A 57,671-nucleotide genomic window follows, 5' to 3' on the forward strand; every position below is an offset into this window, starting at 1 on the left:
ACCACCGGCAAACACCATGTCTTGCTTACCCATTTGGATAAGTTCAACGGCGTGACCAATACAGTGGGCGCTGGTTGCACAGGCTGAACTGATAGAATAATTCATGCCTTTAATTTTAAATGGCGTGGCTAAACAAGCGCTGGCCGTGCTCGACATGATGCGAGGCACAATATACGGACCTACGCGTTTAACGCCTTTTTCACGCAATGTATCGGCAGATTGTACTTGGTTAGACGATGATGCGCCGCCTGTACCCACAATCAAACCTACGCGCGGATCTGAATACTGCTCTTCAGTTAAATTGGCATCGGCAACCGCTTCTTGCATAGCAATGTAGGCATAAGCTGCCGCATCACCCATAAAACGCAATGCCTTACGATCGATATGCTCAGCAGGGTTTAACTTGATGTCACCCCATACATGGCTACGTAATTGCATCTCTTCAAACTGAGCTGAATGCGTAATACCACTGCGGCCCGCTTTCAGTGACTCGGTCACTTCTTGCTTGTTATTACCGATACTTGAAACAACACCCATTCCGGTGATCACGACTCTTTTCATTTTATTGCTATCCATTGTGTACATGTCAGTACCTACTTTTCGCTGAGCCAATAGTATCTGTTTTGACTCAATTAAGTGGTCAGCTTTCCATAAAGGCGAGTAAAATAATGCCAATTATGAGACCGAGAGTAAATTTCTTTGACTGCAGAGCCCAATAAACCTTGCCAAATTAAGCGCGATTACCCGCAATTAATCAACCTTTATCCCGCAACAGCTCACACTGATGCACACTATCTCAGCAAGTTGAGCATTTATCAGCAGCGGATATTTGAGGCTCATTCACAGCAAAAACTCTTAGTATTAGGGCAAATGGGTTTAGGCAACGGGCTTGAACTCTTATCTTGGTGGCGCACTCAGACGAATCCTAACCAACGATTACTCCTTAACGTATTCGAACCCAATCCGATTAATGCGTACGAACTTAAATTACTTTGGGATCAATCCGCCAGTTTAACCAAAGTGCCTGAACTTGAGCCACTTGCCCAACGCTTACTTCATACAGAGCCGACAGCTATTATAGGTTGTCAGAGATTAATTTTTGATGACGGTCGTACCACAATCGACCTGCACTTTGGTGATATTCAATCCCAGCTCAGTTCACTTATCCATTCTCCGCTTCACCCCGTTCAGCACTGGCTGGTATTGCCCCATCTACAAAATGGGTTAAATCAGCAGATCCATTGGCAGATCGCAAAACTCAGTGACGATAGCGCCACAGTTGCAACGATTGGATCAAACGAATCAAGCGGATTAAGCGAAACTCCTGTGAGCCGTTTCCAAGCCTGCGGCTTTGAGGAGAGGGATTTTACCTGCGCTGCAATACAGACAAACCATCAGCCTGATGCCATTTTGTTACACGAGCGCCACGTCTTACGCCAGCAAGATGCTAAAGCCTATGCCTTTAATCCTATGGCTGCAATCTTACCCTCGGACGCGCCCAGCTCGATTGCCATCATAGGCGGCGGGTTAGCCTCGGCGCATTTGGCACTATCTTTGGCGGAACGCGGCCAAAGTACACAGCTCTTTTGTAAAGATGCCAAGCTTGGCCAAGGCGCTTCGGGCAACCGCCAAGGAGCGATTTATCCACTGCTGACCCCAGAAAATGATGAATTAAGCCGCTTCTTCCAGCAGGCATTCTTATTTAGCCGCCGTAGAGTGCAGGCGCTGACATCTGTCCCCGCCCCAAATCAAACGCCGATTTCCCATGATTTTTGCGGGGTATTGCAAACTGCCCACGATGAACGCAGCCAATTACGACTCGATAAAATTATTCAAAGCCAGAACTGGCCAAGTGAGATTGCCTATCGAGTCGATGCGCAGCAGGCCAATTCTCTTGCGAACATTAATATCGACAAATCAGGCTTTTTCTATCCGCTGGCTGGCTGGGTGTGTCCCTACGAATATGCCGAAGCCGCACTACAAAAAGCGCAGCAGCTTACCGAGGTCAAACTCCATTTGGAGACTGAGATCCTTGAAATTGAGTATCAAAGTGAAGGTTGGTATCTAATCACCACTAAGCATCGCTTTGGCCCCTTTGCACAACTTGTGCTCGCCAATGGCGCAGCGCTCACGCAATTTAATACCAGCAACAAATTACAAATTAGCCCTTTTCGCGGCCAAGTCAGCCATGTGCCCGCTCAGTTTCAATTGAGTCAACTCGCGACTGTGCTGTGCGCCAACGGTTATTTAACCCCGAGTCACCAAGGACTCCACTGCCTTGGCGCAAGTTACGTTAAAGAGCCTGAACATTTAGATTTTTGCCCGCAGGAACAACAAGAAAACCTCATGAAAATGCACGAGAGTTATCCCAATCAGCCTTGGCTTGAAGATATCGACATGAGTGGCAACAATGCCCGTGTTGGCGTGCGTATGGTCACGCGGGATCATTTCCCTATGATGGGCTGCGCGCCCGATGTGGCGAAAATCCTTGAGGATTATGCGCAACATCAACTCACTAAAGAGAGTCGCCACTACTGGCAAACCACGCCAGCGCCGGTGCATCAAGGACTGTATATTCTTGGTGGGTTAGGCTCACGGGGACTCAGTTCTGGGCCACTGGCCGCCGAATGTCTCGCGGCGCAGCTTTGCGGTGAGCCAATACCACTCGATAAAGCGACTCTGTGTAAACTCAACCCCAATCGCATGTGGCTGCGAAAATTGCTCAAGGGCAAAGCGCTCTAGGCAATCAATCGCTAGAAAAATAACGTTTTTGAGCGCGATAAAAAAGGGATTAAGCCATGGCTTAATCCCTTTTTAAAAATGTTATTTTTAAACCAATTAAGCTGCTGTGATGGCTATCGCGTTATCAATGCTGCTAGGTTCAAGGCTGCTAGACCCGACACTACTGGATTCAACATGTCGAGGTTTTCGCGGCGCTCTGGGCACTTTCACCCGAGTACGATTGTTGTTATCACGACTCTGACGGATGAGCGCATCGCCGCTTAAGTTCGAAGGTAGACCAGATGCTAGGCTCGATGTCAGGCTTGCAGCCTCACGGTGGGATTTAGCTAATCTGTCGTATAACAGCACATTGACCGAAGCCGCAAGATTCATGCACCCGACCGTAGGCACATACACTACGGCATCGGCTTTATCGATAATCTCTTGGCCAATGGTGCCATCTTCAGGACCAAACACATAAAAGGCTTTCGCGGGATGGACAAAATCCGGCAGCGGCGTTGCGCCCACCACCAAATCGACACAGATAAGCTGAGTGTCCGCCGGAATCGCGGCTAACAATGAAGTGACGCCCGTGAGCGGAATGCGCTCGCCAGCATCTTTAGTATCGACATGGTATTGCACTGCACCCGAACGCGCGGCTAACTCGTAGCGCCTGCCAGTGTAAAATACGCCATCGACGCCATAACAACCCGATGCGCGCATAATGCCACCGACGTTAACGGGTGTTTTAGGATTCACTAAACCGATAAATACCGCGCTAGCATCGAGAGCTTGCTCACTGGCTAATTCAGCACTCGGCATTTCTACACTCGTTACTTCGGTATTAGTCACTTGCTCGTTGTCAGTCATCGGCTGGGAGCTAGGCAACATCAAATTCGCCTACAATCCATGCATGCAGCTGTGCCCATGCCAGTTCAACCAAGGCATAATCGGCATCGTTTAATTCTTGGCGCGCGAGCGCTAGACAGTCGGTCATTTTTAGCATTAACGCATCAAGATCCGTTTCACCCTGCGCTTCCAATTGCGACAACACTACGGCCACATGGCCCTGTAAATAGCCACAGGCAAACAAAGCATCGTCATCACCATGGCTAACAACGCTGGCGATCCACTGTTCTAATGCGTCTTCGTAATGCTCTAACATGGGTCTAACTCTCCATTAATACTGGATTGGCCGACACATCTGCTGCGACCAATAAATCTGGATTGGCCACCTGATACATGACGTAATCATGGTAGCCCGTCGTCACTTTATAGTAGCCGCCAAGCTCGCTATCTAATTTAGGGTCGCCACTATCCACAATTAGTGGTCGTCCATCAAGTGCTTTTAGCTTAGTTTTTGTGGCAAGGATAATAATATTGTCTTTTCCGATGCGCCGAATGAGCTCGGGCGACAACTGTTGATTACCGCGCCCTAAGATATGGCCTTGGCCACCAATTAAGGTAATCACCAGCTTAGTCGGCTTATCTTGGGTCAATTCGAGTAATTTATTCGCGGTTAAGTCACTGCCAACAAGGTTTTTATTTTGAATGAGCTCAACACCGAGCAGGGTATTATCGAGGCCTAACTCTTCCATCACAAAGGCAACCGTACTGCCAGAGCCCATGATGTACAGTTCATCTTCCATTTGATTGATCACATCGGCGGCGATATCGGCCAGCACGAGTTCATCGACTTCCTTGCCGCCCATCTTCACCGCTTGCACATAGCGCGGCTCGGCGGGCACTAAGAGCTCACCAAATCGTTTAGCGCGCACTGTACCTTGGCGAAAAGCCACTTCGTCAATATCCATCACATCGGCGGACATCAAACTGACAAGTTCGCCATCGAGTAACATCTTGACCACCATGCCAGACGCATGGGGCGTAATGCCGTAAACGCCGGAATGAATTTTCACCCCAGCAGGCACACCGAGCACAGGGAGTTTGTCGTCGATAGTGGCTTGTTCAAAGACGGAGTAAACATCGCGGGCCGTGCCATCGCCACCGGCAAAAAGGAGTAAATCCAGCGGTTCATCCAGCAGCGCACGCACAACGGCCTGCGTATCCAGTGCCTGAGTTTTATCCGGAGTTTGATACACCACTCGCGTGGTAAAACCGAGTGTTTTAGCGGCGTCTTCACCCATGATGCCTGAAGCGGTAATGACTTCAATGTCATCACTATAATCACGGATAACCTCGAGGGCCTGCATCATACGCAAGGCGGCTTTGGGTTCAGCGCCTAAGGCGAGCGCTTCTTCGGCAACGCCATCGCTGCCCTTAAGACCAACACTGCCACCTAAGCCAGCCAACGGATTGACAACTAACCCTAAACGAAACCGAATCACCCTTTACCTCACTTAACGCAATCTTTTGATTTTTTTATATTTTTATCTTAATGGATATGACTAGACCCCATGGGCTGCAACACTCGGTTTATCCTTAGGGATAAAGAATACCGCCAGCATAGCGGCAAAGGCGCATACTGCGGCAAATACCCAAGACCAAACCGCCCCGCTACCATCGCCCCAAATATAGCCGCAAATCCAAGTACCGAGCGCGCCGCCAACTCCAAAACTTAAGCTGGCATACAAGGCTTGACCTTGGCTTCTGTGACTCGCATCGAAATGTTTATGCACAAATTGAATCGATGCGGCGTGGGTTAAACCAAAGGTAAAGGCATGTAATAATTGGCTAAAACCTAGCCACAACACGCTATCTACCCCAAAGGCAACCAATAACCAACGTAGACAAGTCATGCCGATGCTGACAATCAATAAGGTATTCACGCCATAGCGGCCGAGTAAACGCGGCGCGAACATAAACATCACGATCTCGGCCATAGCGCCAAGGGCGACAAATATGCCCGCCGAGGATTCGGAGTAACCCGCTTGCTTTAAATATAAGACGAAGAAGCCGTAGAAAGGTCCCGCGCTCATTTGCAGCAACATGGCCGAGACTAAGAACCAAATAATCGCCCGATTCCATTGCAATGGCGGCCGCACTTGGCTGGTGTCGCGCACTAAACGATTTGCTGGTAGTGGCAACGCACTGGCTAACATGCCGATAAATAATGACAAACCGATATAAGGCAGCACTTCTGTGCCCCACTGACCAATGGCAAAGCCCGCACCGACAACAAGACAGATATAACCGACACTGCCCCAACTGCGAATTTGACCGTAGCGGCTGGCATTCTCGCCTAAGGTTTCTAAGGTGATCACTTCAAGCTGGGCGAGGATCGCATTCCAAAAGAAAGTATAGAGGGCCAAACTCAGCGCCATATACACAAAACCACCATGATAGAAGAAACTCAAATACGCCAGCGCGGCGGCTCCCGCGCCCATTTTGATCAGCTCGGCGCGCATCCCAGTACGGTCAGCCACTTTAGCCCACACATTCGGCGCAACAATGCGCGTCGCCATCAGGATGGCGAGTAAAAAGCCAATTTCTTGAGGATTAAAACCGCGATTTTCGAAGAAGACCCCAAGATAAGGGACCATAGTGCCGAGAATAGAAAAGAAGAAAAAATAGCAGGCACAAAGCCAGCGCAATTGCCGGCTTGTGCTAGAAGAAGTTGACATTAACGCATTCCATTTATCTCATGCCACTCATTGTATCGTTATCGCATACCAGCTATTTCATGCCACTTATCGCATACCAAGCACTGGCGTATGACTACGCACATCCTGATTTTGCGCTCTGTGTCTTAATAAGTGATCCATCAACACAATGGCAAGCATAGCTTCGGCAATCGGTACCGCGCGGATCCCAACACAAGGATCGTGACGACCTTTAGTGACCACTTCGGCCATTTCACCCTGCGCCGTCATACTTTGACCTGGCACACTGATGCTTGATGTGGGTTTTAACGCAATATGGGCAATAATCGGCTGACCCGACGAAATCCCACCGAGTACACCGCCCGCATGGTTGGATTCAAAGCCTTGCGGCGACATTAAGTCACGCCCTTCGGAGCCCTTTTGCGTCACGACACCAAAACCATCACCAATCTCAACACCTTTGACGGCATTAATACCCATCAGCGCGTGGGCGATATCGGCATCGAGTCTATCAAATACTGGCTCACCTAAACCCACTGGCACACCTGTCGCGATAACGGAGATTTTCGCGCCAATCGAGTCACCGGATTTTTTCAGCTCTCGCATGTATTCATCGAGCGCTTCCAGCTTGCTAGCATCGGGGAAGAAAAAGGCATTTTGCTCGATTTGGTCAAGATCAATGGTCTGCGCACAAATAGGACCCAGCTGCGACATATAGCCGTAGATCTCGATACCGTGAACTTGCTTTAAATACTTTTTAGCCACAGCACCCGCCGCAACCCGCATCGCAGTTTCACGGGCTGAAGAGCGGCCACCACCGCGGTAGTCACGCATACCGTACTTTTGCTGGTAGGTATAATCGGCGTGCCCAGGGCGAAATAAATCTTTGATATTAGAGTAATCTTGACTGCGTTGATCGGTATTTTCAATCAAGAGTCCAATCGAGGTGCCCGTGGTTTTACCTTCGAAGACGCCGGATAAAATCCGCACTTCATCGGGCTCACGGCGTGCCGTGGTATATCGGGATGTCCCAGGACGACGGCGGTCAAGATCGTGCTGCATATCGGCTTCGGTTAATTCAAGCCCAGGAGGGCAACCATCAATAATGCAACCCAGTGCAACACCGTGACTCTCACCAAACGTCGTCACTACAAAATTTTGACCAATACTGTTTCCAGACATCCGCTTTGTACACCTTAGGTTATTTGTTCATCGCTCCGTGTCCAGCGAGTACTGGACAATTTATTTTCCCGCTGCAAGCCTAACTGGCAGCGGGAAAAGTCTCAACCTAATTTGCTATCTTAGGCTATTGTGCGTCGCGATAAATGCCGAACACTGACTGATTTTCGACCAGTTGATCGCGGGTCAATACAAATACGCCATCGCCGCCATTTTCAAAGTTAATCCAAGTGAATGGCACTTCTGGGAACTGCTCAATCAAATGCACCATAGAATTACCGACTTCGACTACGAGTAAACCCGTTGGCGTGAGGTATTGCGCGGCATTGGCGAGTATACGCTTGGTTAAATCTAACCCGTCGCGACCTGAAGCTAAACCAATGGCTGGCTCATGGTGATATTCATCAGGCATGTCGCCAATGTCTTCAGCATCCACATAAGGTGGGTTTGAAACAATCAAATCATACTGAGGCCCTTCTGGGATGGCCGAAAACAGATCCGATTGCATCGGGAAAACTCTGTCCATCACACCTAAGGTTTCGATATTGATTTGCGCCACATCTAAGGCATCTTCGCTGATATCCAGCGCATCGACTTCGGCGTCTTCAAATTCATAGGCACAGGCAATCGCGATACAAGCGCTGCCAGTACATAAATCTAAAACACGTGTGACTGGCTTGTTATATAACCAAGGGCTAAAACGGTTAGCGATCATTTCCGCAATCGGTGAGCGTGGCACTAACACGCGCTCATCAACGTAAAACTCAAGCCCAGCAAAACGCGCTTTATTGGTCAAGTAAGGCACAGGTAAGCGTTCTCTCACCCGACGAATGATCAACTCGACAATTTTATGCTTTTCACTGCTGGTCAAGTTACTTAAAATCACTTGCTGACCGATTTCTTCGGGTAAGTGTAAGGCATGGAAAACTAAGGCGATAGCTTCATCCCACGCGTTATCAGTACCATGACCATAATACACATTGGCATCGTTAAAACGGCTCACGGCCCAACGTAACATATCGCCAATAGTACGTAATTCTGTCACAGCTTCATCTACAAAGATCTTATCCAAAACGTGCTCCCGCTAGTTTGTTCGCAAACATTGTAACTGAACTCTATTCAGAAACCATAGGATTCAATAGAATACCCGCCATGAATAAAGACGACGACAAAGAAGGCTTGGCGATGTTCTCAGCGCTTATTGATGGAATTAAACCCATCACGCAAAATAAGCGACACTTTCGCATGCCCTTAAAAAGCAAACAGGAAATAGAACTGAAAGAGCAGCAACTGCATGCTAACAGTTATTTCTCAGATACTTATCAGCCACTACTGCCTGTACAAGGGCCGATGCGTTGGTTAGAAGAAGGTGTTGACAGTTTAGAACTCAAACGCCTCAGACGTGGGGATTACCAGCCAGATTTACTGCTGGATTTACACGGCTATCGCCAATCAGAAGCCAAACTTGAGTTAGCGGCACTGATCCAAGCCTGCGTTAAACAGCAAAGCCTGTGCTGCTGCATTATGCATGGTTACGGCAGTGGCATATTGAAACAACAAGTTCCCATGTGGTTAGTGCAGCATCCTATGGTGAAAGCTTTCCATCAGGCCCCTAAAGAATGGGGCGGCGATGCGGCGTTATTAGTGCTGATTGATATTGGTGAGCAGCCGCATAGACGTTAGCTCGCTATCGGCTTAGGCTTTAACATTTACTATTTAGCGGAAAACGAACGGCCCATTTAATGTGGGCCGTTTGTTTTGTAAAAGAGATATAAACCTAGATTAGCTAATACTATGGGGTGCGTGCTGCCACACGATTGAGGCTTGCTCGGCATGTTTATCAATGAGTGTAATGCCTGACGTCGCGAATAATGGCGGCTCAACGCCAGCCACTAACTCACTGACTAAATAGCCCAGTAACGGCATGTGAGCAATCACGAGTACTTTATCCGCTTTGTATAATTCAGCATAAGCCACAACCAAGGCGGCTACATTGGCGGGATCGCCAGAAGGCACAAGATCATCGGCGACTAACCACTTACGCGGCTCAGGAAAATGCTGACTCAGTTCCTGCCACGTTTGCTGTGCTCGTAAGTAAGGACTAACTAAAACAAGATCGAAATCAGCCACACTGCGAGCTAGCCAGTTGCTCATCAACACAGTATGGTGCCTTCCAACATCGGTCAGTGTTCTGTCTCTATCAGACTGAGCATTAAATCCGGCGTCACCATGTCTCATCAAAAATAGCTGCATACTTCTCTCGCGACTCAAACTTGTTTTTGTTTTATCCCAATTGTAGCCCTAAAATCCGTTTCAACAAACCTCACATGACTTAATCTTTAGTCGATAAACACAAGAGATATTTGCTAAAAACCATTAAGACTATCAATATATAACAAGCTATCGTTATCGGAGTGTCTCTTTGCAAGCCTCTCAGTCCATATATAAAAGTCCAAATGATCACCGCCAGTATCGTTATCTTGTATTAGATAATGCGCTCAGGGTGTTATTGGTTGAAGATCAAGATGCTAGCCAAGCTGCCGCATCTATGGCTGTTGGCGTGGGTCATTTTGATGATCCCGCAGATAGACCCGGCATGGCGCACTTTTTAGAGCATATGCTCTTTCTAGGTACTGAGAAATTCCCAGACTCAGGCGAGTATCACGCCTTTATCAACCAACATGGCGGCAGCAATAACGCTTGGACGGGCACAGAGCACACTAACTTCTTTTTCACCATCAATGAAGAAGTGTTTGCCGACTCCTTAGACAGATTCAGCCAATTTTTTATCGCCCCAAAATTTGATTTAGATTTAGTCGATAGAGAACGCCAAGCAATTGAATCTGAATTTAGTTTAAAACTAAAAGATGATATCCGTCGGACCTATCAAGTACTCAAAGAGACAGTCAACCCACTGCATCCATTTTCGAAATTTTCCGTGGGTAACTTAGTCACCTTAGGCGGAGAACAGGCACAGGTACGTAGTGAATTACTCGATTTCTATCAAAGCCATTACAGCGCCAACTTAATGACCTTGTGCTTAGTCGCTCCGCTTTCCCTTGATGAATTACAAGATTTAGCCTGCCACTATTTTAGTGGGATCCGAAACTTGAACTTAGTGAAAAACTATCCTCAAGTACCACTATTTTCAGAAAAAGAACTGTTGAGGCAAATCGATATTGTGCCGCTTAAGGAGCAAAAACGCTTAAGCATCAGTTTTAATTTCCCAGGAATTGATCACTACTACAAACGTAAGCCTTTGACTTATATCAGCCATATTTTAGGCAATGAGAGTCATGGCAGTCTGTTGTCGTATCTGAAAGAACAAGGATTAGTGAACAACTTGTCTGCGGGCGGCGGTGTAAATGGTTATAACTTCAAGGATTACAGTATCGGTTTACAGTTAACCGATAAAGGGCTAGGCAATCTCGATGAAATTATCAGCTGCTGTTTTGAGTATATTGAACTTATCAAAACCCAAGGCTTAGATGAATGGCGTTATTTGGAGCGTGCAAACCTGCTCAAAATGGCGTTTCGTTATCAAGAGCAAGTTAAATCACTCGATTTAGCCAGCCATCTCAGCATCAATATGCATCACTATGAGGTCGAAGACTTGGTCTTTGGCGATTATCGGATGGATGGGCTGGATATCCCTGAAACCATTGAGCTACTTGAGCTCATGGTGCCACAGAATATGCGTCTGCAGCTTATCGCCCAATCGGTTAAAACCGATCGTAAAGCTAACTGGTATCACACGCCGTACAAAGTCCGCCCAATTGCGCCACAGTCCCTCGCTCGTTGGCAAGTGAACAATATTCGCCCTGAATTACAACTACCGGCTGCAAATCCTTTTATTGTCGCCGACTCGATTGCCCGTCCGGATAAGAGCGATGTTGACGTGCCAGTGATAGTTGCTGAATCAACTGGATACCGCATTTGGCATAAGAAAGATGATGAGTTTAATGTGCCAAAAGGTCACATGTATTTATCGCTGGATTCAGAGCAGGCAAGTAAAACACCAAGGCATGCCGCCCTCACCCGCTTATATGTTGAAATGCTACTCGATTATCTCACCGAGCCAACCTATCAGGCTGAAGTTGCAGGCTTAAGCTATAACATTTATCCGCATCAAGGCGGAATTACACTGCATTTATCGGGCTTTACCGGCAATCAAGAAACGTTATTAGCGCTATTAATCCATAAAGCCAGAGAGCGTAATTTTACCGAAGAGCGCTTTGCCCTCATAAAATCTCAGCTTCTGCGCAGTTGGCAGAATCAAACACAGGCTAAACCGATTTCACAATTATTTACGAGCCTGACTGTTACGCTGCAAAAAAGCAGTTATGAACCAGCACGCATGGCTCAAATGTTGGAAGATATTAGCCTAGAAGATTTACATAACCATGTACGCGCCTTCTACGAAAAGATCTATCTTGAAGGGTTAGTCTACGGGGATTGGTTAGTCTCTGAAGCACAAGCTCTTGGCAAACGTTTAGAGCACATTTTATCCTTAGTTTCGACGCCAAGCGCCGAGTCCACCAGAGAATTAGTGAATTTAACAGGCCAAGGCACGTTACTGAGAGAACTCGCGATAGATCATCAAGATAGCGCAATTATTGTGTATTACCAATCTGCCGTGGCAACACCAGAAAAAATGGCACTATTTAGCTTACTGAATCACACAATGTCGTCCACCTTCTTCCATGAGCTGCGTACTGAAAAACAGTTGGGCTATATGGTAGGCACAGGTTACCTGCCGCTCAATCGTCATCCTGGACTTATTTTCTATATTCAGTCACCCACAACTGGGCCACTGCATTTATTAGAGGCCATCGACGAGTTTATTGCCGACTTTAATTATGCAGTGATGCAAATCACCAACGAAGAATGGGAAAGCACAAAGGTAGGTCTGATTAATCAAATCATGGAGCACGACGCGAACCTCAAAACTCGCAGTCAACGTTATTGGGTCAGTGTCGGCAATAGAGATTATCAATTTAACCAAAGAGAACTCGTCGTAGACGAAATCACTAAGCTCACCCGCACTGATTTACTCAAATTCATGATGCGTAAAATGCGTACTAAGCACAGCGATCGCTTAGTGTTATTTAGCACAGGTGAACAACACAGAACCCAAGCCGCGCTGATGTCAGACAAAATGATCACGGATCTTAAAGTTTTTAAGCAAACGGCAGAAAAGTTTAATTTCTAAACAAAAAACACTTTTGCTCACACATTTGTGAGCAAAGTTAGGTAAACAAACAGAACCGCTACAAATCAGTCCAACTATAGTCGTATCTTTCAGTGTTGGGCGTAATCCTGATGTAAAACATGGCTAGCCCATGTTCTACCACTTCAGCACCGAACAATTTTACTGCATCTACATGCTGTTAAAAGGATTTTCTGCGGACTCTACTTTGACAAACCGCTCACTTTCTGGAAAAGTGATGTAACACAATTGTTTCATGGCATCCTCGGATAATAAGAACAAACACTATGCCTAAAGCACTCTTTAAAATCGTCTTGCTCGCTTTTTTTAGCTTGCATGCATTCGAAGACGTAAACGCATCTCCCTTTTCTGATAAATCTCCTATTATTCTCCAATCACAATCTTTTGGTGTCCCAGAAGGACTTTCCCAAAGCACTGTTACGTCTATCGTTACGGATAATGATGGCTACATTTGGATTGGCACGCTTAACGGACTAAATCGGTTCGACGGAAAAGAGTTTAAACACTTTTATGCTGATAATAGCGCTTCTGGTTTACCCAGCTCTTTTATTCGTAGCCTGCTAATCACTGAAGAAGGTGATCTACTAGTTGGTACTGACAAAGGACTTGCTATATATGATAGAAATGATGAATCACTTAAATTTATCGATGTGAAAAATGAATATTTGAATGGTGAGATATGGAGTTTATCCAACAATGACTTTACTAAAGAGATTTTAGTTGGAACCAATAAGGGCATACTTAGCCTCAACTTAAAAAATAAAGTTCTAAGCTCAGAGTACATAGAAAAAGAATATTTCGAAGTAAAGAAAAGTTTAAACATTGGTGATGAAATATTTATAAAAAGTTATGATGGAATACTTTACAGAATAAATGGCAGTAATAAAGTAAAAATTATTGATAACGTACTTGATATAGAAAAGGAAAATAAAACCCTATATATATCAACAGAAAATGGACTTTACACCTATAGCGATAAAAGGGTATTAAAATTATCAAACAGCAAATATACTTTATTAAGTCGATCCAACAGTGACATTTATGGAATAGATAAAAACAAAATATACTCGGTGAATAACGAGTCCTATCTGATTGGAAAAACGGTAGAGGAGAAAGAAAAAAGTAAGGAAACATATCTATTTTCAACGGCTGATTATCTCATTATAGGAATGAACAACCAAGGTTTTGAAATAATAAGAAAGTCAAACAATCTTGTTTTAAGTACAGATCTAATAAAGGATAATGTTTGGCACATTAGTAAAACATTTGATAGCAAAATATTAGTATCATCTGATGATAGTATTCTTCGATGTTACAACACAGATTTGAATTTAATAAAAACTTATCAAACCGACATTACCGGCTATAAAAACTCCGTAATGACAAAAAACGGAATTTACATTGGAAATGAGAAAGGTGTAATTTTCTTACATAACAATGGCGATATAAGTAACATAATAGAAGGTGAACAGATAACAACTATTGACTTAATCAATGACAATGAAAATATTATAGTTGGAACCGCTTCAGGGAAAGCTTTAATCATAAAAGATAATCTAATTTCAAAAAAAATTACAACTAACAAAAAAGATCCAGTTTTTGAAATCCTTTACATTTCAGATGCTGATATTTATTTAGCAAGCCAAAATGGACTATATCATTACACTGATAGTGAAACTAATAAAATAGCAGACGAACTAACATATAGCATTACAAAATTTAGAAATGAAATTATATTCGGCACTTCAACTGCAATTATGAAGTATAACCCAATCAGCAAAAAATCAAATAAAATTTTCTCCGACAACAAAGAAATTTACTCCATCTTAACTTTGGACAATTACATTTTTGCATCATCCCTGGGGCAAATGATTTTAATTGATGGTGATAGTAATTATATTTTCTCAACAAATAATGGAAGTCAATACGAGTATAATACTCGAAGTAGCGTTATCATTGATAATGAAAATATTTTTTTTGGGGGCATTGATGGTTTAAGCTTGATATCTAAAGATATAATTTTAGATCATATTAGAAACTCACAGCCACCAGAGACCTTCATCTCTGGATTACGTGTTTTCAATTCCATAATAGCTGGAGATGGTGAGTATTTCACAGGTTCAATAAGTAAATCAAAAAGTATACAACTAAAATACTCTGATTATCCATTCACCATAACATTTAACTCACCAACATCAGAACCCTATACTACATCTTATTACTATAAAATGGATGGTCTATCAAATGAATGGATAGCATCAAATAAAATAAACTCAGCAACCTATACGAACTTATCACCTGGTGAGTACATATTCAAAGTTTATGCAGTTGATTCATTAACGCAGAAGAATGGTCCAATAAAAGAATTAAAAGTTATAATTACACCACCTTGGTGGCTATCAACATTAGCAAAGTCAATCTATTTTATTATTATAGTAATAATATTTCTAGGGATTACAAAATCAATTTTAAGAAAACGAGAGGTTCAACGCCAAATAGCGCTCAGCGAAGAAAGATTAAAACTTTCCCTTTGGGGAAGTGGTGATGAAATGTGGGACTGGGACATTGAAACTGGCAACATTTTTCGCTCCAATATCTGGGGAGCTCTTGAATTTCCCCGTGATGGACATCGTTCAGGTAAATCGGATGAAGAGAGTAATATACATCCTATGGATCAAGAACGTGTTCGTGAAGCACTCAATAAGCATTTTTATGGTGAAACAGATCATTTTGAAGCTGCATATAGGGTAAAAGGCAAAGACAACAATTGGGTATGGATCTTAGACCGTGCCAAGATTGTAGAGCGTGATGACAAAGATAATGCCCTGCGAATGACTGGAACGATTAAAAATATTAGTCAATTTAAACAAAAGGAAGAACAGCTAAAACTCTTTGAAAAAGCGATTGAAAACATTTCGGAAGGCATGTTTATCCTCGACAACGAATACCGTTTTGTCGAAGTCAACGAAGCTTGCTGTAAAATTTCATTACGTAACCGAAATGACTTTATTGACAACTTACTCACATTTGATTTATACCCTGAAACCTTCTCCACCCAAATCAGAACCATGTTAAAACAGCAAGGTCGCTGGGCAAATGAAGTCGAAGCCGCCAGAGGAGATAACAGTCACTTCCATATGGAGCTCACTATCGATGCTATCTATGATGAGTTAGGCGAATTGTCACATTATGTTGGTGTTTTTTCTGACATATCAAGACGTAAGCAGCAAGAAGAAGAGCTTAGAAAACTAACCAATAACGATCTCTTAACTGGACTGCCAAATCGCTCCAACTTACAAGTGACCTTAAATAACCTAGTAAATCGAGAAATAGCTCATGCGCTTATGGTGCTTGATCTTGATAATTTTAAACGTATTAATGATTCCCTAGGCCATCAAATTGGGGATACATTATTAAAGCTCGTTGCTACCCGCATTAAGTCCTTACTTCCTAAAAATACCAGTATTTATCGTCTAGGCGGAGATGAATTCGCCATTGTATTAGACAAGGGTTCAGATATAAGCGCCAGTGCAGCAATAGCTAACCGTATTATTGAAGGGCTAAAACCTGCATTTAACGTTAGCAATGAACAGCTAGTCCTAGGATTAAGTATTGGTATAGTGCTGTTCCCAGAAGATGAGCAAAGCGAGCAAGCATTACTGAGAAAGGCTGACATTGCTATGTACCATGCTAAGTCTGCGGGAGGTAATTGCTACCAGTTTTATTCTGAGTCCTTGAACCAACATGCAATTAGGCAATTAGAAATAGAAAATCTTATACGTGAAGGCTTAAAAGATGATCTATTTGAAGTTTATTATCAACCTAAGGTTGATCTTAAAAGCGGTAAAATTGCAGGTATGGAGGCTTTAGTCAGATTAAATCATCCAGTACATGGTTTAATTCCCCCCAATGACTTTATTCCACTTGCTGAAGAAAACGGTTTGATTGTTGAAATTGGTGAAATTGTCTTACGCAAGGCCTGTTTCGCAGCGCAAAAATGGCGTGAACAAGGCATATTCAGCGGCAGAGTCGCCGTCAATTTATCGTCACGTCAATTTGCACTGCCTGATATTCAACAGCGAATAGAGTCAATATTAAGACTCACTAAACTCCCCGCATGTCATCTTGAATTAGAAATAACTGAGGGAACCGTCATTAAACAGCCTGAAACGGCAATTATTGTCATGCAGCAATTGGCTAAAATGGGCGTCAGTTTAGCACTCGATGATTTCGGCACTGGGTACTCGTCCCTTTCATACTTAAAACGCTTTCCTATTCATACTTTAAAAATTGACAAAGCCTTTGTTGACGATATAGATAAATCTGATCGCGATCTCAAAATGGTCGATTCTATTATCACCATCGCCCATAACATGGGGCTTTCTGTTGTGGGTGAAGGCGTAGAACAAGCAGCACAATTGAACATTTTACGGGCACTTAACTGTGAAGAAATTCAAGGCTATATTTTTAGTAAGGCCATAAAAGAGACCGAATTTACTCTGCTACTTCAAGAAGACATAGTAAAGCCAAACACTAAGAGCAACATTACCTAATCATTTAACCCTCAATTTGATATCGACTTACAACATTGGCACAACAAGTGCATCAGCGCTATTAGTGTCAATAATAAATCAATATTAACTACCCTGAGAGAATTAGAATGATTAAAGGAATCCTAGTAACAGTTACTCTATTATCTTCAATTGGCTTTGTAGCAAATAGTCTTGCTCTTCAAGGTTCTCCATATGTGAAATTCAAACCCCTTGAAGTTGCGGGCTCTCCATATGTGAAATTCAAACCCCTTGAAGTTGCAGGCTCTCCATATGTGAAATTCAAACTCCTTGAAGTTGCAGGCTCTCCATATGTGAAATTTAAATACCTTGAAGTTGCGGGTTCTCCATATGTGAAATTCAAACAACTAAAACAAGTTGCATAACATTAATCAGGTTAAGGAGAGTGACTATGCTAAATTCAATCAAAAAAGCACTCGGTTTATCCAAGCCAGCGCGTAAAAAAGTTAAGTTGCCTGAAGGCTTGAATCACCTTGAAGTGATTTCTGCAAAAGGTTGGTGGAACTAATTTAAGTTCTGTAGCCATGATTCTAACTCATGTACAGTGATAGTTAATTAAGCTAGCGCAGCTTAGAAACAATAAAGGGAGCATTGGCTCCCTTTAGTTTTAAGTGAATATAAAAGTACTAACTAATAGTCATGTAGTCATGGATAAATACATAACAGATTGATAAATCAGCTATTTAATATCCATTCCTCACTACAACGGATTTTCCTCAAAGCTAAATGGCGGTGTGTCGTAAAGAGTGGATAAGCCAGAGGCCCGAGCACAAAACCCAGTAATGCCCAATACGTAACAGAAAGGTCTGCGGTAAATGCAGCCAAGCCGAAGTACCAAGCCGAGATTAATGCGATAAAGATAACCAGCAAAGCCACAAACCACCTCTTTAAAAACAACTAAATAAATCATAAATGTAGAGAAATTAATTCCTCATTAAAATGCGGATGCTACTCGCGTAATCTTGGTGATTGATGCACATGTTAAATACGCCATTTTAACGCCAGAATAAAAGGTTCTCCGCATTATGCATAAACGAGCAATACTCATTCCTCGCTGCGCTCTCAGTACAGAACACGTAACACTGAACTCTCGATAAAGGGCTCGGATTATACAAAATCCACATCCCCAATGTGAACACTTTTTAGGCAAAAACATGCCTTGTGGCAATAAAAAAAGCGGCAACAAACTGCCGCTTTTTTGTTCAATTTTGATTGACTAAGACCTAGATTAACTATGACTTAGATTCACTGAAACTTAGAAAAAGTGCGCGTTTTCTTGCGCCATGGTTTTTAAGCGCTCACAAGGTTCGAATCTGTTACCGAATTGACTTTGATAACCTTCAAGGATCTTCACTAAGTTCGCGGCGCCTAAAGTGTCAATATAATGGAATGGGCCACCGAGGAATGGCGGGAAGCCAATACCAAAAATGGCGCCAATATCACCGTCTCTTGGCGATGCAATAATACCATCATCTAAACAACGCACCGCTTCATTGAGCATTTGTACGACACAACGCTCAGCAACCGCTTTTGCGTCTTTATTGGTGCCAGGCTTAATGCCTAACACGCCATAAACACTCTCATCGACGACTTTCGCTTTCTTGCTAGAGTCTTTTTGGCCGTATTGATAAAATCCTTTGCCATTTTTGCGGCCTTTACGATCGTCACCTAAAAGCTTGTCAAATGCGGCTGGCGCTTTAAAACGTTCACCCAATTCTTTTTCAAGGATCGGTGAAATTTTTGCGCCCACGTCGATACCCACTTCGTCGAGCAAAGTAATCGGTCCCACAGGGAAGCCAAATTTCACTAAAGCTTTATCCAAATGCTCAACACTTTGGCCTTCAAGTAGTAATTGCGCGGCCTCATTCATATACAGAGCCAGAATACGGTTCACGTAGAAACCCGCACCATCCTGCACCACTATCGGTGTTTTACCTTGCTTACGGGCAAATGCGACAGTAGTCGCAATGGTTTCTGGTGACGTTTTAGCATGGGCAATCACTTCCACCAGCGGCATTTTTTCCACTGGCGAGAAATAATGCAGACCAATCACGTTCTCGGGACGCGTTGCCGCCTCAGCGATTTGGCTAATTGGCAAAGATGAGGTGTTTGACGCAAAAATAGTGTGCTCACCACACTCACGCTCAATGTCTTTCACCATTTGATGCTTAAGTGCTAAATCTTCAAATACCGCTTCCACAACGATATCGGCATCGTTAACGCCTTTATACTCAGTGGTTGTCGTCATCAGCGCCATTAAGTTGTCACGGGCAGCAGGCGTCATATGGCGGCGCTTTACCCCTTTATCCAACAACTTATAAGCGTAGGCTAATGCATTGCTTAAACCTTTTTCACTGATGTCTTTGACGCGAACAGGGATTTTAGCCTTAGTGGTCGTCACAGAGGCGATGCCTCCGCCCATTAAACCGCCACCTAAGATCACCGCTTTCTTCACTTTACGCGGCGTAGCACCCTCAGCGCCGGTTTCTTTCTTCATTTCTGTGGTAGCAAAGAAAATACTGCGCAGCGCTGCAGATTCTTTTGATACCACTAATTCGGCAAAGTGACTCGCTTCGACTTCTAGCCCTTTTTGCATCCCCTTCGCAATCCCTTGACGCACGCAGTCAATGATCTTGGCTGGTGCTGGATAATTACCTTGGGTTTTCTTTTCGACTTGTTTAGTCGCTTGATCGAAAATAATGTTACGGCCAAAGCTCGTGCCTTCAAGCACTTGATTAACGAGTGACTTTTTAACAGGTTTCGGTGCACGTTTACCAGCAAGCGCCATCTCAACTGCGGTTTGCAGCAAAATGGTCTGCGGTACAACATCATTCACTAAGCCCATTTTCAAGGCTTGTTTAGGACGGATTTGTTTACCGGTCAACATCATGTCTAAGGCGGTGGTAATACCGACTAAACGAGGCAAACGTTGAGTCCCACCGCCGCCAGGTAATAAGCCAAGTTGAACTTCCGGTACGCCGAGCATGGTTTTACCATCGTCGCTACATACCCTTTGATGGCAGGCTAAGGCTAACTCTAAACCACCACCTAAACAGGCACCATGGATTGCCGCCACTACAGGAATTTTTAAGGCTTCTAACTCATTAAAAACCACATGCCCTTGCTGGGATAAGGCTTTGGCATCGGCCGCCGTTTTACAGGCATCGAGCATGGAAATGTCCGCGCCCGCGACGAAAGAATCTTTCTTGCCCGAGATCAGCACGAGTCCACGAATATGAGGATCGCTTTTAATCTCAGCCAGAATCTCACTGATTTCAGGGCCAAACTGTGCTTTTAGGGTGTTCATGGTTTCGCCAGGAACATCCATAGTCAAAATGGCAATGCCGTCGTCGCGGCGGGTTAAATTAAAGGTCTTTTCCATGCCGATTACTCCACTTCCACTATCATAGCCACACCCAAACCACCGGCCGCACAAGCCGTCGTTAAGCCAGTTCCACCACCACGGCGCTTAAGCTCACGACACACTTGGGTGATTAAACGGGTTCCCGTTGCCGCAAAAGGATGACCATAAGCGAGCGAGCCGCCGAGCACGTTAAACTTGCTCATGTCGATTTCGCCAATCGGGCGGTTGCGGCCGAGTTTTTCTTCGGCAAATTTTTTCGAAGCAAACATCTGCATATTCGCTAATGTCTGCGCCGCAAAGGCTTCGTGCATTTCAATCAGAGTAAGATCTTCTAATTCCATTCCAGCACGTTTTAACGCCAGTGGCGTCGCGTAGGATGGCCCCATCAGCATATCTTGCCACACATCAATGGCGCTAAAGGCGTAACTCTTAATGTAACCAATCGGTTGATAACCTAAGGCTTTGGCTCGACCTTCACTCATCAGGATAATCGCTGAGGCACCGTCCGTCAGTGGCGTACTATTGGCCGCCGTCACAGTACCGTGTTGTTTGTCGAATGCAGGGCGCAACTTAGCATATGACTCCAATACTGAGTTTTCGCGGATATTGTTATCGCGATCGATAAACTGCTTATACGGCGGTATATGCGCGACCATAACTTCGTCACGCAAATGGCCCGAAGCCCAAGTTTCGCTCGCTAAGGTATGTGAGCGGTGCGCTAAGGCATCTTGATCGGCACGGCTAATATTGTAGGTTTTTGCCATCTGCTCGGCGGTTTGTCCCATAGACAAGCCCGTTGAGTACTCTGCCACCGCAGGCGGCACAGGTAATAAATCCTTTAAACCTAAACGGCGGAAAATTTGTAACTTTTGCCCAAAGCTACGGGCTTTATTCAGATCGACTAACGCATGGGCTAATTTTTTCGATACACCGATAGGTAATACAGAGGAAGAGTCGGCGCCGCCCGCAATACCGATTTCGATATTACCCGTCATGATAGATTCAGCCACGTTTACGGCAGATTGAAAGCTAGTTGCACAGGCGCGAGTGACACTATAGGCATCGGTCGACACATTCATGCCAGTACCGAGTACGATTTCACGGGCAATGTTAGGTGCAGCCGGCATTTGCACGACTTGTCCATACACTAATTGCTCAATCAGCTTAGGATCGAGTTCAGAGCGCGCCAATAATTCATTGACCACCATTTTGCCCATATCGAGCGCCGATACACCGTGGAATGCCGTGGCTTGCTTTGCAAAGGGCGTTCTTAAACCCGCTACAATGGCGATACGTTCACCCTTGGCGTTCGTAACCTGTTGTCTATCACTCATTTGTCACCCTCTTTATGTGCGCAATCGCTGAGAGATTTCAGGCGGCGCTAGCTATTTCCGTGTTTGACCCATTGTTTTACGGCGAAAAACGCCCAATAACAGGTCTGACCATTAAAGTGTGATCTGATTCTAACTTCTTGTCAGCAAGTTTTAAACACCTGTTTGTTTTTTTAACACTAGCCAAACCCTAAGGGAATTCTTTACCATAGCTGTTGTCTATAGCCCACACACGTATTTTCAACATAATAAAACGAGTAGCATCATGCCTTTGAGTCGCTTCCACGCATTACGCACTTACCTAAATAAGGTTGTTTTAGGGCAGCCAGTATTGACCGAAAATCTGCTCATTGCCTTAATTGCCAATGGCCACTTATTAGTTGAAGGACCACCGGGGCTGGCCAAGACCCGTGCGGTGAAAGCCTTATGTGACGGGGTTGAGGGCGATTTCCACCGCATTCAATTTACCCCAGATCTACTGCCCGCCGACTTAACTGGTACAGATATCTATCGCTCGCAAACTGGCACCTTCGAATTTGAAGCCGGACCGATTTTCCACAATTTAATCTTGGCGGACGAAATTAACCGTGCCCCAGCCAAAGTTCAGTCAGCCTTATTAGAAGCCATGGCCGAAGGCCAAGTCACAGTTGGTAAGCACAGCTATAAGCTACCGCCGCTGTTTTTAGTGATGGCCACCCAAAATCCATTAGAGAACGAAGGCACGTATCCGCTGCCCGAAGCACAGCTTGACCGTTTTCTGATGCACTTAAACCTTGATTACCCAAGCGGTGAGACTGAAATCGAAATTCTGCGTCAATCCCGCAAAGAAGCACTGACCCACGAATTGCCAACCACTGAGCCGATTGCTCAGGCGGATGTGTTTGCCGCCCGTGACGAAGCCATGGAAATCTATCTTGCCGAGCCGCTCGAAAAGTACATAGTCGAAATCGTGATGGCGACCCGTGAGCCTTTACGTTACAGCGAAGACTTAGCTAAGTGGCTTGAGTACGGCGTCAGCCCGCGCGCAACCATTTCATTAGAACGCTGCGCCCGCGCCCGTGCTTGGCTGCACGAGCGAGACTTTGTTTCACCGGAAGACATTCAAGCCGTCGCGCCAAATGTATTACGCCATAGACTCCTACTCAGCTACCAAGCACAGGCCGAAGGTGTCAGCCGCGATCACGTGATCAACCACATCTTAAGTCAAGTTGCAGTACCTTAACGGTGAAGATAAAGGTGAAATAAGATGAGTGACACAGCGCGACTCTCAGCCTCGGTCGATGGCTTGCCGCTTTTTGCCGATGGCTTGCATTTAACCGAGCAAGAGCTGCTGGCGTGCCAAAATATCGCCCGAGCTATGCCTGAGCGTTATAGCCGTGCCCGCGCTAATTTAGCGGGCCATCGCAGCAGCTTAATCAAAGGCCGCGGTATGGAGTTTGCCGAGGTGCGCCACTACCAACAGGGCGACGATGTGCGCACCATTGATTGGCGCGTTACCGCTCGTACGGGCACAACTCACACTAAGTTATTTGTCGAAGAACGTGAGCGCCCTATTTTATTGTTAATCGACTTGAGCCAAAGCCTCTATTTTGGTTCGAGTTTATTGCTGCAATCGGTGCAAGCAGGACACCTTGCGACCACCTTAGGTTGGAATGCGATTAACCATGGCGATCGGCTCGGCGCCTTGATCGCCTGCGAATCTGAGCATTTAGAGCTCAAACCCCGCAGCCGTCGTCAGGGCATATTGCAATTGATCTCAGGCCTGCGCCGTGTGCACGAAAATCAGCTCAATCATGTTGGCACTGGCCAGCGCGATCCTGACCATATCCTGCGTGCCTGTCAGCGATTACAACGTATCGCCAAACCCGGCTCCTTAGTTTGGATAGTGACAGATGGCAGCCATTTTAGTCCCCAATGTATCGCGCCTCTCACCGAGCTTAAGCGTCATTGCGATGTGGGTGCCTATCTTATTACCGATCCTCTGCGTCAAGGTACACTGCCGTTACCGCACAACTTTAATTTGCCGGTACAGGATGGGGATGAGGACTTAGTGCTTACCCGCCACAGTTATCAGGCTTGGCTCGACATTCAGTTGCGTCAGCAAAAGGACTTTATCGCCATGATGCAGCAACTGCGCGTACGCACCCAGCTCATAGATGCGGGTGCTCCCCTAGCCCACCAATTGGAATTATTGCGTTAACTATGGATCCAGCAACAGTGAATTCAGAAATAGCAAATCCACAGGCAGCAGTACCTATGCCTTCTACGGCGTCAAACCCAGCCCTTGCACAACTGCAGGATATTATTCATCCCGATCCGATCGGCGCTTGGCCTTGGGCAATCGGTTATTGGCTGGTTTTAGCACTTGTGATTGCCCTCATCACACTCTTAGTTATCTGGCTAAGAAAACGCGCCCGTGACTTTGCGCCGAAAAAAGCCGCTAAACAGTTACTCAATCAGCTCGATAGACAAGCGACGTCCTATGCCTCTGACGTCAACAGCCTATTAAAGCGCACCGCCATGAGTTACCTCAGCAGAGAAGCAATAGCCTCCTTAGATGGCGAAGCTTGGGCGGCTTGGTTAGACAGCTATTTACCCGAGCATAAACGCCAACATATCGGCCCCTTATTAGCCAAACGCCATCAGGCAACGCCATTGACCTTAGCTGAAGCCAATGAATTGCATCAACTCACACAGGCTTGGTTGGCATCGAAAGCAAAACTGAGTGCGCCTGAGTCGACTCTTGTTTTAGCTAAGGGCTACGTTCAAGCTAGTGGCGACGCTCAAGCTAAAAGCCAAGCGCCAATCCAGCCAGCTGACACCAAACAACCGGAGGCACAATGTTAACAATTGCATGGCCTTGGCTATTGATATTATTGCCTTTACCTTTGATTTTTTGGCGCCAACACACAGTACAAGTGGATGGTGGCCGGCTGCAATTACCCGGAATAAGCCAAACGGGTAAACAAAGCTTAACGGCCAATACGCGTCAGAGCCGCAAACGCTACTGGCTGATGTGGTGCCTGTTAGTGCTCGCTATTGCTCGTCCTCAATGGCTTGGTGAACCTATCGAACTGCCAAGCCAAGGCCGTGATTTGATGATGGCGGTGGATTTATCCGGCAGTATGCAGATTGAAGACATGGTGGTGAATGGCAAAACCGTCGACCGTTTTACCTTGATCCAACACGTGGTCAGTGACTTTATCGAGCGCCGCAAGGGTGATCGTATCGGCTTGATCCTCTTTGCCGATCACGCCTATTTACAGGCGCCGCTCACCCAAGACAGACGTTCAGTCGCGCAATTTTTAAAAGAAGCACAAATTGGCTTAGTCGGTAAGCAAACCGCCATAGGTGAAGCCATCGCGCTGGCGGTAAAACGCTTCGATAAAATGGACGAGAGTAATAGAGTGTTGATTTTATTGACCGACGGTTCTAACAACGCGGGCAATATCGAACCAGAGCAAGCAGCGCAAATTGCCGCTAATCGTAAAGTTACTATTTATACGGTTGGTGTGGGCGCAGATGTAATGGAGCGCCGCACACTCTTTGGCCGCGAGCGGGTTAATCCTTCGATGGATCTGGATGAAAACCAACTTAAGCATATCGCTGACGTCACCCACGGCCGATATTTCCGCGCCCGTAACAGCCAAGAGCTAGACCAGATTTACCAAGAAATCGATAAACTCGAACCCGTGAGTCGCGACCAGTTAAGCTATCGTCCGCAGGTAGATCTGTTCTACTGGCCGCTGGCACTGGCATTACTGACAAGTCTGTGGATTGCCTTAGGTCAATTGCCACTGTTTGCAGCGCGCCGCGTTAAACCCTCTGTCGCAACCACTTCACAGGGGAACATCAAATAATGAGCCTACATTTTATTCGTCCCGAATGGCTACTCGCACTAGTACCGCTAGCCTTAGCCTTGTTGAGTTTATGGCGGCAACACGAGAGCCACAGCGCTTGGAATCGTTATATTGCGCCGCACTTAGCCAAGATATTGATCACCCAGGGCAGCAAGAAATCCCGCCGTCCGTTGCATTTATTAGCCTTCACTTGGTTGATTGCGACCTTGGCACTCGCCGGACCTGCCGTTAATAAACAATCCTTACCTGTGTTTGCCGCCGAGCAAGGCCGCGTACTCGTGATGGACATGTCTGTGTCTATGTTCGCTACCGATCTTGCGCCGAACCGTTTAACCCAAGCCAAATTTAGGGCAACGGATCTCCTGCGTAATCTCAAAGAAGGTGAAACAGGTTTAGTCGCCTTTGCAGGCGATGCCTTTACTATCAGCCCATTAACCCGTGATACCGGCACATTACTCAATTTACTGCCGACGTTAAGTCCTGAGATCATGCCCGTTCGTGGTTCAAACTTAGCGGCAGGCTTGACCCAAGCCAAAACGCTACTGGCTCAGGGTGGCCATATTCGCGGTGATATTATCCTGATGACAGATGGCATAACCGCTGCCCAGTTTGATGAGGCTAACTCGGCATTAAGTGGCACCCAATATCGCCTCGCCGTCGTCGCTTTTGGCACTAGCCAAGGTGCGCCAATCCGTCTACCCGATGGACAATTACAACGCGACAGCAGCAACGAAGTCGTTGTGGCCAGCACTGATTTCGCTCTGCTGCAAAAACTGGCCGTGAATAACAAAGGCGTTCTGATCCAGAATCGCACCGACGGTAATGATCTCGCCCAATTACAGCAATGGTTAAGCGATGCTGGCGATGCGAAAGCCACAGATCTTGATGGTGAAACTTGGCAGGATCTCGGTCCTTACCTCGCCTTATTATTACTGCTACCCGCCCTTTTCAGCTTTAGACAAGGAATCGTGGCCAGTGTTGGATTTATCACTCTTGCTGGCAGCTTACTGCTCGCGGCTGTGCCTCAGCCAGCCCATGCCAGTGTGTGGGACAATGTGTGGAAAACCACAGATCAACAAGCGATGCAGGCCTATCAATCCCAAGATTACGCCAACGCCGCTAAGCAGTTTGAGTCGCCCCAATGGCGAGGCAGCGCCCAATACAAAGCCGGTGATTTTGCGCAAGCACTAAAAACCTTCGAGCAAGATAGCTCAGCCCAGGGCCTCTACAATCAAGGCAATGCGTTGATGCAACTCGGTAAACCCGATAAAGCCAAGGAGCGCTATCAAGCCGCGCTTGAGAAAAAAGCTGATTTCCCTGCGGCGAAGGCCAACCTTGAACTTGCTGAAAAGTTATTGCAAGAACAGCAAGGTAAAAACGAGCAACAGGATAAGAACCAAGATCAACAAGGCGATCAGCAGTCTGGCGACCAACAATCCGGTGACCAAAAATCGCAGGATAAACAGCAATCTGACCAAGATAGCGCTCAGAAAGATAAGCAAGATCAAGCGGGACAAAAGTCTCAGGATCAACAGGACGATGCCGACGCGGATCAAAGCCCTGAACAGCAAAAAACGGATGAGCAACAGTCTGAGCAAGATAAGCAAAATGGCAATGCTCAGGATCAGCAGGATGAAGCCAAGCAGCAAAATGGCGAGCAGGATGCGCAGGAAAATGAGCCTGCAGACAATGAAGCTAAGATGCAAGCGCAGGCTAAAGCCGATGCTGAAGAGCAAAAGTCAACTGAGCAAGAAAAGCAAAGCGTTGCCGCCAAAGAAGCTCCAGAGCAAAATACGCAAGATAAACAAGAGGCTGCTATGAGTGAATCGGTCGAGGCACCGCCAACCAATAGCGAGCCACTGCCCGCAGAAATGCAACGAGCACTGAGGGGCGTGAGTGAAGACCCGCAAGTGTTACTGCGCAACAAGATGCAGTTGGAATATCAAAAACGCCGTCAAAATGGCCAAATATCAAAGGATAACGAACAGTGGTGACGAGACAATTTTTTATCCTGCTACTCCTTGCCATCGGAGTGGCTCATCCCGCCTTTGCACTTAGCAAAATTGAGGCCTCGGTCGATCGCAACCCTGTGATGGAGGGCGAATACTTTGTGCTCAACATCAGTGTCGATGACGAAGTCGATACCGGAAAGCTAGACACATCCGCCCTACTGAAAGATTTTATTGTCGGCCGTACTAGCGTGAGTCGCAGCACGCAAATCATGAACTTCGATGCGGTCAAAGAAACCCGCTGGCAAGTGCTGCTCGCGCCAAAACAACAAGGCCAGTTAACCATTCCAGCCTTTAGTATTGACGGCGTCAGCTCATCGCCTATTCCTCTCAAAGTGGTAGAAACCGGTAGCCAGCCCGCGCAAATGAACAATCTGTTCATTGACGCCAAAGTCTCTACCGACGAAGCCTATGTTGGGCAGCTCATTACCTACAAGGTGAAACTCTATCTGGCGGTAGAATTACAAAGGGGCGTATTGAGTGCACCTGTGATCGAAGGCGCACAGATCAAACAAATCGGAGAAGATAGGGATGGTTCAGAGATAGTCGATGGCCGACGTTACCGCGTGATTGAACGCACCTATGGCATCATTCCCGATTTGCCCGGCCAAGTGAATATCAAAGGTGCAACCTTTGCTGGCGATGTGCTGGTAGAATCCCAACGCCGCGGCGGCATGTTTGGCTTTAATGAAAGCCGCCCAATGCAAGCAGGCGCGCCCTCACTGACAGTTCAAGTGAATCCCGCACCAACAAGTTTCCAAGGCCAATGGCTAGTTGCCGATTTAGTGGCGCTAAAAGAAAACTTCCCTGAAGATATTAAAAAGTTTACCGTCGGTAGCCCTATCACCCGCACTATTACGCTGTTGGCTTCCAATGCCGATGAAAATAGTCTGCCTGATATAGTGCAAACTCTGCCCGATGAACTCAAGTCATACCCAGAAAAACCCCAGCGGCAGACCTTTGTGCGCGATGCACAAATTGTTTCGCAGTACAGTATTACTTCGGCAATCGTTCCCAGCAAAGCGGGCACCTTTACCTTGCCCGAAATCAAAGTGCCTTGGTGGAATCCGCGCCTTAAACGTCAAGAAACTGCAACGCTGCCCGCACGTACCATAATCGTTGAAGGTGGTGCTGTCAGTGATACGCCAGCTCAACCAACATGGGAAACCAACTCCGCGGCCGATAAGGGCTGGTCTTGGCTGACCACGGTTTTTGCTGCTCTATGGCTGGTGACTCTAGTCGCTTGGATTATCACCTTAGTCGCTTGGCGCCGCGCCTTAAAAAATCAAACGGCCGCCCCAATTTCAGTAAACTCTTCAATCAGTTCAGCACAATCAGTGACTGCCTCCGGCTTTAAAGGATTAGAGCAAGCCTGCGCCAGTGGCGATGTGAGCCGGATTATGTTGCAATTGCAGCGATATTTCAGTGAGTTACAGCAAACGCCTATGACATTAGATAAGATTGCTGAGCAGTCACCACAACTGGCAGCAGCGATACAGCAACTGCAAATCAAAGCCTACAGTGCGAAGGCCGATAAGAGCCACCATACTGACAGTGCTAATACGAGCAGTGCGAATTCTAACAATACAAATAGCCACTTAAGCGCCGAATGTACCGCCTTACTTAACGCGGTTAAGGCTTGTGAGCATAAACATTCCGCACCTAAATCAGCGCCATTAAGCCCACTGAATCCTAAGTAAATTAAGGATTTAATGAGAGAGAAGCGAGCTCAACTATGCTAAACATTCAGCCAACAAGCCGAAAAAATAAAAATGTTTGCTAACTGGCGTAAGAAATCCGTCGAGCCCGCGGTCTCTTCTGACATGCTAAGTAAACAACGACGATACAACAGCCTAGTCAAGGCGCTACATGCAGACATCTTCCGCTACGCCTACTGGTTATCCGGCGATAAACACGTGGCTGAAGACATTACCCAAGAAACCTTCTTGCGGGCGTGGCGCTCTTTGGATTCCCTCAAGGATGATAAAGCGGCGAAAGCTTGGCTGATCACGATTCTTAGGCGTGAAAATGCGCGGCGTTTCGAGCGTAAACAGTTCGATTATTCCGACGTTGAGCAAGATACCTTAGAGGACAATATCTCCAATAGCAGTGAAGAGCAGACCGAGCAATATCTGATCCGTCGACAAATTGGCAAGCTGGATATCGAATACCGCGAACCACTCTTACTCCAGCTCATTGGTGGCTTTAGTGGCGATGAAATCGCCGAGCTGATGGAGCTCAATCGCAACACCGTAATGACGCGTTTATTTCGGGCGAGGAGCCAATTGAAAGAATTACTTGAGAAGAATGATGTGAGAGGTCAATCCAATGGATGAGCTTAAATTTAGACGTCAAGCTTATGAAGATCCTCATAATCAAGATGCTGACTTTCTGGCACAAATCAATGCCAAGTCAGAAAACCAAGCCCTAATCAATGAGCTTAAAAACCTTGATGCCAAACTGAGTAACGCATTGAAAGTAGATGTGGCTGAGGATCTCGCCGACAAACTCATTTTGCGTCAGCAGTTACAACAGCACCATAAACAGCGCCGGCAAACGTTTTTTTTAGTGGCCATGGCAGCCTCGGTTGCGTTTGTGGTAGGGATCAGCTTCAGCCTATTACGCTTAGGGCCTATTGATTTGGCTGAACATGCACTGGCCCATGTCTACCATGAAGATATTGCCTTGCATGTCGATCAAAATGTCAATTTTAGTCAAGTCAATGCCCAGCTTGCGTCAATAAAAGACTTTGGCAATGCCAAATTTACCCAACAACCGGGCAAAGTGTATTACACCTCTTATTGCGATTTTCAAGGGGTAAAAAGCCTGCACTTAGTACTTCAGGGCGAACAAAGTAAGGTGACACTCTTTATCGTGCCACTCGAGAAACGTATGGTGTTGGATAAAACCTTCGCCGACGGTAAATATCAAGGAATGGGCTTTGAAACGCCCGATGCATTTATTTTGCTCATAGGTGAGGATCAAGCTGACCTTAGCTATATAAAAGACGAAATCAAGAATATATTTATTTAAGCCATTGTTATAAATTGCATTTAAAAATCAATCTCCGATATTTTCATGTTATCGGAGGTTAGATTTCAATCACACTTACATCTGCTAATGGGCGCACGTTCAAACATCTGGTAGCATGCTTGCCACTTTTAATAATAAAAAGATGGGAAAAGGCAAGATGACGATTGAAACCCCGATTTTAATCACATTTGTTGGTTACTTAGTATTGATGATGGGCATAGGTTTTTGGGCTTACCGTGCTACCGATACTGTTGATGATTATATTTTAGGTGGCCGCAAAATGGGCCCCGCAGTGACCGCACTCAGCGTGGGTGCATCTGACATGTCAGGTTGGCTGTTACTGGGGTTACCCGGCGCAGTTTACTTAAGCGGCTTAGGTGCAGCCTGGATTGGCGTAGGATTAATTATTGGTGCTTGGCTAAACTGGTTATTTGTTGCCAAGCGACTGCGCATTTATACCCAACTCGCCGATAACGCCCTCACTTTACCGGATTTTTTCGAGAAACGTTTCCACGATACCCAAGGCTATCTCAAGCTTGTTTCCGCAATCACTATTCTGGTATTTTTTACTTTCTATGCCTCCTCAGGCATGGTCGGTGGCGCGATTTTGTTTGAGAAAGTCTTTGGGCTTGATTACACCGCAGCCCTCGTGATTGGCTCGGCAATCATAGTCGGTTACACCTTTATTGGCGGTTTCTTTGCCGTGTGTTGGACTGACTTTTTCCAAGGCAGTTTAATGCTCATCGCCCTATTGATTGTCCCTTTTGCCGTTTTCGCTCACCCCGAAAGCCATGCAGGTATTGAAACGATTGATCCCGCAATGTTGGCATTGGTCAATGACAAAACCACTGCCATCGGCATGTTATCTTTGCTCGCATGGGGCCTAGGTTATTTTGGTCAGCCACATATTTTGTCGCGTTTTATGGCGATAGGCAGTGCCGATGCCCTGCCCTTGTCACGCCGTATAGCCATGAGCTGGATGGTGTTATCTCTCATTGGCGCGTTAGCCACAGGTATCGCAGGATCGCTCTATTTCGCCAAAGAGCCATTAGCCAATTCTGAAACGGTATTTATCCATTTAGCTCAAGCGGCGTTTAACCCATGGATTGGTGGGCTATTAATCGCCGCTATTTTATCGGCAATCATGAGTACTATCGACTCACAGCTCTTAGTCTGCTCAAGTGTCATCACCGAAGATTTCTACCGTAAATGGTTGCGCCCAAAGGCCGATGATCGCGAGCTAATGATGGTAGGTCGTTTAGGTGTACTCGCTATCGCTGTAATTGCAGGTGTGATAGCACTCAATCCTGAAAGTAGCGTGCTCAGCCTAGTGAGTTATGCTTGGGCAGGCTTTGGTGCGGCCTTTGGTCCCGTAGTCTTGTTATCCCTGTTTTGGAAGCAATATAGCCGTAATGGCGCTATCGCCACTATTATTGTCGGTGCATTAACCGTGGTGATTTGGAAGCAACTCACTGGTGGCATTTTTGAAGTATACGAAATCCTTCCTGGGTTTATATTCGCGACTATTGCGGGTATTTTAGTCAGTAAATTCTCTGCTCCAAGTGAAAAAGTAACGACAGAGTTCGAACAATTTAAGTCTGCACTCTAATCTAGATATGCTTCCATATGTTAAAAAGCGCACAAGTGTGCGCTTTTTACATTTTGTATCCTTTTAAATGCCCAACACACCATTACAAACCGTTAACTTCAATTGAAACCCATAGCGGTACCCAAAGCCCTTCATATCAAGCATCTGGCCAGACCATTCAAGCATACTAAAGTATCACTCTTGTTTTAAAGACTTTTAATTAACTGAAAATTAACATATTTCACTTCTGGTCGGACTTGTTGAGGGTACATTGAATCCATAAGATGCCGGAGACTAATAAATGGATTTAAATACTTTCGGCGGACTAGGACCGAATAAAAATCCAATACTTATAAAAAATAGAGAGAATAATAATGAAAACATTCAACAAGACACTCATTGCCGTTTCTGTCGCATTAGCAAGCACACAAACCTTAGCTTCAGGTTTTCAACTAAACAGCCAATCAGCAACGGGTATGGGCCGTGCATTTGCGGGTGATGCGGTTATTGCCGATAACGCTTCTGTGTTATCACGTAACCCTGCTGCTATGGCATTATTCGATAAAGATGCGATCTCCTTCGGCTTAACTTATGCCGATATTACTGTTGATGTTAAAGACGTTAACTTTGCCGGTGGTGCCGTTGACTTAGGCAGCATCGATGACGCGGGTAGCTCTAAAATTATCCCTAATATTTTCTACATCCACCCCATCGACGATAAGTTCGCCGTAGGTTTTGCCGCTTTCTCTAACTTTGGTACCGGTACCGATGCCAGCTCACTTTCAAAGAGTTTACCAGCAGGCTCACCAGCACCTTATGATCTGCTTGGCGAAACAGAAGTAACAACGGTTAATTTTAACACCAGCCTTTCATACCGTATTAATGACATGTTCAGTATCGGTGCTGGTATTGATGCCATTTACGGTGAAGGCCGTTTAACCCGTAACATGGGCGCGACACCTCTGGTTGACGTCGACGCTGACGGTTGGGCGTTTGGTGGTATTGTGGGTGCCACAATTGAGTTAGATAAAGACAATCGTTTCGGTATCAGCTACCGTTTCAGCCCAACAGTGAATGTTAAAGGTGATGTTAATACCATTACATCAACCAATATACCAAATGTTGGACAAGTGGCTGTTGCCACCAGTTTTGATAGTTTAGATGTACCGCTAGCGGATATCTTCCAAGTTGCAGGTTTTCATCAAATCACCCCTAAGTTTGCTCTGCACTATACAGCACAGCACACCCAATGGGGTAATTTTGAACAAATCACAGCTAAAGATGGTGTTGCAACCATTCCAGCTGTTGGAGTGACTCAAGCCGTAGGTGATGTTGCGCTGAAAGAATACCAATGGAAAGATTCATGGTTATTCAGCCTAGGTGGCACTTACACAATCAACGAACAATTCACCGTGCGCGCGGGTTATATGCATGACCAAGGCGTTGTGGACGAAATCAGCTCTATTTCATTCCCAGACTCTGACCGTAACTGGTATACAGCGGGTATGAGCTACCACATCAACCCACAAAACACGGTTGACTTTGGTATCGCTTATATTAAAGGTGAAGAAGTTCACCTGATCGAAAACAGCGCAATCGCAGGCCCTGTTAATGCGATTACTGAATCAAGTGGTATGTACTACTCAGTTCAATACAGCTACCAGTTCTAAGATAAATTCCTAACACCAAAGCCGCATTTTTTGCGGCTTTTTTGTATCTTAAGCATTTATTGCCTAAAGTTAATTCATACTCCTGTAAATGCAGCTACGGCTATGGCTAAAGTCATTGGACTCGGTGGAATTTTCTTTAAAAGTGTCGATCCCGTTGCCTTGGCAACTTGGTACAAAACCCATCTTCAAGTCCCTATTGAAAACTGGGGAGGCGCCGCGTTTTATCACACAGATAAATCAACTCTTGGCTACCATGTTTGGACCCCTTTCGCCCATAGCACGGACTATTTCGCCCCCTCAGATAAAGGGTTTATGTTCAACTTTGTCGTTGACGATCTAGAGCAAGCCCTAGTACAAGTAGAGCAAGGTGGCGGTCAACCGATTGGGGGTATTGAAGATTCAGAATTTGGCCGCTTTGGCTGGTTTATTGACCCTGATGGCAATAAAGTCGAATTATGGCAGCCAAGCGCCATCCCTCCTGAAAAATAAAATGCTTTAAACAGATATTTCAAAACTCATCTCTCAACATAATCTCCTCTGCCTTAAGCGGCATCTATTCCGAATAAACCCAGTGCATGACTGAGGTTTATTCGGTATCGTAGACTGAGTTCATCTAATCAAGAGATTCTTTTTATGGAAAAAAGTAACATCCTTCCTGCCCTGCTGTTAGGTGGTTTCCTTTGCGCTGGACTTGTTTATGTAGGCCAGACAGCAAGCTCAGCACTATTGCAAATGAAAGCCATGGAACGCACGGTCACGGTAAAGGGCTTAGCGGAAAAAGAAGTCAAAGCCAATGTGGCAATTTGGCCAATCAATTTCACTGAGGTCGATAACAATCTGCCTAAACTCTACGAGACGGTTCAGCAAAAAACCGATCGTGTTGTGGCGTTCTTAAAGGAACAAGGCTTTAGCGACAGCGAAATTACTGTCTCTTTGCCTTCAATTGAAGATCGCCAAGCCCAAGGTTATGTCGATCCCAACGTCAGATACCGTTACTCGGCAAAAGTGAACCTATCAGTTTATACCCCACAAATTGATCTCATGCTGAATACCCGTAAGCAAATGATTAACTTAGTAAAAGAAGGTATAGCGATCGCTAGCCAAGATTATGATAATCGCACTGAGTTTCTGTTTACCGATCTCAACTCAGTCAAACCTGTCATGGTGCAAGAAGCGACTCAAAATGCCCGCGAAGTGGCTGAAAAATTTGCTAAGGATTCGGATTCTCGCCTCGGAAAAATTAAAAGTGCGAGTCAAGGCCAGTTCACCATTTCAGACCGCGACAGCAGCACGCCTTACATTAAACAAATTCGCATCGTTTCCACACTAACCTATTATTTAAATGACTAAATTTTAGGCTTAATTTGAAGATCTGAAGCACGAGGAATAAGGCGCTATAGGCCTTATTCCTTATTCCTAAATTAGGTAAAAACACTACATTAAATTTTTCTAATAAATATTGATTGCCTATTGAAAACAACTCCATTAGAATTTTCTCATAAATTACATCTGGGGTGATATAAGTTATGACATCAATTTCTCGTGCTTTTTTCTTACTGCTGGCACTTTCCAGTACGCAAGCTCAGGCAGCCTCAGTCGAAACCATCGAAGTCTTAAATAAACCCTATCCGAATTGGGTCACCTTAGACGCCACCATTGAAGCAGTAAAAGCAGCGACGGTATCGGCGCAAACCTCTGGTCGTATTGTCAAACTCAACTACGATGTTAACGATGTCGTCCCCGAAGGAGCCGCCCTACTGGAAATTACCAGTAAAGAGCAAGGCGCTGAACTGGCAAGCTTTGAGGCTGATCTAGCCAAAGCGAAGGCTTTAAATGTCGAAGCTCAGGCACAATACAAACGTTATAAAGAGCTATTTCCCCAAGGCGCGATTTCTAAGGGCGCGATGGATGAAGCCACCGCCAATGCTAAAGCAACAGAACAAGCCGTCAGTGCAGCACAAGCCCGTGTCATCAAAGCCAACGAACCCTTAAAATACACTGTCGTTTCAGCGCCTTTTAGTGGCATAGTCACTGAGCGTTTTGTCGAACTTGGCGAAACCGTAAGCCCAGGACAAGCACTACTTTCAGGGTTTTCCGCGAGTCAAATGCGCGCCATTACTCAAGTGCCACAGCGTTACATTAACCAACTTAAAAATTCCCCCGAATTTCTCGTCCGTTTAAGTGATGGGCGCGAGTTCACCTCAACCGACCTCACGATTTTCAGTTTCGCCGATCCCGTCAGCCACAGTTATCAAGTGCGAATTAATCTGCCAGAAAATGAAGCCAATCTTCAACCCGGTACTTGGGCAAAAGCTTCCTTTAAAAATGGCGATCGGGAAAAAATCCAACTGCCCACCTCTGCACTGCTCACAATGAACGAACTGAGCAGTGTTTACCTTAAACAAGGCGAAGCCTTTGTACTGACCCAAGTCCGTGTCACTGAGCCCTTAGATGGCGAAGTAGAAGTGCTTGCGGGCCTTAAGTCGGGTGACAAGGTGGCCGTTGATGCCTACCAAGTGTTGCTCAGCAAGAAGCAATAAATTCCCTAGCGACTTAAGCTTTGTCGAGGTTGTTTTATGAAACATGCTCCAGTACCACAAACCACACTTGGGATTTCCGGACGAATTGCCGCTGCCTTTCAAAATAGCGCCATCACGCCGCTATTAGCACTTCTCGGGCTCTTACTTGGCTTATTCGCCATTTTGGTGACACCAAAAGAAGAAGAGCCACAAATTGATGTCACCTTTGCCGATGTGTTTATCCCTTTTCCCGGTGCGACACCCACGGAAGTTGAAAACTTAGTCACCCTGCCAGCGGAACAAGTGATCTCCGAAATCAAAGGCATAGATACTCTGTACTCGTTCTCCCAACCCGATGGCGCGCTGATCATCGTCATCTTTAAGGTCGGCGTTGCGCGCAATGATGCCATCGTCAGCCTATACAACCAGATTTATTCCAATATGGATAAATTGCCAAGGGGCGCTGGCGTGGGCGATCCGCTAATTAAACCCCGCGGCATCGATGATGTGCCCATTGTCAGTTTGACCTTATGGTCAAAGGACAGGCAAGTGTCTGCTGAGCAGCTAACCCATGTCGCCCTTGGATTAGAAACCGAAATTAAGCGTATTCACGGCACTCGCGAAATCGATACCGTTGGCCAGCACGATATGGTGGCCAACATACGTATCGATCCCGCCAAGATGAACAGCTTTAATCTGACCTACGATAAGTTAAGACAAAGCCTGAATGACAATAATATGGTCTCTATGCCTGCATCCTTAGTGCAAGGCAATCAAGAGATAAAGGTCCAAGCTGGGCAGTTTTTACAATCCATCGACGATCTCAAGCAATTAGTCGTCAGTGTCTATCAAGATAAACAAGGCAAAAATATTCCGATTTATTTGGCGGATATTGCTGAAATCAGCTTAAAAAGTGATATCCCGAAACAGAGCGTTTGGCACGCAGATAAAACCGACATTTATCCCGCTGTCACAATCGCAATTGGTAAACAAGCAGGCCAAAATGCCGTCGATATCGCCGACAGTGTGATTGAGCGGATAGCTAAGGTCGACAATGTGTTGATCCCGGCAAATGTCGAAGTCACAGTGTCACGTAACTATGGCGAAACCGCGGCGGATAAATCTAATACCCTTATTTTAAAACTGATTTTTGCCACCAGCGCCGTAGTTGTACTGGTCTTTTTAACCATGGGCGCCCGCGAATCCTTAGTCGTGGGTGTGGCCATTATTATCACGCTAGCGATCACCCTTTTCGCCTCTTGGGCATGGGGATTTACCTTAAACCGCGTGTCCTTGTTCGCGTTAATCTTTTCCATCGGCATCTTGGTCGACGATGCCATAGTCGTAGTAGAAAACATCCACCGGCATATGGCGCTCGGCAAAAAGTCCTTTAGTGAGCTTATCCCAGTGGCGGTCGATGAAGTCGGCGGCCCGACGATTCTGGCGACATTTACAGTTATCGCTGCCTTGCTGCCGATGGCTTTTGTATCGGGCTTAATGGGGCCTTACATGAGCCCGATCCCCATCAACGCCAGTATGGGCATGTTAATTTCCCTCGTTGTGGCATTTGTGGTCACTCCTTGGCTCAGTCGTAAACTGCTGAAACATAATGACCAACACGATACTGCCCAAGCCTCGCACGAGGATGAAGCTGAAACTAAGATGGTGTGCCTCTTTACTCACTTAATTGGTCCTTTCCTGCTGGGTAAAAATGCCCGTAAGGCAAGAGTGGGACTGGCTGCTGGCGTATTTGTGTTGATCGGTATCGCTGTCGCGCTCCCCGTGGGTCAGCTCGTGGTGCTGAAAATGCTGCCCTTCGATAATAAGTCCGAGTTTCAAGTGATGGTGGACATGCCAGAAGGCACTCCCGTAGAGCAAACACAAAGAGTATTGCAGGATTTGAGTCGCTACCTAACAACCGTCCCTGAAGTCGAGCATCTGCAATTGTATGCGGGCACTAACGCGCCAATGAACTTTAACGGCTTAGTGCGCCACTATTTCCTGCGTCACAGCCAAGAGCTTGGCGACATCCAAGTGAATCTAGTGGATAAGAAACACCGCAAGCGCGACAGCCACAGCATAGCGGTATCGGTGCGAGACGAACTGCAGCAAATTGGCGAGCAATATCAAGCCAATATCAAAGTGGTTGAAGTTCCACCTGGACCACCAGTGTGGTCGCCGCTGGTTGCAGAAGTGTATGGCCCAAGTCCCGCTATTCGCGAGCAAGCCGCATATGAGATGCAGGCGCTGTTCCATGAAACCAAAGATGTGGTCGATATCGATATTTTCTTGCCCGCCGCCCAGCAAAAATGGCAAGTGATGATCGACCGCAGTAAAGCCAGCCTGATGGCCGTGCCCTACAGCAATATTGTCGACTTGATTGCCACCTCAGTTGGCGGCAAAGATGTGAGCTATTTACATCAAGCCCAGCAAAAACAACCGATACCGATCCGCCTGCAATTAAACGAAGGCGCGAAAGTCGATTTAGAGCAAGTGCTGAATATGAAGTTACTGAGCCAAACGGGGCAATCTGTGCCTGTCTCTGAGCTGGTGACCATCAAACGCGGCAAAATCGATGCACCAATTATCCATAAGAATATGATCCCTATGATCATGGTCGTCGCCGATATGTCGGGACCACTGGACAGCCCGCTCTACGGTATGTTCGATATGGCGGGCAAAATTGATGGCACCGATGGCTTAGGGTTTGATCAGCATTATATTCACCAACCCACAGGGTTAGACTCAGTCGCCGTGCTCTGGGATGGCGAATGGAAGATCACCTACGAAACCTTTAGAGACATGGGTATCGCCTATGCGGTCGGTATGATTGCGATTTATTTATTGGTGGTCGCGCAGTTTAGATCGTATCTGGTGCCGCTTATCATCATGGCGCCAATTCCACTGACTGTGATTGGCGTAATGCCTGGACATGCCCTGCTCGGAGCGCAATTCACCGCGACGTCCATGATAGGCATGATAGCGCTGGCGGGGATTATTGTGCGTAACTCGATATTATTGGTCGATTTTATTAATCAAGAAACCGCATCCGGCGTGCCCTTTGAGCGGGCAGTGATCCACTCTGGCGCTGTGCGAGCTAAACCTATCATGCTGACTGCATTTGCAGCCATGATAGGGGCATTGTTTATTCTTGATGATCCGATTTTTAATGGCTTAGCGATCAGTCTGATCTTTGGTATTTTTATCTCGACCATACTGACGTTAGTTGTCATCCCTGTGCTGTACTACACGGCCATGAAAAACCGTATGAATACTGTTCAGATACAAACACAAAATTAACCACAACAAAGGCCATCACCAAGATGGCTTCAAGGAGTAAGGTATGTCATTAGAACGCAGTATTATGGCTTTTGCCGGATTTATGGTGTTACTGTCACTGGTGTTAACCGCCTATGTGCACCACAACTTTCTGTGGTTAACCGCATTTGTTGGCGCTAACCTATTCCAAAGTGCTTTTACCGGTTTTTGTCCTGCCGCCATGGTTTTACGCAAATTGGGTGTAAAATCAGAGGCTGAAATTGCTAAACAAAGCTAAGCCACATACAGTCATTACTTAAGAGTTAAGATAAGAGATAAGAGATAAGAGATAAGAGATAAGAGTTAGGTGAGCAAGTACACGCTTGGCTAATACAAGCGTGCCAAAAAGCCGTCAAGGAGAGATAAAGTGACCCACAACCTCGTAACCCGTGGCCAAAGTCTAATGCGCTTAGCCCTATTAAGCTTGCAATCACTGGTACTCATGCCACTGCTGCTAATGCCCATGATAGCCAGCGCCGCCGACCAAGATCCTGCAATCGCATGGGATAAAATTGCCGCAGGCGCTATGGTGCTCGATGTTAGAACGCCTGAAGAATTTGCCGAAGGTCATTTAGCGAATGCGGTCAATATTCCCTTTGAGCAAGTGGCAGAGGAGTTTGCTAAGCGTGGCATCGCCAAAGATGCTCCCGTCGTCTTGTATTGCCGCAGCGGTCGTCGTAGCAGTATTGCGACCGAAGCCTTAGTCGCTGCCGGATACACCCAAACCTATGATGGTGGCGGCTATTCCACCTTAGTTGAAGCGCAAAAAACGCCCGCTAAGTAATTAACAACCATCAAATTTCTAGTGTGGGGAAGTAAGAATAAATCACTTTAGTACTCTCACCTCGCTCTAGCCATTCAAGGCTTAACGGCTAAAAGCGCCCTAGGGCGCTTTTTTATTGTCTAAATAAAATATCGAAATTAAGCAGGGGGTGGATTAATAGGTTCTTACCAGATTCATTGTGGACGAAAGAACACAGGATTTTTTAGTAGTTCTATAAAATAAGTAACACCCGTATTCCCAAAAGCCTAAGTAAAGTCAATCCATTGGCAACTGCCACCCTATTGACAGCCTTTTGCAACAATTTCGCATAATCAATCACTTGAGAAAATATTATCATTATGATGAAAACTTAAAGTTTGTTTTTGTTATTTTTAATTACAAAAAAATATATATATAAATTTCAATGCATTGATAACGGTAAAATCAATCAAAAGCCCTCATATGAAGTCGTAAATTCGTATTCACTTATTCACGTTTATCACATAAAAAAACAAATATTTTAATAAAATTTGGTTACAAATCGTTACAACTTGAATTTATATGCACTATAAATGACTATTAAATCTAAATACTTACCAACCGCCATACCGTTAACAATTGATTTACAAATGACGTGGTCGCAGATAAATTCACTAACCGAGTAGCATCTGAGTCGTAGTTATTCTTATGAAACATAAAATAATAATGATTAACACTAAATTGACCATGGAAGAAGAACATGACAATCAACAGAACCACTAAAATAGCGTTAAGCCTTTCAAGCTTAGCTATTGCGATCTCAGCTGGTGTACAAGCAGCACCACAAGCCCCAGGTTTTGCCGCAGCATTACAAGCACAAACCTCTCCACTGCCAAAGCGTTATATTGTGAAGTTTAAAAACACTGATGCCGCGGCCATCATGTCAGCCAATAGTGTGCAATCAACGAGTGATCTGCAGTCACTCAATGACGCGACAACAGATACGCTACCAACCACAATGAATTATCAGCCACAAATGGCTGAAATCAGTGCCCAACATACCGCATTAAATAAAGTACAAGCGAAGGAAATGAAGCGTATCGGCCGCAGTAACAGTTACTCGGTGAAACTCGATGCCAAAGGGATCAATGCCTTAAAAACCCGTGCTGATGTGGAATATGTCGAAGAAGATATGCCACGCCGCTTTCTAAGTGAAAGTACGCCTTGGGGCCAAACTTTTGTGGGAGCAACCCAGCTAAGCGACAGCCAAGCCGGTAACCGCACTATTTGTATTATCGACTCAGGCTACGACCGTAGTCACAGCGACTTAGGTGGCAACAATGTCACAGGAACCAATAACTCAGGCACGGGTAACTGGTTTGAGCCGGGCAATAATAACGCCCACGGTACCCACGTTGCGGGGACGATTGCGGCGATTGCTAACAATGATGGCGTGATCGGCGTTATGCCAAATCAAAATGCCAATATTCATGTGATCAAAGTGTTTAATGAATCTGGCTGGGGCTACTCTTCATCCTTAGTCGCTGCCGTAGACACTTGTGTCACCAACGGCGCCAATGTTGTCACTATGAGTTTAGGTGGTTCAGGTTCTAGTACCACTGAGCGTAACGCTCTGGCCGCCCACTATAATAATGGTGTTCTCCTGATTGCTGCTGCGGGTAACGATGGGAATAGCACTCACAGCTATCCAGCATCCTACGATGGCGTCATGTCTGTCGCCTCTGTGGATAACCATAAAGACCACTCAGCATTCTCCCAATACACTAACCAAGTGGAAATATCAGGCCCTGGTGAAGCGATTCTGTCGACGGTTACCCGTGGCGAAGGCCGTTTAGCCGATATCACTATCGGCAGTCAGTCTTACTTTGACTCAGGTGTCGTGCCGCACAATCGCCTGATATCCTCTGGTGGCAGCTATGTCCCCGCACCATTTAACGGTACCAGCACTGCAACTTTGGCAGAATGTACCGTTAGCGGCACAAGCTTCAACTGCGGCAACATGACCAATAAGATTTGTTTAGTGGAACGTGTTGGTAATCAAGGCACTAGCTACCCTGAAATTAACGCAGCTAAAGCCTGTAAGAATGCGGGTGCCAGTGCGACGATTGTTTACAGTAACGCGGCATTACCCGGCTTACAAAACCCCTTCCTTGTCGATGCTAACAACGAAATCAATATGGTTTCTGTATCTGTTGATCGTGCAACAGGCTTAGCATTGCGCAATCAACTGGGCGCCACAGTCACTGTCAGCAACCAAGGCAATAAAGATTACGAGTACTACAACGGTACATCAATGGCGACACCGCATGTGTCAGGTGTTGCGACCTTAGTGTGGAGCTACCACCCAGAATGTAGTGCGGCGCAAGTCCGTAACGCATTGAAAATGACAGCAGAAGATCTTGGTACTGCGGGTCGTGACAACTACTATGGCTATGGTTTAGTTAATGCAGTTGCAGCAAAAGCCTTCCTAGACGCATCTTGTACTGGTCCAACGGGTCCTGTCGATCCAACCGAACCGGGCGATAGTGTTCTCGTGAACGGTGTGGCGAAAACAGGTTTAGCAGGCGCAACAGGTGAAGAATTACATTTTTCATTTGAAGTTCCAGCTGGTGCAACTAACCTAGGCTTTGTGATGAACGGTGGCACAGGTGATGCGGACTTGTATGTGCAATATGGCGCGGCGCCAACCACCACTAATTACGATTGCCGTCCGTATAAAAGTGGCAATAGTGAGTCTTGTCCAATCACCAACGTACAATCAGGCACTTACTATGCCATGGTGAAAGGCGATTCGGCTTTCACTGGTGTGTCGTTAACGGCGAGCTACACAGCGTCTAATGGCGGCGGTACGCCAACGAGCTATAGCAATACTGATAACTATAATATTCCTGATAACAAAGCGGCGGGGATCACTAGCCCAATCACGGTTACTCGCACAGGTGATTCAGGTACTGTGACTGCAGTCGTGAACATAGTCCACCCTTACATTGGTGACTTAAAAGTGCAGCTGATCAGCCCTTCAGGAAAAACGGTTACCCTGCATAACAACACAGGTCTTGGTGCAGACAATATCAACAAGAGCTATACCGCAGATATGACAGGTGCGAATTCGAACGGCGTATGGAAGTTAAAAGCCGTAGACAGTGGCCGTGGTGATGCTGGCTATATCGATAGCTGGGAACTGAGCTTCAAATAAATCAAAATCGATACTCTTACTGATACTTAAAAGTGATAAACGGAAAGAGCCTGCAATTGCAGGCTCTTTTTTTACAAAACATGTTATTCAATATCTTTGAGAATTTCAGGCTCAATCAACACGCTGGTTTCATTATCCGATAACCAAATTTGGCCTTCACTAATCGAAACTTGCAATGCCATATTACGCCCAACAAAGGCTTCCATCGCCGTGACGGACTCTTCGGCAATATTCCACACTTTTAAATTCTGATAACGCTCTAACGCTTGCTGATTCTGTTTCCACCAAATCGGTACACTGCGACCACCATAGGTAAAGAGCTGCACGACTTTGGCACGGCCGCTGGCCTTTCGCAGCCATTTTTCATCGGCCTGACCAAACTCAACCCACAACTCAATTTCACCGGATAGGGTTTTGTCCCATAGCTCTGGCTCGTCATCGACGCACAGACCTTTACTAAAACTTAAGGTTTCGCTGGCATTCACAATAAACGCGAGTAAACGCACCATCATGCGGCCATCGGTTTCGGAAGGATGCTGTGCAAGCGTCAATTGATGGTCTTGGTAATAATTCCGATCCATATCGGCTATCTGTAAATTGACTTTAAACACGGTCGCCTTGAGGGCCATAGTCATCCTAAATGCAGAGTGAAATCCTGAAACAGCGAAATCCTAAAATAAGGCTGCCGAGTCTACCTGAGACTCGGCATTAGCTCAAACGAACAATAGAATACGCCCATGAAATCGAACATAAAGTGCAATCGAACAAAAGGCTGAATCGGTAAGAAATTAAATCGCACCGGGTCGCAGATGTTTAGCCATGGGGAAATGGGCTTTCAACAAGCTGATTTTTTGCGTATCCGCTACCAGTAGCATGCGCGTACCCAGCTCATACTGTTGACTCAACTCACTGAAAGCGGGTAAAAAACCGCGATCTGCGTCGCGGCGAACAAGTTCAGCGAGTTCAACGCTTAAATCACCTTGGCTGTATATACAATCGAGGCGCTGCAATAGCGGCATGGCGGCGAGCGGCAGTAAGTCCACAGAGGTTGCATCATCCAACAAAAGGATTTCGCCGCGGCAGACTAAGTTATTAAACGCATTATGGTAATGCTCAGTGGTACGACTATCGAAACGGTCGCCATTGGTATCGAAAAAACGCTCCCAAAATAAGCGGCGTTTCGAGGTTGAATCGAGTTTATCTTGTACTTCGACGCGTCTATCGGCGACAAAATCGAATAACGGTTTGAGTGACTGCGGTAGGCTAGATTCTAAACGCGAGCGAATCGTGCGTGCAAATACCGGTGCAGCGCCCGCAGTGCTGATCGCGACCACTAAACGACCTCGATCAACAATAGAAGGAGTGATAAAGCGGCAAAAGGCCGGATTATCAACGGCATTAACCCAGATACCACGCGCGGTAGCTAAGGTCGCTAACTCTGCATTAAGACTGTCGTTTGCCGTAGCTAAATACACCAAATCATAATTTTGAACGTCGGCATGGACAACTTCACGCTGGGATAACAAAATGCGGCCAGCATCTGCATAACGTTGCACTTCAGGGTTCACCTCTGGCGCTACCACGTGGATATTGGCTTCAGTACGTGTCAGCAGTGCTAACTTACGGCTCGCCACATCGCCCGCGCCCACCAGTAGAACATTCAAATTAACCGTATCGACAAACAAGGGAAAATATTGCATTAGATGAGATCCTGAACGCTTAGTCCTGCACCACTGGCAGTTGACGCTGTACCCAGCCCTTATAGCCACCAATCATAGAGGCAACGTGGGTGTAACCCATAAGTTGCAGATTATGGGCAGCCAAGGCGGAGCGCGCACCACCCGCGCAGTAGAGTAATATGAATGTATTTTTATCAGGGAAACGCGCTTCGATATCACGCTCTAAAATACCCCGGCTTAAATGTTTCGCTTGGGGTAAATGATCTTGCAGCCACTCACGATCCTCACGCACATCAACAAGGTGCCAGCGGTCATCAGCCTGATAAGCTTCGATTGTCACTTCGGTGATATTAGGCAGAATAGCGTCAACAAGGGCGGAAAATGCATTGGGATGCTGCATCACTAACTCCTAGATAAGATATTGAATGACATAATGAATGTCAGCTTATCAGCAAAGTGTAATCTTCTCATCCTGCAGACGCAATCTTTCAGCCTCACCGCAAAGCTGAGAAGGTTGCCAGTGAAAGGCTAGTTGTGGCTTTCGCTGCGCTCTGAGCTACATTGCCAGCAAAGCTCAAAACTGCCTTCATTAGTCTCATGGCATTGCACACACTGCCATTGCGGACTTTCAACATCCAACGCATTCAATTGAACTTGTGCTGACGCGTATTGGGACTCACCTACCCATAACTCGACGTTTTGCATCCCAGTAGGAAGTTCACCAATGCCGCCTAATAACGCTTCACCTCTGAGTTCAACATGAATGCCACAGGCTTCCAATAAACCTTTCCATGTATGGGCCTGCAATAAATTACCACCAGCAACTAACACTTTACGTTCTTCCATGCGACATCCTACGGCTACAACTCTCTAGAATATGGGTTGCCGACATCCTACTGCTAAATAGCCGAGGCTGTCGAGCGCTGATTTTTACATCAGTTGTTAAATAAATTAACATTCACCTTTTACAGCATAACTGACTATAACTTTGTGAGTTTGCTAGCAGAATGTCAGATATGCCTCAAAATTGATGCAAAAAAAAGCCACCTCATAGGTGGCTTTTTAACTCGAAATTAACCTTTAAGGCATCATAGGAGGTTGGTCTGCGCCTTCTTTCTCAATCTCAACTGGCATCATGTGTTCACGATTGATACCCAGTTTAACGGCCAAGAAGCTCGCCACATAGATAGAGGAATAAGTACCCACAAAAATCCCCAACAGCAATGCAGTCGCAAAGCCATGGATCATAGTGCCGCCCTTAAGGAACAAGGCCACAACAGTCACCAAAGTCGTGCCCGTTGTAATAATGGTACGGCTCATCGTTTGAGTGATTGAAATGTTAACTATTTCTTCAGGATCGCTCTTACGCATCTTAAGGAAGTTCTCACGGATACGGTCAAATACCACAATAGTATCGTTAAGTGAGTAACCCACCACCGTCAACAAGCCCGCCAATACGGTCAAGTCAAATTCCAATTGGAATAACGAAAACACCCCTAAGGTCACGATGACATCGTGCGCCAGTGCCGCTACAGAACCAAACGCTAAGCGCCATTCGAAACGAAACGACACATAGATCATGATACAAATCAGCGCAACTAATACCGCCAATGCACCTTGCTCTGCCAGTTCTTTACCCACTTGTGGGCCAACAAACTCAACACGCTTCTGCTGCACTTGTGGGTCAACTTTCTGCGCGGCTTCCATGATAGACTTAACCTGCACATCGCTCTTAACGCCTTCTTTCACCTGTAAACGTACAAGTACGTCACGGCTAGAACCGAAGTTTTGCACGATCGCACCTTCGGAATCTGGCGTCGTCAGTTGCACACGCAGCGCATTCAAATCAACCGGCTGAGTAAACTCCATTTCAACAACAGTACCGCCAGTGAAATCAAGACCCCAGTTAACGCCATTAGTTGCGAGCGATACCAGCGAGCCCAGCACTAACACTGCCGACATAATGCTAATAGGCAGTGCATGGCGGAGGAAGTTTACTGTATGTTTTAAGGATAAAACTTCAATCATTGTCACTTCCCCTTAGATAGACAGAGTCTTCACGCGCTTACCACCCCAAATCGCGTTAACGATTGAGCGAGTACCCACGATGGCGGTAAACATAGAAGTCGCAATACCTATCATTAAGGTCACAGCGAAGCCTTTAATCGCACCAGTACCTACGGCAAACAAAATGAGCGCAGTGATGAAGGTGGTGATGTTCGCATCGGCGATAGTTGAGAAAGCATTACCATAACCTTCATGGATAGCCTGCTGTACGCTACGTCCGGCACGAAGCTCTTCACGAATACGCTCATAAATCAGCACGTTGCCGTCAACCGCCATACCGACCGTCAATACCATACCGGCAATACCGGGTAGGGTTAACACAGCGCCAGGGATCATAGACATAACGCCCACAACCATGACTAAGTTTGCGGTTAAAGCCAGGTTAGCAATAAGCCCAAAGCTACGGTAGTAAACCAACATAAAGAGTAAGACAACTGCCATACCCCATACCATGGCTTGTACACCGCTTTGAATGTTTTCAGCACCTAAGCTTGGACCAATGGTACGTTCTTCAACAATTGATACAGGAGCAATCAAGGCACCCGCACGCAGTAATAGCGCAAGGTTTTGTGCTTCACCATGACTTAAGCCAGTGATCACAAAGTTACGGCCTAAACGGGCTTGAATGGTCGCGACAGAAATCACTTCTTGGATTTTCTGCATCTTAACGCTGCCATCGGCATTGCGATCACCACTGTCTTTATATTCGATGAACAAAGTCGCCATAGGCTTGCCTATGTTGTCTTTGGTCACGTCAGAGAAAATGGTACCGCCTTTAGCGTCGAGGTTGATACTGACCTGAGGACGACTGTACTGGTCAAAGCTAGGTTGTGCGCCAGTGATATGGTCACCCGTCAACATCACTTCTTTCTTCAATATCACAGTGCCACCTTCGCGGCGCTGATACACTTCAGAACCCGCAGGTACACGGCCTGATTGCGCAGCATTCGGATCGGCTTTGTCATCCACCATGTGGAATTCAATTGATGCGGTTGCACCTAAGATTTCCTTAGCACGAGCCGTATCTTGCACACCTGGCAGCTCAACGATAATGCGCTCGGCGCCTTGACGTTGTACTACAGGCTCAGCCACACCTAACTCGTTAACACGGTTACGAATGGTAGTAATGTTTTGTTGCAGTGCTTCTTCTTTAATCTGCTTTAGATAAGCTTCACTCATCACAGCTTGCAGCGCGAAATCTTCGCCACGGCTAGCGTCGGTGAACACCATATCTTTATTGCGAGTCTTAAGGAAACGCTCGGCAGTCGCTAAGTTTTCAGCATCACGGAACTTGATTTCAATTCCAGTAGCATTAACACGAATACCAGCATAACGAATGGTTTCTTCACGTAATTGTGAACGGAAATCAGCAACTTTAGCTTCTTCCATCTTACGAATCGCTTCGCCCATGTCCACTTCCATGAGGAAATGCACACCACCGCGAAGGTCAAGACCGAGCTTCATTGGGCTACCACCCATGGACTCAAGCCACTTAGGCGTCGCAGGCGCTAAGTTAAGTGCCACAGTAAACTTGTCACCTAAGCTGTCAGCAATGATTTCTTTCGCCAGTAGCTGTTGATCCGCATTTTGCAAACGGACTAACAACTGACCTTTTTCAAGCTCAGAGCGCTTTACCGCAATGCTCTTACTGGCTAACAGCTCGTTCACACTGGCTTGGGTAGATGCTGTTACTTCAGCACCTCGAGTCGCCACCACTTGCACCGCGTGATCTTCACCAAAAAGGTTAGGTACGGCATAGAAACAACCTATGGCGATGACGAGCATCACCATAATGTTTTTCCACATTGGGTATTTATTTAACACGCCTGAGCCCTCTTGGCTTACAACGACTGGATAGAGCCCTTAGGCAATACAGCTGCAATATAGTCTTTTTTGATCGTGATTTGTGTTGTGTCGTTCAAGCTCAGTAACACGTAATCGCTTTCGTCGCTGATTTTTGCAATCTTGCCTAAAATCCCACCACTGGTTAACACTTCATCGCCTTTGCCTAATGAAGACATTAGATTTTTGTGCTCTTTAACGCGTTTTGATTGCGGACGGAAAATCATGAAATAGAAAATCAGGCCGAAAATCGCCAGCATGAAAATCAGTTCCATCGTGCCGCCACCTTGTGGTGCGCCGGCAGCGCTTGCATATGCATTTGAAATAAACATAGTTTTTCTCTTCTTATTAGCAAAAAATCAATCGACTAACTCTGGTACTTCGCGACCTTGACTGGTATAGAAGTCCGCCACAAAGGCGTCTAATGTACCCGTCTCAATCGCACCGCGCAAACCTTCCATTAACATTTGATAGTATCTCAAGTTGTGAATGGTGTTTAAACGCGCACCCAGAATCTCATTACAACGATCTAAGTGGTAAAGATACGCCCGTGAATAATTTTTACAGGTATAACAATCACACTTAGTATCAAGTGGTGACGTGTCATCTCTATGACGCGCATTGCGTATTTTGATCACACCTTCACTCGTAAACAGATGACCGTTGCGGGCATTACGGGTTGGCATCACACAGTCAAACATGTCAACACCACGACGTACACCTTCAACTAAATCTTCTGGTTTACCGACCCCCATCAGATAGCGAGGTTTGTCTGCAGGAATTTGCGGGCAAATATGCTCAAGAATGCGATGCATATCTGCTTTAGGCTCTCCTACGGCCAAACCACCGACGGCATAACCGTCGAAACCAATATCGACTAAGCCTTTTAAGCTTTCGTCGCGTAAATCTTCATACACACCGCCCTGAATAATACCGAAGAGTGAGTTAGGGTTCTCTAAACGGTCAAATTCATCACGCGAACGTCTTGCCCAACGCAAAGACATCTGCATTGACTTGCGCGCTTCATCTTCAGTGGCAGGATACGGGGTACATTCGTCAAAAATCATCACCACATCACTGCCCAATGCATCTTGAATTTGCATTGATTTTTCAGGATCTAAGAAGATTTTTTCACCATTAATGGGCGAACGGAAATGCACACCTTCTTCGGTGATCTTACGGATATCGCCAAGACTAAACACTTGGAAACCGCCCGAGTCAGTTAAAATAGGACGCTGCCAGTTCATAAAATCATGCAAGTCACCGTGCTTACGCATGATTTCTTCGCCTGGGCGCAACCATAAATGGAAAGTGTTACCGAGCAAAATATCCGCGCCAGTGGCACGTACTTCTTCTGGTGTCATGCCTTTCACTGTGCCGTAGGTTCCTACCGGCATAAAAGCGGGGGTTTCTACTGTGCCACGATCAAAAATTAACCGACCACGGCGCGCACGCCCGTCGGTAGTGTCTAATTCAAATTTCATAATTCACCTCGCCAGATAAACAGTCTGACTACATTTTTAATGGCTAATGCCATTTTGATTAACAATAGAGATGGGGACAGTGTTAAAAGGTTCAATCTTTTAACGAAAAAAATTGCCGCATAATCTCACTTTGGGCGGCTATTTTAAAACAAAATCTTGGTCTAGTGGGCTTTTTTCGTCACAAACATCGCATCGCCATAGCTAAAGAAGCGATATTTTTGCGTGATAGCATGTTGATACGCCGCCATAACATGATCAAAACCGGCAAAAGCACTAACTAACATGATCAAAGTTGATTCAGGTAGATGAAAATTTGTCACCATAGCATCGACCACTTGGAATTCATAACCTGGGTAAATAAAGATGTCGGTATCGCCGCTAAAAGCTTTGAGTTCGCCAAGGCTTGCGCGTGCTGCACTTTCTAAGGAGCGCACTGACGTCGTCCCTACGGCCACCACACGTTTACCCGCAGCTTTGGTTTGCGCGATTAAATCAACCACATCCTGTGGCACATTCGCCCACTCGGAATGCATCTTGTGTTCAAGAATGGTATCGACACGCACTGGCTGAAATGTTCCCGCGCCCACATGCAAAGTCACAAACGCGACATTCACGCCCTTGGCTTTTAATGCATCAAGCATGGCATCGTCAAAATGCAAACCCGCCGTTGGCGCAGCAACTGCACCAGGGTTTTGGTTATACACGGTTTGATAGCGCTCTTTGTCGGCATCTTCATCTGGTCTATCGATATAAGGAGGCAAAGGCATGTGCCCTACTGCTTCAAGCACTTCTAAGATGGTTAACTCTGATAACAACTCAAGTTCAAACAAAGTATCGTGGCGGGCGACCATCTTCATTTGATAGCCACCGTCGAGATGGATTAACGAATCCACTTTCGGGGATTTAGAGCTGCGAACATGGGCGAGGATGCGCTTATCATCAAGCATACGCTCAACTAAAATTTCTAACTTGCCACCACTGGCCTTTTGACCAAACATGCGCGCGGGGATCACTCGGGTATTGTTGAACACCATTAAATCGCCGGAATTAATCATCCCCAGCAGATCGGTAAACTGCTTGTCACCTAACGCACCAGAGCTGCCGTCTAAGGTTAACAGACGGGATGCATTACGCTGCGCCATAGGATAACGAGCGATCAGCTCATCGGGGAGATCGAAAGAAAAGTCTGCAACGCGCATATTGGCCTCTAGATAGCTTAGAACGGCGGCTAGTCTATGGTTAGAGGCCAATAAGATCAAGATTACTTATTGCCAGTGTCCACTTCTTGCTCGGGTTCCACTGGATTGATGCCATCTTGGGGCAGATTGTCATCAGCATCGAATTTTAGCCGCGAGCGACTAAAGTCATCCATGCTGAAACGGTGTTGTTCAAAGGGGATTTCTATTAGCACTTTTTTGCGCTTCTGCTGCTCGTCTTTACCAAGCATTTTGGTGAACCAGTTCCACATCATCCATGATCCTAAAAAAGGTTATTGATTTTATTTCACTTTTCCCATATCGATTACTATATCAACGTTTAAGTAAGCCATAATTATTCACGGCGAATCAAATGTCATTATCAATAAAAAGTGAAAAAATACTGCATTTTTAGCTTCGGCGCTTTCCTAAGCGCGCTTGTGCATGATACCGTGAACCGACGTGGTTAACCAAGCACAAATAATGAACTTTCTTACACACTTACATCTCGCCGACATCAGTAAAACCCACCTTGCTGCCAACGTAGCAGGTAACTATATTCAAGCGCCAATTGCACAAGCCCCAATGGAGTTACGCCAAGCTTTATGGCTAAACCAAGAGATTAATACCCTCTGCGCCAGCCATGAATTGACGATTGAATTAATGGAAGCTTTCCCTGCGCCCTTAAGAAGCATAGCAGCAGAACTCATGGCGGTGAGTTTCGATCACTATTTAGCTTACTATTGGGAAGAATATCACCACCAACCCTTGGATGAATTCAGCAGCAAGGCCTATGACGCGTTAGATGCTTTCGCCACGCAAGGCGTTGATCCATACCATCCAGAGGCATTATTTACACTCTTGCCCACAATGCGCAGCGCCGATTGGCTAGGCAGCTACACCACCGAAAAAGGATTACAACAAGCCTTAGCACAAGTGGCCAAACAGCATCCGCAAGCCGCACTGTTTAAAGATGCCCATAAAGTCGTCAATAAAATGCAGATAGAAATCGAAACCGCGTTCCGCACTTTTTATCCGCAACTAATGGCTTATACCCGTATTTGGAGCCGTAAGACGCCTGCAGAATATTTGCCCTCCCCCCTCTAAGAATAAGCAAGCATGAGATTATGCTGTGTGCCTGCGTAAATTTTGCTAGTATGGCCGTGCAAAAATGAGGACAAGATGCAGATATTTGATTACCAACCCCCAGCTGTTCCTTGGCTAGACATACGCTATAAAGATAGAGATCTGATTATCATCAATAAACCTTCGGGATTATTATCTAATCCGGGTCGAGCAGCTCACACCTTCGATTGCGCGTTAACCCGCTTACAAGCCCTTTATCCAGAAACGATTTTAGTGCATAGGCTCGACTGCGCGACCTCGGGCATTATGGTGTTCGCCCGTAATAAAAAAGCGGAGTCGCATTTAAAAACACAGTTTCAAGATAGACAGAGTAAGAAAGTCTATATTGCCGAAGTGATGGGACATGTGCTGCAAGATCAGGGGATTATTGACCTCGCGATAGTGCCAGACACTGAACATCCGCCCTATCAAAAAACGCTACAGGCGGGAGAGACTGGCGGTAAAAGCGCGCTCACCTACTACCGTGTACTAGAGCGCCGAGAAAACAGCACCTTAGTTGAGCTTTCGCCAGAAACCGGCCGCACCCATCAATTGCGTGTGCATATGCTTGCCCTAGGCCATGCGATTTTAGGCGATGAGTTTTACGGTGATGTCGAGGTTATCAAGGCCAAACCGCGTTTATGCTTACATGCACAAAGCTTAAGTCTGACTCATCCCTATTCGGCTAAACCACTGTTTTTTAGCAGCAAACATCCCTTTAGCGAATAACTCAATCCAATAGCTGCAACCCCATAAAAGCAAAAGGTCGCAATTTAGCACTGAGCTAAAATGCGACCTTAGTTACTTACGGACTCGATTGTTGCCTTTTAAGCGACGCGTATGCCTTGCGCAAAATCGGCATCGGCGGCTAATTTATCCGCTTGGAAATAACAGCCCTGCTCATTACAAAATTGTAATTGCTGCGACTGTGTCACGATAAAGAATTCACCAAAGAAATTACCGCCCACATCTTCCAGCTTATGGCCTTCAGCGGTTGGCGACATATAGACTTCATCTAAACTATGGCAGCCATCGCTAAACCAAGTTTCTAAAAAATATTTTCCGTCTTCTTTATAGAGGGTAATTTTGTCACCCAATAAAGGACGCCCATCTAACCAACGACCTATAATTTCACGATTTTGCATATCTGTCTCCCGCCAATGAAGGCGACGGCGTTTTTCAATCCCAGACATCCTGATATCCTTATGCAATACCCAATCACCTAAAGTGAATGTCAGTTGTGGTAGTACATTAAGCATAGAACCCATTTAACGCTTTACTCCCCACTACAGCAAATTACTTCAAACCGCCCGTCAAATGTAACTTTTAGGTTAATTTAAATTTGCTAAATGTTTAAAATATAAAAGATAAATACCTTTGATTAATTAATCGGCAGTGTAGCTCAATCTACAAATAAAAACGCGATCTTTATCACTATTTACTTATCGCTAAAGTAAAGACAGCTAAAAGACTTATCTAGCGAGCTGAATGAGCTTGTTACATCTTTATTGCCAATTTGAATGGGGTTTCTGATATAACCCATAAGTGAATTACCGTACAAATAAGACCAAGTGATATTTCAATATCCCTACAAAACAAAAATAAAGCAGGAAGCGCTATGCATAACATTCATCGTCGTAATTTTCTTAAGGCCGCAGGTGCCGCTACTGCAGGACTCGTTACTGCTAATATTGCTCTCAATGCCTACGCCAGTAGTGTCGCCCCTAAACCGCAAGTGGGTAAATCCGTTATCGGACTCATAGCACCTAAGATGAACGTGGTCCGAGTCGGCTTTATCGGTGTTGGCGAGCGAGGATTTAGCCATGTCGAGCAATTCTGCCATTTACAAGGCGTTGAACTCAAAGCCATTTGTGATACCCATCAAGCGGTAGTCGACAGGGCCGTGGATCATATCGTCAAACAGAATCGACCAACACCGGCTGTCTATACAGGTAATGATCTGAGCTATCGCGATCTGTTGAGCCGCGATGATATCGATATTGTGATTATTTCAACCCCATGGGAATGGCACGCGCCAATGGCGATAGAGACGATGGAAAGCGGTAAACATGCCTTTGTCGAAGTACCGTTAGCACTCACAGTAGAAGAATGCTGGCAAATTGTGGATACCGCTGAACGCACTCAGAAAAACTGCATGATGATGGAGAACGTCAACTACGGCCGTGAAGAACTTATGGTTCTCAACATGGTACGCCAAGGTGTGTTTGGTGAGTTGCTCCACGGTGAAGCCGCTTATATCCACGAGCTACGTTGGCAGATGAAGGAAATAGACCATAAGACGGGCTCATGGCGGACTTATTGGCATACCAAGCGCAACGGTAACTTGTACCCGACCCACGGTTTAGGGCCGGTTTCCCAGTATATGAACATCAACCGCGGTGATAGATTTGATTATCTAACCTCGATGAGTTCACCCGCTCTTGGCCGTGCGCTCTATGCTAAACGTGAATTTCCCGCCGATCATGAGCGTAATCAGCTCAAGTACATCAATGGGGATATCAACACCAGTCTGATTAAGACCGTTAAGGGCCGGACCATTATGGTGCAGCATGACACTACGAGCCCAAGACCTTACAGTCGCCACAATTTGATCCAAGGAACAAATGGCGTGTTTGCGGGTTTCCCGAATCGTATCGCCGTCGAAAATGGTGGCTTTGGTCAGAGTTACCACGAGTGGGATATGGACATGCAAAAGTGGTATGACAAATATGATCACCCTCTGTGGCAACGCATAGGCAAAGAGGCTGAGATTAACGGCGGCCACGGCGGCATGGATTTTGTGATGTTATGGCGCATGATTTATTGCCTGCGCAATGGCGAGGCCTTAGATCAGGATGTGTACGATGGCGCGTCTTGGTCGGTGGTGAATATCTTAAGTGAACATTCACTCAATGACCGCAGTAATTCAGTCACCTTCCCAGATTTTACCCGCGGCGCATGGCAAACGGCCAAACCCTTAGGGATTGTCGGCGCTTAAGCAGCGGCTTTCGCTAAACTCATCATTTTGATCGGTTCACCATAAGGATAAGTGCCTCTGCCTTATCCTTTTTCTTTTCTTTTCTTTTCTTAAATGAAGCTTAGAGATACCCACACCATCAATAGCAATAAGGAACAAGCAATTAGGGGCAACAAACTCATGATAAGAAACCACCTATAAACACTAATAGTAGCCAATTTCTTTGATTTTCAAAGAAAAATCACCACTCTGCTGGGCACCAATAACTAGCCCTAGACTACTGACTTGGCTTAAATCTATTGCCACTCGGGAAATCGGTTTACCCCGACATTGGGGCAAGAAGTCACTAAAGGGAATTTCTATCCGCTGCCAATTCAAAACTCTAGCGCCACTCACACCAAACGTTTGATGGCTTGGCGCGGGCATAGGCGCTTGATAAACCGTGCTTTGGGGTGTGTCGACATCCTTTAGATTCACTTTATAATCTTTAGGTCGGTCGCCATCGAGTTCGACATAGATCCCAGTAAATCCACTGACATCTATAGGGCTAAACTCACAACGCACTGAAGCAAACCCGCCGCCATTTGCCAGCGACACATGGCCACTAAACTCACCATAGCCTAAAGGTGACACCGTCATCTTACTGCGGGACAAACCGCCCATCACAGTGTCATTTATTCCATACCAAGGCTTTGCGGCATCTAGCACTTTAAAATCAAAAAAGATCATAACGACTCCCATAAAAAAAGCAGCCACCTAAGTGACTGCTTCCATAATACTTTTCAATACAAATAACAGCACTCGTTAACTCAGTTTAGCTTTATTCTCAGCGGCTTCACAAGCAGCAGCGGTAAAGATAACGTCAGTAGAGCTGTTCAATGCGGTTTCGGCAGCATCTTGAACCACACCAATAATAAAGCCGACAGCGACTACTTGCATGGCGACATCATTAGAAATACCAAACAAGCTACAAGCCAGTGGGATCAACAGTAATGAACCACCCGCTACACCCGAGGCGCCGCAAGCCGAAATAGCGGCTACAACGCTCAATAACAATGCGGTGAGTAAATCGACTTGAATGCCTAAGGTATGCGCCGCAGCTAAGGTCAATACCGTAATAGTGATCGCCGCGCCGCCCATATTGATGGTGGCACCTAAGGGAATAGAGACTGAATAAGTGTCTTCATGCAGATTTAATTTTTCACACAGCGCCATATTCACCGGAATATTCGCCGCACTCGAGCGGGTAAAAAATGCCGTCACGCCACTTTCACGCAAACAACGAAATACCAACGGATAGGGATTGCGTTTAATCTTCACGTAAACAATTAAAGGATTAACGATTAAGGCAATAATGGCCATCGCACCTAATAACACTGCCAATAA

The 57,671-nt window shown here is 45.9% G+C and carries 49 protein-coding genes (2 of these 49 cut by a window edge); 25 read left to right on the forward strand and 24 right to left on the reverse strand.

The window, feature by feature from the left end; all coding sequences use genetic code 11:
- Window positions 1–561, reverse strand: the beginning of a protein-coding gene (fabB, locus tag L5L77_RS09640; RefSeq protein ID WP_041408164.1) for a beta-ketoacyl-ACP synthase I. Its footprint begins 651 nt before the window's first position; only the first 561 of its 1,212 coding nucleotides appear in the window; it begins with the start codon at window positions 559–561; its stop codon lies off the left edge, out of view.
- A gap of 138 nt (window positions 562–699) precedes the next feature.
- On the opposite strand from fabB, the gene mnmC reads away from it, so the two are divergent.
- Complete coding sequence (gene mnmC, locus L5L77_RS09645) at window positions 700–2,742, forward strand: FAD-dependent 5-carboxymethylaminomethyl-2-thiouridine(34) oxidoreductase MnmC (RefSeq protein WP_263222648.1); 2,043 nt, start codon at window positions 700–702, stop codon at window positions 2,740–2,742.
- A 96-nt stretch (window positions 2,743–2,838) separates the two neighbouring features.
- Here the strand turns inward: mnmC and L5L77_RS09650 are convergent, their stop codons facing one another.
- The 6 genes from L5L77_RS09650 to prmB form a co-directional block, all read right to left on the reverse strand.
- On the reverse strand, window positions 2,839–3,612 hold the full coding sequence (locus L5L77_RS09650) for an RNA methyltransferase (protein WP_263184855.1): 774 nt from the start codon (window positions 3,610–3,612) through the stop codon (window positions 2,839–2,841).
- A complete protein-coding gene (locus L5L77_RS09655) occupies window positions 3,602–3,886 on the reverse strand; it encodes a YfcL family protein (RefSeq protein ID WP_263184856.1) in 285 nt (94 codons plus the stop codon). Before L5L77_RS09655 ends, L5L77_RS09650 begins: the two co-directional genes overlap by 11 nt.
- 4 nt (window positions 3,887–3,890) lie before the next feature.
- Window positions 3,891–5,069, reverse strand: a complete 1,179-nt coding sequence (locus tag L5L77_RS09660) for an ATP-NAD kinase family protein (protein WP_263184857.1) — start codon at window positions 5,067–5,069, stop codon at window positions 3,891–3,893.
- A gap of 60 nt (window positions 5,070–5,129) precedes the next feature.
- Entirely contained in the window at window positions 5,130–6,305 is a 1,176-nt protein-coding gene (locus L5L77_RS09665) for an MFS transporter (protein ID WP_263184858.1), read from the reverse strand.
- Between the two features lie 66 nt (window positions 6,306–6,371).
- On the reverse strand, window positions 6,372–7,466 hold the full coding sequence (aroC, locus tag L5L77_RS09670) for a chorismate synthase (protein WP_028761043.1): 1,095 nt from the start codon (window positions 7,464–7,466) through the stop codon (window positions 6,372–6,374).
- A 124-nt stretch (window positions 7,467–7,590) separates the two neighbouring features.
- The gene (gene prmB, locus L5L77_RS09675) at window positions 7,591–8,535 is read right to left on the reverse strand and encodes a 50S ribosomal protein L3 N(5)-glutamine methyltransferase (protein ID WP_173496395.1); all 945 of its coding nucleotides are present in this window, start codon (window positions 8,533–8,535) and stop codon (window positions 7,591–7,593) included.
- Window positions 8,536–8,615: 80 nt separating this feature from the next.
- Here prmB and smrB point away from each other — a divergent pair, with 80 nt between their 5' ends.
- Window positions 8,616–9,146 carry an endonuclease SmrB gene (smrB, locus tag L5L77_RS09680; RefSeq protein ID WP_263184859.1) on the forward strand — a complete coding sequence of 177 codons (531 nt, stop codon included), beginning with the start codon at window positions 8,616–8,618 and terminating at the stop codon, window positions 9,144–9,146.
- 99 nt (window positions 9,147–9,245) lie between these two features.
- Here the strand turns inward: smrB and sixA are convergent, their stop codons facing one another.
- Entirely contained in the window at window positions 9,246–9,716 is a 471-nt protein-coding gene (sixA, locus tag L5L77_RS09685) for a phosphohistidine phosphatase SixA (RefSeq protein ID WP_028761045.1), read from the reverse strand.
- Between the two features lie 169 nt (window positions 9,717–9,885).
- Here sixA and L5L77_RS09690 point away from each other — a divergent pair, with 169 nt between their 5' ends.
- The 3 genes from L5L77_RS09690 (at window position 9,886) to L5L77_RS09700 (ending at window position 17,629) form a co-directional block, all read left to right on the forward strand.
- Entirely contained in the window at window positions 9,886–12,675 is a 2,790-nt protein-coding gene (locus L5L77_RS09690; protein WP_263184860.1) for an insulinase family protein, read from the forward strand.
- Between the two features lie 284 nt (window positions 12,676–12,959).
- On the forward strand, window positions 12,960–17,246 hold the full coding sequence (locus tag L5L77_RS09695) for an EAL domain-containing protein (protein ID WP_263166709.1): 4,287 nt from the start codon (window positions 12,960–12,962) through the stop codon (window positions 17,244–17,246).
- 107 nt (window positions 17,247–17,353) lie between these two features.
- Window positions 17,354–17,629, forward strand: a complete 276-nt coding sequence (locus L5L77_RS09700; protein ID WP_258547651.1) for a hypothetical protein — start codon at window positions 17,354–17,356, stop codon at window positions 17,627–17,629.
- A gap of 310 nt (window positions 17,630–17,939) precedes the next feature.
- Here L5L77_RS09700 and L5L77_RS09705 read toward each other — a convergent pair whose 3' ends face one another.
- From L5L77_RS09705 to fadI, 3 genes are all read right to left on the reverse strand, one after another.
- The gene (locus L5L77_RS09705) at window positions 17,940–18,140 is read right to left on the reverse strand and encodes a hypothetical protein (protein WP_263166705.1); all 201 of its coding nucleotides are present in this window, start codon (window positions 18,138–18,140) and stop codon (window positions 17,940–17,942) included.
- A gap of 379 nt (window positions 18,141–18,519) precedes the next feature.
- Complete coding sequence (gene fadJ / locus L5L77_RS09710) at window positions 18,520–20,646, reverse strand: fatty acid oxidation complex subunit alpha FadJ (RefSeq protein WP_263184862.1); 2,127 nt, start codon at window positions 20,644–20,646, stop codon at window positions 18,520–18,522.
- Window positions 20,647–20,651: 5 nt separating this feature from the next.
- Window positions 20,652–21,962: an acetyl-CoA C-acyltransferase FadI gene (gene fadI / locus L5L77_RS09715; RefSeq protein WP_263184863.1), complete on the reverse strand. Its 1,311-nt coding sequence runs from the start codon at window positions 21,960–21,962 to the stop codon at window positions 20,652–20,654.
- 262 nt (window positions 21,963–22,224) lie between these two features.
- Here fadI and L5L77_RS09720 point away from each other — a divergent pair, with 262 nt between their 5' ends.
- From L5L77_RS09720 to L5L77_RS09800, 17 genes are all read left to right on the forward strand, one after another.
- Window positions 22,225–23,181, forward strand: a complete 957-nt coding sequence (locus tag L5L77_RS09720; RefSeq protein WP_028761051.1) for an AAA family ATPase — start codon at window positions 22,225–22,227, stop codon at window positions 23,179–23,181.
- A 24-nt stretch (window positions 23,182–23,205) separates the two neighbouring features.
- Entirely contained in the window at window positions 23,206–24,159 is a 954-nt protein-coding gene (locus tag L5L77_RS09725; RefSeq protein WP_198780411.1) for a DUF58 domain-containing protein, read from the forward strand.
- A gap of 2 nt (window positions 24,160–24,161) precedes the next feature.
- Window positions 24,162–24,806, forward strand: a complete 645-nt coding sequence (locus tag L5L77_RS09730) for a DUF4381 domain-containing protein (RefSeq protein ID WP_219251529.1) — start codon at window positions 24,162–24,164, stop codon at window positions 24,804–24,806.
- On the forward strand, window positions 24,800–25,819 hold the full coding sequence (locus L5L77_RS09735; RefSeq protein WP_263184864.1) for a vWA domain-containing protein: 1,020 nt from the start codon (window positions 24,800–24,802) through the stop codon (window positions 25,817–25,819). Before L5L77_RS09730 ends, L5L77_RS09735 begins: the two co-directional genes overlap by 7 nt.
- Complete coding sequence (locus L5L77_RS09740) at window positions 25,819–27,813, forward strand: vWA domain-containing protein (RefSeq protein ID WP_263184865.1); 1,995 nt, start codon at window positions 25,819–25,821, stop codon at window positions 27,811–27,813. The genes L5L77_RS09735 and L5L77_RS09740 overlap by 1 nt, the downstream gene beginning before the upstream one ends.
- Window positions 27,807–29,528, forward strand: coding sequence for a BatD family protein (locus L5L77_RS09745; RefSeq protein WP_263184866.1), 1,722 nt, complete (start codon window positions 27,807–27,809; stop codon window positions 29,526–29,528). Before L5L77_RS09740 ends, L5L77_RS09745 begins: the two co-directional genes overlap by 7 nt.
- A gap of 72 nt (window positions 29,529–29,600) precedes the next feature.
- Window positions 29,601–30,164 (forward strand): sigma-70 family RNA polymerase sigma factor, encoded by a 564-nt coding sequence (locus L5L77_RS09750; RefSeq protein WP_168824266.1) that lies wholly within the window; start codon window positions 29,601–29,603, stop codon window positions 30,162–30,164.
- Window positions 30,157–30,861: a DUF3379 domain-containing protein gene (locus L5L77_RS09755; protein ID WP_105252078.1), complete on the forward strand. Its 705-nt coding sequence runs from the start codon at window positions 30,157–30,159 to the stop codon at window positions 30,859–30,861. Before L5L77_RS09750 ends, L5L77_RS09755 begins: the two co-directional genes overlap by 8 nt.
- Window positions 30,862–31,018: 157 nt before the next feature.
- Complete coding sequence (putP, locus tag L5L77_RS09760; protein WP_105253092.1) at window positions 31,019–32,470, forward strand: sodium/proline symporter PutP; 1,452 nt, start codon at window positions 31,019–31,021, stop codon at window positions 32,468–32,470.
- Between the two features lie 353 nt (window positions 32,471–32,823).
- A complete protein-coding gene (locus L5L77_RS09765; RefSeq protein WP_173244015.1) occupies window positions 32,824–34,119 on the forward strand; it encodes an OmpP1/FadL family transporter in 1,296 nt (431 codons plus the stop codon).
- Between the two features lie 102 nt (window positions 34,120–34,221).
- Complete coding sequence (locus L5L77_RS09770; protein ID WP_028761061.1) at window positions 34,222–34,608, forward strand: VOC family protein; 387 nt, start codon at window positions 34,222–34,224, stop codon at window positions 34,606–34,608.
- Between the two features lie 144 nt (window positions 34,609–34,752).
- Window positions 34,753–35,469 (forward strand): SIMPL domain-containing protein, encoded by a 717-nt coding sequence (locus L5L77_RS09775; RefSeq protein ID WP_113940700.1) that lies wholly within the window; start codon window positions 34,753–34,755, stop codon window positions 35,467–35,469.
- A 176-nt stretch (window positions 35,470–35,645) separates the two neighbouring features.
- On the forward strand, window positions 35,646–36,659 hold the full coding sequence (locus L5L77_RS09780) for an efflux RND transporter periplasmic adaptor subunit (protein ID WP_263190940.1): 1,014 nt from the start codon (window positions 35,646–35,648) through the stop codon (window positions 36,657–36,659).
- 36 nt (window positions 36,660–36,695) lie between these two features.
- A complete protein-coding gene (locus tag L5L77_RS09785; protein WP_263190942.1) occupies window positions 36,696–39,938 on the forward strand; it encodes an efflux RND transporter permease subunit in 3,243 nt (1,080 codons plus the stop codon).
- Between the two features lie 43 nt (window positions 39,939–39,981).
- Window positions 39,982–40,194: a DUF2892 domain-containing protein gene (locus L5L77_RS09790; protein WP_006082265.1), complete on the forward strand. Its 213-nt coding sequence runs from the start codon at window positions 39,982–39,984 to the stop codon at window positions 40,192–40,194.
- Between the two features lie 129 nt (window positions 40,195–40,323).
- Window positions 40,324–40,740 (forward strand): rhodanese-like domain-containing protein, encoded by a 417-nt coding sequence (locus tag L5L77_RS09795; protein ID WP_263222650.1) that lies wholly within the window; start codon window positions 40,324–40,326, stop codon window positions 40,738–40,740.
- 718 nt (window positions 40,741–41,458) lie between these two features.
- On the forward strand, window positions 41,459–43,915 hold the full coding sequence (locus L5L77_RS09800) for a S8 family serine peptidase (protein ID WP_263222651.1): 2,457 nt from the start codon (window positions 41,459–41,461) through the stop codon (window positions 43,913–43,915).
- An 83-nt stretch (window positions 43,916–43,998) separates the two neighbouring features.
- Here the strand turns inward: L5L77_RS09800 and L5L77_RS09805 are convergent, their stop codons facing one another.
- The 10 genes from L5L77_RS09805 to L5L77_RS09850 all read right to left on the reverse strand — a co-directional run bounded on the left by L5L77_RS09805 (window position 43,999) and on the right by L5L77_RS09850 (window position 52,458).
- On the reverse strand, window positions 43,999–44,544 hold the full coding sequence (locus tag L5L77_RS09805) for a YaeQ family protein (RefSeq protein ID WP_028761068.1): 546 nt from the start codon (window positions 44,542–44,544) through the stop codon (window positions 43,999–44,001).
- Between the two features lie 159 nt (window positions 44,545–44,703).
- Entirely contained in the window at window positions 44,704–45,615 is a 912-nt protein-coding gene (locus tag L5L77_RS09810; protein WP_263163438.1) for a bifunctional precorrin-2 dehydrogenase/sirohydrochlorin ferrochelatase, read from the reverse strand.
- Window positions 45,616–45,634: 19 nt separating this feature from the next.
- Window positions 45,635–45,994: a rhodanese-like domain-containing protein gene (locus L5L77_RS09815; protein ID WP_263222652.1), complete on the reverse strand. Its 360-nt coding sequence runs from the start codon at window positions 45,992–45,994 to the stop codon at window positions 45,635–45,637.
- Window positions 45,995–46,122: 128 nt separating this feature from the next.
- A complete protein-coding gene (locus tag L5L77_RS09820; RefSeq protein ID WP_028761071.1) occupies window positions 46,123–46,440 on the reverse strand; it encodes a DUF2007 domain-containing protein in 318 nt (105 codons plus the stop codon).
- Window positions 46,441–46,674: 234 nt separating this feature from the next.
- Window positions 46,675–47,622 (reverse strand): protein translocase subunit SecF, encoded by a 948-nt coding sequence (secF, locus tag L5L77_RS09825; RefSeq protein WP_263222653.1) that lies wholly within the window; start codon window positions 47,620–47,622, stop codon window positions 46,675–46,677.
- A gap of 12 nt (window positions 47,623–47,634) precedes the next feature.
- Window positions 47,635–49,485 carry a protein translocase subunit SecD gene (gene secD, locus L5L77_RS09830; RefSeq protein WP_113941670.1) on the reverse strand — a complete coding sequence of 617 codons (1,851 nt, stop codon included), beginning with the start codon at window positions 49,483–49,485 and terminating at the stop codon, window positions 47,635–47,637.
- A 17-nt stretch (window positions 49,486–49,502) separates the two neighbouring features.
- Window positions 49,503–49,835, reverse strand: coding sequence for a preprotein translocase subunit YajC (gene yajC, locus L5L77_RS09835; RefSeq protein WP_007649452.1), 333 nt, complete (start codon window positions 49,833–49,835; stop codon window positions 49,503–49,505).
- Between the two features lie 27 nt (window positions 49,836–49,862).
- Complete coding sequence (tgt, locus tag L5L77_RS09840; protein ID WP_006082277.1) at window positions 49,863–50,987, reverse strand: tRNA guanosine(34) transglycosylase Tgt; 1,125 nt, start codon at window positions 50,985–50,987, stop codon at window positions 49,863–49,865.
- Window positions 50,988–51,148: 161 nt separating this feature from the next.
- A complete protein-coding gene (queA, locus tag L5L77_RS09845) occupies window positions 51,149–52,186 on the reverse strand; it encodes a tRNA preQ1(34) S-adenosylmethionine ribosyltransferase-isomerase QueA (RefSeq protein ID WP_263184872.1) in 1,038 nt (345 codons plus the stop codon).
- Window positions 52,187–52,248: 62 nt separating this feature from the next.
- Entirely contained in the window at window positions 52,249–52,458 is a 210-nt protein-coding gene (locus tag L5L77_RS09850; RefSeq protein WP_263173796.1) for a hypothetical protein, read from the reverse strand.
- A gap of 208 nt (window positions 52,459–52,666) precedes the next feature.
- Between L5L77_RS09850 and L5L77_RS09855 the strand changes: the two genes are divergently transcribed.
- Both L5L77_RS09855 and L5L77_RS09860 read left to right on the forward strand, forming a co-directional pair.
- On the forward strand, window positions 52,667–53,290 hold the full coding sequence (locus L5L77_RS09855) for an ACP phosphodiesterase (RefSeq protein WP_219253881.1): 624 nt from the start codon (window positions 52,667–52,669) through the stop codon (window positions 53,288–53,290).
- A 75-nt stretch (window positions 53,291–53,365) separates the two neighbouring features.
- On the forward strand, window positions 53,366–54,037 hold the full coding sequence (locus L5L77_RS09860) for an RluA family pseudouridine synthase (protein ID WP_263222654.1): 672 nt from the start codon (window positions 53,366–53,368) through the stop codon (window positions 54,035–54,037).
- 98 nt (window positions 54,038–54,135) lie between these two features.
- On the opposite strand, the gene L5L77_RS09865 is transcribed toward L5L77_RS09860, so the two are convergent.
- A complete protein-coding gene (locus tag L5L77_RS09865; protein WP_106650969.1) occupies window positions 54,136–54,576 on the reverse strand; it encodes a hypothetical protein in 441 nt (146 codons plus the stop codon).
- A 350-nt stretch (window positions 54,577–54,926) separates the two neighbouring features.
- Here L5L77_RS09865 and L5L77_RS09870 point away from each other — a divergent pair, with 350 nt between their 5' ends.
- On the forward strand, window positions 54,927–56,306 hold the full coding sequence (locus tag L5L77_RS09870) for a Gfo/Idh/MocA family oxidoreductase (RefSeq protein WP_263222656.1): 1,380 nt from the start codon (window positions 54,927–54,929) through the stop codon (window positions 56,304–56,306).
- A 183-nt stretch (window positions 56,307–56,489) separates the two neighbouring features.
- Here L5L77_RS09870 and L5L77_RS09875 read toward each other — a convergent pair whose 3' ends face one another.
- A complete protein-coding gene (locus L5L77_RS09875; protein WP_263181580.1) occupies window positions 56,490–57,014 on the reverse strand; it encodes a CIA30 family protein in 525 nt (174 codons plus the stop codon).
- A 75-nt stretch (window positions 57,015–57,089) separates the two neighbouring features.
- A protein-coding gene (gene sstT, locus L5L77_RS09880) for a serine/threonine transporter SstT (protein WP_212601602.1) crosses the window boundary here: on the reverse strand, window positions 57,090–57,671 show its 3' portion. Its footprint extends 645 nt past the window's final position; the window shows 582 of its 1,227 coding nt (coding positions 646–1,227); the start codon falls outside the window, past its right edge — the gene reads right to left on this strand; its stop codon occupies window positions 57,090–57,092.

It is taken from the genome of Shewanella sp. SM29 (assembly GCF_025654245.1).
GTDB classification, from domain to species: Bacteria; Pseudomonadota; Gammaproteobacteria; order Enterobacterales; family Shewanellaceae; genus Shewanella; species Shewanella oncorhynchi.

Coding starts and splice junctions, on each gene's coding strand:
- L5L77_RS09650 (WP_263184855.1), bottom strand. CDS start 3,612: ATGTTGCCTAGCTCCCAGCCGATGACTGACAACGAGCAAGTGACTAAT.
- L5L77_RS09655 (WP_263184856.1), bottom strand. CDS start 3,886: ATGTTAGAGCATTACGAAGACGCATTAGAACAGTGGATCGCCAGCGTT.
- L5L77_RS09665 (WP_263184858.1), bottom strand. CDS start 6,305: ATGTCAACTTCTTCTAGCACAAGCCGGCAATTGCGCTGGCTTTGTGCC.
- aroC (WP_028761043.1), bottom strand. CDS start 7,466: ATGTCTGGAAACAGTATTGGTCAAAATTTTGTAGTGACGACGTTTGGT.
- smrB (WP_263184859.1), top strand. CDS start 8,616: ATGAATAAAGACGACGACAAAGAAGGCTTGGCGATGTTCTCAGCGCTT.
- sixA (WP_028761045.1), bottom strand. CDS start 9,716: ATGCAGCTATTTTTGATGAGACATGGTGACGCCGGATTTAATGCTCAG.
- L5L77_RS09695 (WP_263166709.1), top strand. CDS start 12,960: ATGCCTAAAGCACTCTTTAAAATCGTCTTGCTCGCTTTTTTTAGCTTG.
- L5L77_RS09700 (WP_258547651.1), top strand. CDS start 17,354: ATGATTAAAGGAATCCTAGTAACAGTTACTCTATTATCTTCAATTGGC.
- fadJ (WP_263184862.1), bottom strand. CDS start 20,646: ATGGAAAAGACCTTTAATTTAACCCGCCGCGACGACGGCATTGCCATT.
- fadI (WP_263184863.1), bottom strand. CDS start 21,962: ATGAGTGATAGACAACAGGTTACGAACGCCAAGGGTGAACGTATCGCC.
- L5L77_RS09720 (WP_028761051.1), top strand. CDS start 22,225: ATGCCTTTGAGTCGCTTCCACGCATTACGCACTTACCTAAATAAGGTT.
- L5L77_RS09725 (WP_198780411.1), top strand. CDS start 23,206: ATGAGTGACACAGCGCGACTCTCAGCCTCGGTCGATGGCTTGCCGCTT.
- L5L77_RS09730 (WP_219251529.1), top strand. CDS start 24,162: ATGGATCCAGCAACAGTGAATTCAGAAATAGCAAATCCACAGGCAGCA.
- L5L77_RS09735 (WP_263184864.1), top strand. CDS start 24,800: ATGTTAACAATTGCATGGCCTTGGCTATTGATATTATTGCCTTTACCT.
- L5L77_RS09740 (WP_263184865.1), top strand. CDS start 25,819: ATGAGCCTACATTTTATTCGTCCCGAATGGCTACTCGCACTAGTACCG.
- L5L77_RS09750 (WP_168824266.1), top strand. CDS start 29,601: ATGTTTGCTAACTGGCGTAAGAAATCCGTCGAGCCCGCGGTCTCTTCT.
- L5L77_RS09755 (WP_105252078.1), top strand. CDS start 30,157: ATGGATGAGCTTAAATTTAGACGTCAAGCTTATGAAGATCCTCATAAT.
- putP (WP_105253092.1), top strand. CDS start 31,019: ATGACGATTGAAACCCCGATTTTAATCACATTTGTTGGTTACTTAGTA.
- L5L77_RS09765 (WP_173244015.1), top strand. CDS start 32,824: ATGAAAACATTCAACAAGACACTCATTGCCGTTTCTGTCGCATTAGCA.
- L5L77_RS09770 (WP_028761061.1), top strand. CDS start 34,222: ATGGCTAAAGTCATTGGACTCGGTGGAATTTTCTTTAAAAGTGTCGAT.
- L5L77_RS09775 (WP_113940700.1), top strand. CDS start 34,753: ATGGAAAAAAGTAACATCCTTCCTGCCCTGCTGTTAGGTGGTTTCCTT.
- L5L77_RS09780 (WP_263190940.1), top strand. CDS start 35,646: ATGACATCAATTTCTCGTGCTTTTTTCTTACTGCTGGCACTTTCCAGT.
- L5L77_RS09785 (WP_263190942.1), top strand. CDS start 36,696: ATGAAACATGCTCCAGTACCACAAACCACACTTGGGATTTCCGGACGA.
- L5L77_RS09790 (WP_006082265.1), top strand. CDS start 39,982: ATGTCATTAGAACGCAGTATTATGGCTTTTGCCGGATTTATGGTGTTA.
- L5L77_RS09800 (WP_263222651.1), top strand. CDS start 41,459: ATGACAATCAACAGAACCACTAAAATAGCGTTAAGCCTTTCAAGCTTA.
- L5L77_RS09805 (WP_028761068.1), bottom strand. CDS start 44,544: ATGGCCCTCAAGGCGACCGTGTTTAAAGTCAATTTACAGATAGCCGAT.
- L5L77_RS09810 (WP_263163438.1), bottom strand. CDS start 45,615: ATGCAATATTTTCCCTTGTTTGTCGATACGGTTAATTTGAATGTTCTA.
- L5L77_RS09815 (WP_263222652.1), bottom strand. CDS start 45,994: ATGCAGCATCCCAATGCATTTTCCGCCCTTGTTGACGCTATTCTGCCT.
- L5L77_RS09820 (WP_028761071.1), bottom strand. CDS start 46,440: ATGGAAGAACGTAAAGTGTTAGTTGCTGGTGGTAATTTATTGCAGGCC.
- secF (WP_263222653.1), bottom strand. CDS start 47,622: ATGATTGAAGTTTTATCCTTAAAACATACAGTAAACTTCCTCCGCCAT.
- yajC (WP_007649452.1), bottom strand. CDS start 49,835: ATGTTTATTTCAAATGCATATGCAAGCGCTGCCGGCGCACCACAAGGT.
- tgt (WP_006082277.1), bottom strand. CDS start 50,987: ATGAAATTTGAATTAGACACTACCGACGGGCGTGCGCGCCGTGGTCGG.
- queA (WP_263184872.1), bottom strand. CDS start 52,186: ATGCGCGTTGCAGACTTTTCTTTCGATCTCCCCGATGAGCTGATCGCT.
- L5L77_RS09850 (WP_263173796.1), bottom strand. CDS start 52,458: ATGATGTGGAACTGGTTCACCAAAATGCTTGGTAAAGACGAGCAGCAG.
- L5L77_RS09855 (WP_219253881.1), top strand. CDS start 52,667: ATGAACTTTCTTACACACTTACATCTCGCCGACATCAGTAAAACCCAC.
- L5L77_RS09860 (WP_263222654.1), top strand. CDS start 53,366: ATGCAGATATTTGATTACCAACCCCCAGCTGTTCCTTGGCTAGACATA.
- L5L77_RS09865 (WP_106650969.1), bottom strand. CDS start 54,576: ATGGGTTCTATGCTTAATGTACTACCACAACTGACATTCACTTTAGGT.
- L5L77_RS09870 (WP_263222656.1), top strand. CDS start 54,927: ATGCATAACATTCATCGTCGTAATTTTCTTAAGGCCGCAGGTGCCGCT.
- L5L77_RS09875 (WP_263181580.1), bottom strand. CDS start 57,014: ATGATCTTTTTTGATTTTAAAGTGCTAGATGCCGCAAAGCCTTGGTAT.